Below are 57671 nucleotides of genomic sequence, written 5' to 3' on the forward strand. Positions count from 1 at the left end.
CCGCAGGACCGTGCTCGGTGCGCTCGCCGCCGGACTGCCCACGGCGGCTGCGACCGGCTGGCCCACCACGGCGGCCGCCGCTGACACACTGGGCGGCATGCGTCCGCACCCGGCTCCACGACCGGTCGCTCCGGTGAACGCCGAGGTCGCCGCCGCTCACAGCGCCGCGTACAAGACGCTGCCGGACGTGGTCGTCGGTGTCGACGTCGAGGACCTGATGAAGATCCACACCGCGGCCGACGCCGAGGCACTTCGCCCGCAACTGGTCGCCCAGGTGTGGAAGGACACCGGCGTGCTGCCGACCGGTCTGCCGACGCTACGACGCGACGTCGGTGTGCCGGCCGAGTTGCCGCCCCTGACCGGCGTACGGCGCTACGACCGGCTCGAGATCGCAATGCCGTTCGGGTACGTCGCCACGGTGTTCGTCGTGGAGCCGGAGCGGCGTACGCACCGGCGGGTCGCCTTCTACCACAACGGGCACGGTGAACCGCTGGACACGTTGCAGCGGGTGACCCAGGGGCTGCTGGACCACGGCTACGTCGTCCTGCTGTTCGCCATGCCGTTCTACCACTGGAACCCGAAGACCCTGCAGGACCCGGTCGACCCGGCCGTGCAGCAGCAGCCGTCGCACAACGACCTCAACCTGTGGGAGTCGGCGACGTACTCACCGCTGGCGCTGTTCCTGGAGCCGCTCGCGGTGGCGATGAACCACGTCCAGGCGGCGTACCGGCCGTCGTCGGTGCAGATGATCGGGCTGTCCGGCGGTGGCTGGGCGACGACGATCTACCCGGCCCTCGATCCGCGGATCACCCGGTCGTACCCGACCGCGGGCTCACTGCCGTTCTTCGTCCGGCCGGGATCGCCGAAGCCGAGCCCGACCCGCGGGGACTGGGAGCAGCGCGCGGACAAGCAGCCCGGGTTCTACGGCCTGGCCGACTTCCCGGACATCTACGCGCTCGGGGCCGTCGGGCGGCACCGCCGGCAGATGCAGATTCTCAACCGGTTCGACGACTGCTGCTTCAACGGCGTCGGCCATCGCGCGTACGAGGCCGCCGTACGGCACCGGATCTCGCTGATCGGCACCGATGCCGAGAGCAACGAGACAGACGGGCACTGGGAGCTCCTGGAGGACGCCACCCACGGCGACCACACGATCAGCCCCTACGCCCTGTCGGTCATCCTCTGGGACCTCGACACCCACTGCGCCCATCTTCCCTGAGCCTTCCCTCCGACCGGATCTCCCCCCGGGACCGGGGACACCATCTGGGGACCTCGGACATGTCGTGCTATGTCCTAGGTCCCCATTTGGTGTTCCAGGTCCCGACCGGCGGGAGGGCGGGGGTGAGGAGTCAGCGGAGTTGGTGGACGTCGGTGATAGGGTGGGTATTGACGGTGACGTTGTCGAAGGTGAGGGCGGCGTGCTGGACGGTGCTGGGGAGGTCGACGGTGAAGCTGCAGTCGACCAGGCGGAAGTTCTTGATGGTAGAGCGGCGGTAGCCGCGGAGCATCAGCGCGTTGCGGGCGTGGCCGACGGTGACATCGCGGAGCTCGACGTTGCGGACGACCGGCGTCAGCGGGCCGGTGTCGCCCTCGCCGCGGTGGAAGTTGCACTGGACAACTTCCTTCAGCAGGTTGGAGATGGTGATGTCGCGCAGGTAGACGTTCTCCGCGAACCCGCCGCGGACCGAGTTGGTCTTGATGTAGAGACCGAAGTACAGCGCAGGCCCGCCGATCGAGCAATCCCGGACGAAGACGTTGCGAACCCCGCCGGTCATGTCCGAGCCGAGGGTGATCGCGCCGTACTTCACCCGCATCACGCAGTTCTCGATCAGGATGTCTTCCGACGGCACGTTGATCAGCAACCCGTCCGCCTCCCGGCCCGATTTGATCGCGATGCAGTCGTCGCCGGCGTCGAACGTGCAGCCGCGGATCACCACCGACCGGCAGGACTCGACGTCCACGCCGTCGTTGTTCGGTCCCTGGCTGTCGATGACGACGTCCTGCACAGTCACGTTCCGGCACAGGACCGGGTGGACCTGCCAGAACGGCGACCGCACGATCGTCACCGCCTCGATCAGCACGTTCGTGCACTCGTAGGGCTGGATGAAACTCGACCGCAGGTGATGCCCCGGTCCGTACACCCGCTCGGCCAGCGGTACGCCGAACGCGCTCTGGTCCCGCAGGTCGGTGAAGTCCTCGTCGCACTGGTGGAACCATCCCCACCAGCTGTCCCAGCCTGCCTGTCCGTCGAGCGTGCCCGATCCGGTGACCGCGATGTCGGTGCAGCCGTAGGCGTAGACGAACGGCGAGTAGTTCAGCACCTCCAGGCCTTCGTACCGCGTCTTGACGATCGGAAGGTAGTCGGCCGGGTCCGTGCTGAAGAGCAAGGTGCCGACCACGTGCAGGTTGACGTACGACTTCAGGTGAACGGCGCCGGTGAGGAACGTCCCCTCCGGCACCACCACCCGCCCGCCGCCGGCCGCATGACAGGCCTCGATCGCCGCGCGCACAGCCTTCGAAGCATCCGTCCGCCCATCACCGACGGCGCCGTACGCCGTGATCGGGAAGTCGGCGTCCGGGAAGCTCGGTGCCTGCACGTCCGCGAGGATCCTGTCGGCATCCGGCCAGCCGACGGTCACAGGAGCTGGGCCGGGTCGGTGATCAACTGCCCGTTGACCGTGAAGTTCTGGAACGACAGGTCGACGTCGCGGATCGTGCTGGCCCGGTCGACGGTGAAGTCGCAGTCGATCAGGCGGAAGTCCTGGATCGGCGACCGTGGATAGCCCTGGGCGAAGAAGGCGCCGCGGGCATGGTCGACGGTGACATTGCGCAGCTCGACGTTGCGCACCCGCGGAGTCAACGGACCGATGTCGCCCTCGCTGCGGTAGAAATCGCAGGAGGCGACCTCCTTGGTGAGGTTCGAGATCCGCAGGTTGTTCAGGTAGATGTTCTCGGCGTAGCCGCCGCGCACCGAGTTCGTCTTGATGTACAGGCCGAAGTACAGGTTCGGGCTGCCGATCGTGCAGTTGCGGACGAAGACGTTGCGCACCCCACCGGTCATCTCGCTGCCGATGGTGATCGCGCCGTACCGGACGTTCATCGTGCAGTCCTCGATCAGGATGTTCTCCGACGGGACGTTCACCCGCAGCCCGTCGGTGCCGCGACCGGACTTGATCGCGATGCAGTCGTCGCCGCAGTCGAACGTGCAGCCGCGGATCACGACGTACTGCGAACACTCGGGGTCGATACCGTCGTTGTTCGGGCCGCGGCTGTCGATGTGCACTCCGCGGACGGTGATGTTGCGCGACCGCACCGGGTGGATCTCCCAGAACGGCGACCGGACGATCTTCACGCCGTCGATCAACACGTTGCGGCAGGAGTAGGTCTCGATGAACGCGGCCCGCAGGAAGTGGCCGGTGCCGAAGACCCGGTCCTCGACCGGTACGCCGTCCTCGGCCATGGCATGCAGGGCCTTCGCGTCGTTGCTGGACGGGCCGACCCACGACCACCAGGTCTCCCAGGTCGCCTGACCGTCCAGCGTGCCGGTGCCGGTGACGGCGATGTTCTCGCAGTCGCGGGCGTAGATGAGTGGCGAGTAGTTCATGCACTCGACGCCCTCGAAGCGGGTCAGGACGACCGGCAGGTACTGCGCCGGGTCGGCGCTGAACAGCAGCGTCGCGCCCTCGGACACGTGCAGGTTGACGTTGGACCTCAGGTGGATCGCGCCGGTGAGGAACGTGCCGGCCGGTACGACGACCCGGCCGCCACCTGCTCGGTGGCAGGCTTCGATCGCCGTGCGGATGGCGGCGGTCGCATCGGTGCCCCCGTCGGCGATCGCGCCGTACCGGGTGATCGGGAAATCGCGGGCCGGGAAGTGCGGCGGCTGGGTCCTGCGCAGGATGTCGCCGACCTGGCCCCAGCCAGGCCCGGAAGGACCGTCGGCCGCGGCTGCCGGGACGGCGCCGAGAGCGGCACCAGCCGCCGGCGCGAGGGCAGCGCCGGCGGTGAGCCGGAGGAAGTTCTTGCGGGTGAAGGGTTCGTGCACCACGTCTCCTTGAGCTAGTTGTCGACCCGGGCGCCGTTGATCCAGACCTGCTCGAGACGGAGGTCCTCGACGTACTGGATCGAGTTCGCCTCCTCCATGCCGTCGAACCGGCAGGCGTGCAGCCGGATGCCGCGGAGCGCGTCGTCGGCCAGGCCGAGCAGGTTCAGGGCCCGCGGCGCGGAGGCCGCGGTCAGGTGGGTGATGGTGATGCCGTGCACGTCCGGCGGGTAGTCGCCGGTGATCACGTTCGCGTAGTTCAGCACGATCTCGATCACCGCGTCCGCGGCCCGCCCGACGGTCACCCGCCGTACGTCGATGTTCGCGATCGTGCCGCCGCGGTTCGGGTTGCTCTTGATCCGGATCGCGCGTTCCAGCCGCGGGCTGCTCATCCGGCAGTCCCGGACGAAGATGTCCATCACGCCACCGGTGGTCTCGCTGCCGGCGGTGACCCCGCCGTTGCCGTCGGCCATCTCGCAGTCGCGGACGACGGCGTACCGGGTGGGCACGTTCACCCGGCGGCCGTCGGCGTCCTTGCCGGCCTTGAACGCGATGCAGTCGTCGCCGGTGGAGATCGTGCAGCGCTCGATCAGCACGTCGGTGCAGGACTCCGGGTCGATGCCGTCGTTGTTCGGCCCGTGCGGGCTGTCGACGGTCACGCCGCGGACGGTGACGTTGCGGCACAGCACCGGGTGGAGGTTCCACATCGGCGAGTCCTTGACGGTGATGTCCTCGAGGAGGATGTTCTGGCAGCGGTTGAACTGCAGCAGGTTCGGCCGGAGGTGGTGGCCCTCGCCGAACACCCGCTCCTCGACCGGCACGCCGTCCTCGGCCATCGCGAGCAGCAGCGTCTTGTCGGGGCCTTCGTTCGGCGGCGGGCCGCCGGTCCAGTCCCACCAGTGCGTCTCGTCCGCACGGCCGTCGAGCACGCCGGATCCGGTGACCGCGATGTTGCGCTGGCGGTAGGCGTAGACGAAGGGGGAGTAGTTGTAGCACTCCGTGCCTTCGTACCGCGTCGGCACGACCGGCAGGTACGCCGCCGGGTCCTGGCTGAACGCCAGCCGCGACCCGGCCTCCAGGTGCAGGTCGACGTCGCTGAGCAGATGGACGGCACCGGTGCGGAAGTCACCGGCGGGTACGACGACGTGGCCGCCGCCGGACCGGTGACACGCCTCGATCGCGGCCCGGATCGCCGCCGTGCAGTCGGTCGCGTCGTCGCCGACCGCGCCGAAAGTGGTGATATCGAACCAGCGGTCGGGGAACTGCGGCGGCTTGATCCGGTCGAGGATCCGGGCGATCTGCGCGTCCGCGGCGGCCTCGTCAGGCAACGGTGCCGGCGCCGCGGTGGAGGCCGGTCCGGTCGAGGCGGCGGCCGGGGCGGTGCCGCCGCCTAGGACAGCGCCGGTGGCGAACGCTCCTGCGGTGAGGAGCACGGTGCGTCGACGGAGCTGCTCGGACATACGGCCTCCACGGGGCGGATCCTGACAACCGGATGCAAACGATTGCAATCGATCGTGCCCGGCGGTGGGCGAGGTGTCAACGGCTCGGCGCGACCAAGTCTTGACTGGGCCGGGATCTCTTGGATACTTGCGTGCAAAGGTTTACCCCGATCACCCGAACGGAAGGTGCCCGCCCATGCATCCCACCCGCCGTCACATTCTCGGACTGGGCCTCGGCGGGGTCGTTGCCGCAGGCATCGGTTCGCCCCTGTCCGCGGCCGCCGCCGACGACCGGGAGTGGTCGGTGCGATCCAGGATCCGCCCGCCGGGGTTCCGCGACGCCTGGTTCCCCATCACCGCCTACGGCGCCACGCCGGAGCGCGCGACCGCCGGTGTCAACCGTGCCGTCCTTGCCTGTCACCAGTCCGGCGGCGGCCATGTCGTCGTACCGCCCGGCGTCTGGCACACCGGCGCGATCACCCTGCTCAGCAACGTCGACCTGCATCTGCAGGAGGGGGCGACGCTGCGCTTCAGCACGGACCCGGCCGACTACCTGCCGGTCGTCCGGACCCGCTGGCAGGCCGTCGAGGTCTACAACTACTCGCCGCTGATCCGTGCCGAGGGGCAGACCGACATCGCGATCACCGGCGCCGGTACGCTCGACGGCGCCGGCGACAACCAGCACTGGTGGTACTGGATCGGCAGTGGACAGTACGGCTGGCATCCCGGCCTGCCGAACCAGCGCGCCGACTGGGGCGAGCTCGAGCGGATGAACAACGAGCAGGTCCCGCTCGACCAGCGGGTCTTCGGCGAGGGGCACTACCTGCGGCCGAGCTTCATCCAGCCGTTCCGCTGCACGAACGTGCTGATCGAGGGCGTCACCGTGCGCAACTCGCCGATGTGGACGATCCATCCCCTGGAGTGCCGCAACGTCACCGTCCGCGGTGTCACCGTCGACAACCTCGGCCCGAACGGCGACGGCTGCAACCCGGAGTCCTGCACCGACGTCCTGATCCGCGACTGCACCTTCACGACGCACGACGACTGCATCGCGATCAAGTCCGGCCGGGACGCCGACGGCCGCCGGCTCGGCCTGCCGTCGCGCGGCATCATCGTCGAGGACTGCACCTTCGTCAGCGGCGGCGCCGCGGTCGCGATCGGCAGCGAGATGAGCGGCGGGGTCCAGGACGTCTGGGTCCGGCGCCTGCACATGCCGCCGGACCCGGCCGCCGAGGAGGCCTGGATGCAGTGGGTGCTGTGCGTGAAGTCGACCTCGACCCGCGGCGGGTACGTCCGCCACATCAGCGTGCACGACGTCGACTCCCGGGCCTGGATGTATCGTCCTTTGGAGATCACCTTCAGCTACCAGGGTGGTGGCAACCAGACGCTGTTCCCCGACGTGCGGGACATCCGGTTCGACCGGGTCCGGGTCGCGCGGGCCGAGCGGGCGTACCGGATGGTGGGAGCGGAGACTCGGCGGATTCGTTCCGTCGCGGTCACCAACAGCCGGTTCGACCAGGTCGCGGCGGAAGCTGTCGTACAGTACGCCGACGATGTGACGATCCGGAACGTGTGGATCGGAGACAGTCGGGTGGGGTGACGGCGCCCCGGCCCGTGGAGAAGGCGAGAGGTGAGCGTGGCGGAGCGGGTTCGGCTGATCGACGTGGCGCGCGAGGCGGGCACGTCGGTGTCGACCGTGTCCCGGGCGCTGAACGGTTCCGACCTGATCTCACCCGAGGTGGTCGCGCATGTACGCGCGGTCGCCGGGGAGCTGGGCTACCGCGCGGACAGACGGGCGCAGGAGTTCAAGCTGGGCCGGCCGCTGACGGTCGGGGTGACCGTCCCGGATCTGACGAACCCGTTTTTCTCCGAGGTGCTGAAGGGTCTCGCGGCCGCTGCCCGGGCCGGCGGCTACCGGCTGCTGATCGGGGAGAGCGGCGAGGACCCGGCGGAGGAGCTGCGACTCGTCGAGGAGCTTGTGGACCACTCCGGCGCGCTGGTGCTGTGCAGCTCCCGGCTGACCCGGGCCGGCCTGGAGAAGGCACTCGCGCTGCCGGTTCCGGTCGTGTGCATCAACCGCACGGTGAAGAACGCGGGCGTCGTCGCGATCGACTACCGCGCGGCGAGCCGGCTCCTGCTCGAGCACCTCACCGGTCTGGGCCATCGGCGGGTCCTGTACGTCGGCGGTCCGGCGACCTCCTGGTCGGACGGCGAGCGCCGGCGGACGTTGCGTCGTACGGCGCGCTCCCTCGACGTCACCCTGGACGAGATCGAGGGCGGCTGGGCCGGGCACCACGGCTACGACGCAGGGCCGACCGTACTGCGCAGTCGCGCGACCGCCGTGATCACCTTCAACGACCTCGTCGGGGTCGGCCTGCTCAGCTGGCTGCTCGACAACGACGTCGACGTCCCGGCCGAGCTGTCCGTCGCCTCGTACGACGACATCCCCATCGCCGCCTACGCGCGCCCTCCGCTGACCTCGCTCCGCAACGAACGCGCGAAGTTGGGCGAGCTCGCCTGGCGGCAGCTGACCGCGCGTCTGGCCGGTGACGATTGGCCCGGCCCTGACCTTCTCGCACCGGAGCTGGTCGTCCGCGCGAGTACCGGCCCGGCCCGCCGTCGCGCCCGCATCCGCACCACCTGACCTTGCCCCCAAACCTTCGTCCGCTTGTCGAATTGTCGTGTGCAAACGATTGCACTGTAGGCGTCTGATCGGTTAACTTCTACGCATGCTGCCGCCGCGGGTTGTGTTGGGGACGGCCTACTATCCCGAGTATCTGCCGCGTGACGTGCCTGATCGGGTCGCGATCGACCTGGACCTGATGGTCGCGGCGGGGATCACGGCCATCCGGGCCGGCGAGTCGGTGTGGTCGACGTGGGAGCCGCGCGACGGGGTCTTCGACCTCGATTGGATCCGGCCGGTGCTCGACGGCGCGGCGGCTCGCGGGATCGGTGTCGTCCTGGGGACACCGACGTACGCCGTCCCGCCGTGGCTGCAGCGAGCACATCCGGAGATCGCCGCCGAGCGCCGTACCGGGGAGCCGGTGCCGTGGGGTGTGCGGCAGGAGGTGGACTACCACCAGGCGGCGTTCCAGTTCCATGCGGAGCGGGTGGTCCGGCGGATCGTCGAGCGCCATCGCGACCACCCGGCCGTGATCGGCTATCAGGTCGACAACGAACCCGGTCTGCTGCTGCCGCACAACGAAAGCACGTTCCAGGCGTTTGTTGCGCGACTGCGCAAGGAGTACGGCGACGTCGGCACCCTCAACGAGGCGTGGGGACTTACGTACTGGTCGCACCGGCTCAGCGACTGGTCCGAGCTGTGGAGGCCGGACGGCAACAGCACCCCGTCGTACCACCTGGCCTGGCGTCGGTTCCAGGCCGAGCGGACGACCGACTTCATCGGTTGGCAGGCGGACCTGGTCCGCGAGCTTCGGCGGCCCGAGCAGTTCGTGACGACGTGTCTGGCCTACGATCGCGCCGCGGTTGCCGACGTACCACTGTCGGCGACCCTCGACGTTGCGGCAGGCAACCTTTACGTCCACGTCCAGGAAGGGCTGCAGCGACCGCCCCGGCCGTCGCGGTTCGAACCCGGCTGGATCGGGCGCGGCGTCGCCGACCTGTACCTCGCGGCGGACCGCGTCTACGGCTCGCGCGGTGAGCCGTTCCTGATCACCGAGACGAACGCGACCTCGATCGGGGGCTCGCACCTGAACCAGCCGCCGTACGACGGTCAGCTGCGGCAACTCGCCTGGGCGATGGTGTCCCGCGGCGCGCGGATGGTGCAGTACTGGCACTGGCACTCGATCCACCACGGCGCGGAGACGTTCTGGGGCGGCATCCTCGGCCACGGCCTCGAGCCCGGTCGCGTGTACGACGAGATCGCGGCGATCGGCGCGGAGTTCGCCGAGGCCGGAGCGTCGGTGACCGACCTGCGGCCGGACGTCGACGTGGCGATCGTGTGGTCGACGGAGAGCGACTGGGCCCTGCAGTTCCAGCCGCCGCTGGCGCATCCGGGCGGTGTGCCGGACAAGTCGTCGTACCGGACGATCGTGACCGCGTTCCACACCGGCGTGCTCGATGCGGGCCTGCGACCGGGAGTGGTGCCGGTCGAGCATCTCGGGAACGATCCCGCCGCGCTGCTGTCGCGGTATCCGGCGCTGGTGGTGCCCGCGTTGTACATCGCGTCCGACGCCGTGCTCGAACTGCTGGTGGGCTATGCGCAGGCCGGTGGTCACCTCGTGATCGGGCCGCGGACCGGGTACGCCGATCCGGAGGCGAGAGCGCGGGCCGAGGTCGCGCCGGGTCGGTTGCGTTCAGCGGCCGGCGTTCATTACCTCGAGTACGAGAACCTGCTCGACCCGCAGCCCGTGACCGGGCTGGACGGGCACGCGACCCGGTGGGCCGAGCGCCTCATCGTCGACGATGCCGAGGTGCTGGCGTCGTTCGAGCATCCCGGTGGCGGGAGTCGTCCGGTGGTCACGACCAAGGCCTTCGGCGACGGGCGAGTGACTGTGGTCGCCACCGTTCCTGATGCCTCGCTGGCTCGCGCTGTCTACAGCCGGGTCGGCAGTCCAATCTGGAACGGGCTGCCGGAGTCGGTGACGGCATTGTCGGCGGTGAATCCGGCGGGCGAGCGGTTGTGGTTCGTGCACAACTGGTCCGGTTCGCCGGTGTCAGCGTGTGTCGCGGACCGCAGGCTCGAGCTCGGTCCGCGTGACGTGCGCGTGGTGAGGGAGGAGCGGGCATGACGTCGTACGTCGAGGACCTGCTGCCGGGGACCGGGATGCGCGCGTCGCGGGCGTGGCTGCGGTCGTCGAACCCGAAGCTCGATCTCAACGGGCGGTGGCAGTTCCGGTTCTGGCCCGAGCCGCCGACCGGTCCGATCGCGGACGACGAGGACGGCTGGGACGAGCTCGAGGTGCCGGGGCACTGGGTGCTGCAAGGGTACGACCGGCCGCGGTACACGAACACCGCCTTCCCGTTCCCGATCGACCCGCCGCGGACGCCGGCCGCCAACCCGACCGGGGATCACCGGCGGTGGTTCGACCTGCCGGACGACTGGCCGCGCGACGGCGCGGTCCTGCGGTTCGAAGGGGTCGAGTCGTGCTTCAAGGTGTGGGTGAACGGGGTCGAGATCGGGACGGCGAAGGGCAGCCGGCTGCCGAGTGAGTTCGACGTCGGCGCGGTGCTGCGGCCCGGACGGAACGTACTCGCGGTCAGAGTGCACCAGTGGTCGTCGGGAAGTTACCTCGAGGACCAGGACATGTGGTGGTTGCCGGGGATCTTCCGGGACGTGACGTTGCTGGCCCGGCCGGTGGTCGAGGACGTGTTCGTGCACGCGGACTATGACCATCTGACCGGCGGCGGGACGTTGCGGGTCGCGGTCGAGCCGTCGTCCGCGCGCATCGTCGTACCTGAGCTCGGGCTGGAGTTCGCGCCGGGGGAGACCGTTGACATTCCGCGGGTCGAGCCGTGGTCGGCCGAAGTACCGCGGTTGTACGACGCCCAGGTGGTGGCCGGCGGGGAGACGGTCGACGTACGGATCGGATTCCGTACGGTCGCGATGGCCGACGGGCTGCTGACCGTCAACGGGCGGCCGCTGTTCTTCCGGGGCGTGAACCGGCACGAGCACGATCCGCTTCGCGGCCGAGCCGTCAGTGTCGAGGCCATGCGGCAGGACCTGGCGCTGATGAAGCAGCACAACGTCAACGCGGTCCGGACCGCGCACTACCCGCCGCATCCTGCGTTCCTCGACCTGTGTGACGAGCTCGGGTTGTGGGTGATCGACGAGTGCGACATCGAGACGCACGGGTTCATCTACACCGACTGGCGCGGGAACCCGGCCGACGACCCGGACTGGGCGCCGATGATGCTGGACCGGATGCGCCGGATGGTCGAGCGCGACAAGAACCATCCGAGCGTGATCATCTGGTCGCTGGCGAACGAGAGCGACCGCGGGCGCAACTTCGGCACGCTGGCCGCGTGGACGCGGGAACGTGATCCGGGCCGGGCGCTGTTCTACGAGCGGGACCGGAGCTACGAGTTCTCCGACTTCTACAGCCTGATGTACACGCCGCTGGACGAGCTGGAACGGATCGGGACACGCACGGAGGAGGTGACCGTCGACGATCCCGCCCTGGAGGCGCGTCGGCGGGCGTTGCCGTTCGTGCTCGCGGAGTACGCGCACGCGATGGGAAACGGTCCTGGCGGGCTCGCGGACTACCAGCGCGTGCTGGAACGGTATCCGCGGCTGCAAGGCGGGTTCGTCTGGGAGTGGATCGACCACGGCCTGCTGTTGCCCGGTGTAACGGACTACGTGTACGGCGGGCACTTCGGCGAGCGGGTGCACGGGGCGAACTTCTGCATCGACGGGTTGTTGTTCCCGGACCGGACGCCGTCGCCGGGGCTGCTCGAGTTGAAGAAGGTGATCGAGCCCGTCCGGATCACCTGGTCCGATTGTCTCGTTGTCCACAATCTGCAGACCTTCGGGACGCTGGACCACCTGGAGTTCCTGTGGGTGGAGGAGCTCGACGGGGTGGAGGTGCGATCCGGGCGGCTGGAGGTGCCCACGGTCGAGGCCGGCGTCGGGGTGGAAGTGGTCGCACCGGTCGAGGCAAAAGCCGCGAGCGTCCCGGCGGGCTCCGCCGATCGCCTGGCGGGTTCGGTCGGTGAGCGGTGGTTGACGGTTCGCGCGGTGTTGGCGAAGGACCAGCCGTGGGCGGCTGCCGGGCACGAGGTCGCCTGGGCGCAGTTCCAACTGGTTGCTGCGGCATCGCCGGAACAGTCCGCTGTGCCTGGTGCGGTGGTGTCTCGCGGCGACCTGCTGGAGGTGGGTGGCGGCGAGTTCGACGTGCGGACCGGACGGCTGCGTCGGTTGTTCGGCATGCCTGTGGACTGGCCCCGGCTGGATCTGTGGCGGGCGCCTACGGACAACGACAACGGGCAGGGCGGGAAGAACTCCGCGACGGTCGAGTGGCGAGCCGCCGGGCTGGATCGGCTGAAGCACCGCGTGGACGCGGTCGAAGCCGGCCAGGAGCTGGTGGTACGAAGCCGAGTCGCACCCGACGGGCTCGGCTCGGCGGTCGCGGTCACCTACACGTGGCGCGCGGTGGCGGACGGGTTGCGGTTGACCGTACACGTGGTGCCCGAGGGGGAGTGGCAGGGAACGGCGATCACCCCCCGGTGTGGGAGTTGGCCGCGTCTCGGAGTGCGGATGGCGGTGCCCGCCGCCGTCCAGAACGTGCGGTGGTTCGGTGGCGGTCCCGGGGAGGCGTACGCCGACAGCCGCGAGGCCGCCCGGGTCGGACGGTACGCGTGCACGGTCGACGAGCTGCAGACGCCGTACGTCGTACCGCAGGAGAACGGCTCGCGGATCGACGTCCGCTGGGCCGAGCTGACAGATGCTGAGGGCAACGGGTTGCGGGTCGAGGGAGCACCGTACTTCCAGCTGACGGCCCGGCGGTGGACGACCGAAGAGCTGGAGCGCGCACGGCACCGGAGCGATCTCGTCCCCGGTGACCGGGTGCACCTCAACCTGGATCTGGCGCAGCACGGTCTGGGCAGCGCGTCCTGCGGGCCGGCCGCGACCGCAGACCACACGCTGGAAGTTGCCGAGCGCACCTTCACGCTGACCTTCCGGGAATTCGGTGGGCAGGGTCCGGGCACTGTGCCATGATCGGCGCCATGTACACGTTCTTCCGACTGGGCTAGCTTCCCGCTGGCCAGTTCGAGGCTCTGCCCGCGGCCGGCGATGCGGGAGCGGACCGGATGGCTGCTCCCGACCGCTGACCGGGAGAAACTGTCATGCCCTCTGCGCGCCACGGCGCGGCGCAGTCGATCGACCGGGCGATGCGGCTCGGCGAGCAGCCGCTGGTGCTGGTGCGAACCGTCACCGGCCTGGAACGCCTGACCGCCGCCGAGCTCACCGCGGCCCGTCATCGCGTGATCGGCCTGTCCAAACGTCAACTCGTCGTCGAACCGGCCGCCGCCACGCTCATCACCGAACCACCTCGCCTGGCCGACGACCTCTTCGTCGTCCAGGCAGTCGTTCCCGATCCGGGGCGGACGCGGGCCGGGCTCGTCGCGGCGGTCGTGGGTGTCCGTGGGCTGGTGTGCCCGGTCGCTGGTGACTTCGCTGTCAGCGCGTCGTTCCAGGGACCGCGGAACTACAACCGGTTCGACATCGAGGATCTCGTCGGTGGTGTCCTGGGTGAGCTGTCCAGGTCGGACTATCACTCCCGGCGTGATGGCACGCGTCCGCCGGCCGACCGGGTCGATTGGCGGGTGGTGCTCGACGGTACGGCGATGTGGGTCGGCGTGCGGCCCTTCGACGTACCGCTGCATCGCCGGGAGTGGCGCCGCCGGACGGTGGCCGGGAGTCTGCACCCACCGGTCGCCGCTGCGATGGCACGGCTTGCCGAGATCGCACCCGGCGATCGGGTGCTGGATCCGTTCTGCGGGGCCGGCACCCTGTTGCTCGAGGCCGACGCGATCTCGCCGGACGCGACGTACGTCGGCATCGACCGCTCCCCGGAGGCGGTTGCCGCCGCCCGCGCCAACACCGGGACGCGCGGTCACATCCACTGGCGAACCGGCGACGCCCGCCACCTGCCCGTGCGCGTCGACCGCATCGTCACCAATCCGCCCTGGGGTGTCCGCGTGGCCATCGGTGACCTCACACCGTACCTGAACCAATGGCACCGGACCCACGCCGGCCGTGTGGTCACGATCCTCAACCAGCACCAGGCCGAAACGATGATCACCAACCCCACCTGGCGAATCCTCGACACCCACAACCTCACAGTCGCCGGCCAACACCCTCAAATCATCATCGCCGAGCCAACGTGAAGTACTCCCGCAGCTGGCGGGTGGAGATTCCGGCACAGCCGTAGGTGTGCCGGATCGCCACCGCGACGTCGCGTACTACGTCGTGCACCGCGTGCCCGTAGGACGGCGGCAGGTCGTACAGGTTCTCGTGGTGTGCAGTCGGGACGACGAGCACGTGCCCGCGGTTGTTCGGCCACCAGCGTGAGGCTACGAATGCCAGTGCACGGTCGGTGCGGAGGACGATGTCCTGTTGTTTGGTCAGGTCGTCCTCACCGCCGCCGATCAATCGGCAGAACGGGCAGTCGTAGTCGTCAGGCTCGTGGTTGAACATGTCCTACCGCGGGGTGATGAAGGTGATGTAGCTGGAGTTGCCTTTGCCTTCCACGGCTGAGTTGGCGCCGAGGGCGAGTTGGCCGGCGGGGACGTCTCGTGCGAAGAGGAGCAGACGTTGGTCTGTGGTGCCTACGGTCTCGCCTGTGCGGGTGTAGTCGTTCAGCCAGGTCGGCCACCAGTCGTTCTCGCCTCGCGGGTCGAAGGCGACGTACACGGTGGCCGGGGCGGTCAGGTCGAGGGTGATGTAGTCGGCCGGCCCGGTGCGTTTGGAGTCGTCGTTGGAGCCGGGGACCATCGCCTCGCCCGTCAGCGACGCGGGCAGGTCGGTGATCGTGTAGCTGCGGTCGACGTAGATCTCCGCACCCGGCTGTGCTTTCACCAGGTTCGACAGCTTGTCAGGCGTCCGCACCGTGACCAGGTCGCTCAGCACCGGCGGCTCACTCGCCGGTACGCCGAGCATCCGCGAGCCGACCGTCTTCACCTCCGTCGCCGCCTGCCCGGTCAGCGGCACATGCTCGAACGACGAAAGCGGAACGGCGACCCGTTCGACCACATAGGAGTGGTTGGCGAGCACGGGCACGGTGATCACCTCATCAGTGCTCGGTCCGACGAGCGTCCGGCCGCGGGAGTCGACCACACGCACCTCCTGTCCCGCCCACGGGTTCCGGACCTGCAGAGACTCACGCGACCCTGCCTCGATCCCGACCAGGCTGACCACACCGTCCCGCACCTCGGTGCTGATCCGGTGCCCACCCTCGATCTCGACGGACCCGGCGACGTCCCACTCGCGCGGCCACGCCGGCGCGACGTCCACGACATCGTCGTACGACTGGACCAGTGCTTCCTGCAGACCGGTGGTCAGCACACCGCCCCACTCGTTGTAGAAGCTCTGCTGCCGAACGGGTTCGCGCCCGGTCCGGTGCACGGTGAAGCCGTTCGGGAAGATCTGGAAGTCCTCGATGCCCTTCAGCAGCAGCCGCTTCACCTCGTCGGCCAGCCCGAGCCGGGCCGCCCACGTGGTGTCCATGCCCCAGTCCTTGTCCTGCGGGTAGACCCGCTGGCGGTACGTCGCCTGCATCAACTCGGACGACTCGTCGAACAGCCCCCACGGCCAGAGCACCTCCATCTCCGGGTTCTGCGTGTTGTGCGCCTCCTCGTCGGTACCGGACCATGCGATCACCTCCTCGCCGCCACGCTGCACGGTCCGGAACGGCGGTAGCTTGCCGACGGCTGTCCGCAGCCGAGCAGCGAGCTCAGAGTCTCCACGGGCAGCCGCGAGATCCGCGACGATCGGGAAGATCACCCGCATCGCCGCCAGGTCCGGCGCCGGGTCGTCGGTGTCCCACTGGACCTCGAGCGCGTTCACGTGCTCGAGGTGCAGGTAGCCGTCCTCACCAGGCGTCAGCGCGGTCAGGTGGAACTCCGCGATGTCGCGGATCAGCGGATAGGCGCGGTCCAGCAGTGCGCGGTCGCCGGTGTAGCGGTACTGCCACCAGATGTTGTTCACCAACTCCGGGCCGCTGCTCAGGATGCGCTTGACCCAGCCCGGTTCGGACATGTTGTCGCAGCCGTCGCCAGTACCGTCGTACCGCAGGAACTCCGGCAAGCACGTCCCCTGTGCGCCGATCCAGTGATCGTGCGTCCACTTCTTCATCAGCTCGGCACGGTCGAGGTAGAACCGGAAGTACGGCGCGTTGAACTCGCCGATCCCGGCCCCCAGGTTGGACGAGATCAGCATCCGCAAGTTGAAGTGCCAGTACGAGTCCTGCGCCCAGTCGGCCTGGTCCTTCGCCGACGAGAACATCCGGACGACGCCGCCGTGCGTACTGGGCACCGGTGACCGCATCGACGCGGCCATCGTGTAGAGCTGCAACGTCCGCAGGGTCTCGACGTACTCACCGGTGCCGTCGGCCGACGTGATCCGCAGCGGGGCGGCCTTCGCCCAGAACGCGTGCCACCAGTCGAGGTGCTCGCTGCGCGACTCGGCCACGGCCCGGCGCGCGGCCTTCGCGACGTCACCACCCTGGTACGACGGTACGCCGACAACCAGCCGGAACGACCCGTCGGCGTTGGGCCGGAACGTGATCCGGACGGTCAGGGGGTCGATCACCGAGGCCGACACGTCCCGCGCGCGAGCCGTCATCGCGGCGACGGCTCCGGTGAGACTGCCCGAGGCGGCGTCCCGGAAGGTCTCCGCCAGCGCGGCGACCGCGCCGGTCGCCGCGGCGGTCGGCGTCCGGCCCTCCCACAGCTTGAGGTCCGCGGTCTGCGTCGTGCCGGGATCGGCGCCGGTCACCTCGAGGACGAACTGGTCGGCGTCCGCGCGGACGTAGGACCGGGCCGACATACCGCCGCCGTGCTGGACAACCTGGCCGTCGTACATCGCGAGCCGGCCGGTGTAGTCGGCGGCCCGCATCAGCGGTTGCAGGCCGGGGACGACCAGACGTCCGGCGGACTTGAGCTCGGGAAACGTGTCGACGCGGTTGAGCTGAGCGGTGTAGCCCTTCTCGGCCCACACCGCCGCGCCGAGCACGCCGTTGCCGAGCGGCATCGCCTGGTAGGCACGCCAGGCCGGTCCCTTCTGGACGAGATCGGACCGGGAGACGAGCCCGGCGGGATCGGTGCGCAGCGCACCGTCGTGCCAGGCGGTGGCCGGGAGCTCCTCGGCCTGGCTCGAGACGAACGGCACCGAGCTGGTGCCGACGGCAAGTAATGTCGCGAGGAGGGGTAAGGACAGTCGAAGCATGGATCAGCCTTCCGGGGCGGGAACTACAGGCAAGCGTGCAGAGCGGTCCACAGGTCGGGCGGCAGCGGTTGCCCCCAGAGCTCGACGTTCTCGCGGGCCTCGGTCGCGGTGGCACAGCCGATCAGGACTGTCGTCACGGCGGGATGGGTGGCCGGGAAACGCATCGCGGCCGCCTTGAGCGGGACGCCGTACGACGCGCACACCCTGGCCAACCGGTCGACCCGGTCGACGATCCCGGGCGGTGCCGGGCGGTAGTCGTACGTCGAGCCGCCGGCCAGGATGCCGGAGTTGAAGACGCCGCCGGCGACCACGGCGACGTCGCGGCCGGCGGCGAGCGGGAGCAGGTCGTCCGCGGCCGAGCGGTCGAGCAGGGTGTAGCGGCCGGCGATCAGCACGACGTCGAGGTCGGTGTCGCGGACGAAACGGGCCGGGATCTCCGGGCTGTTCATGCCGATCCCGATCGCGCCGATCACGCCTTGGCGGCGGAGGTCGTCGAGCACCGGGTACGCCTCGTCGAGCGCCTGCCGCACGTGGTCGTCCGGGTCGTGCAGGTGGACGATGTCGACCCGGTCGAGCCCGAGCCGGGTGAGGCTCTCCTCGACCGACCGCGAGATCCCGTCCGCGCTGAAGTCGTACTCCACCTGATCTCCCACGACCCGCCGCCCGGCCTTCGTGCTGACCTTGTACGACGTTCGCTCCACTCCTGCCAGCGCAAGACCGAGCCGCCGCTCGGCCGAACCCGCTCCGTACAGGGGAGCCGTGTCGAAGTAGTCGACGCCGGCTCCGAGCGCTTCCTCGACCGCAGCCTGAGCGGCAGCCGACTCACCTTCGGCCAGTGGTGCCGTGCCCAGCCCCAGCGGACCGAGCACCGTCATGGCCGGGGCTCGATGAAGTAGTCGACTCCTGGGCGGGTGCGGAACTCGACGACACCGTCCTCCGGGCGGGCGAAGGCGACTGGGCCGGCGGAAGACTTGACGTCGACCTCGATGCCGGTGCGCAGCTTCAGGCGGTTGCCCAGGAAAGAGTTGATGCGGGCTCGGGTCAGTTGGCCGTCGGACCAGGTGAGCTCCAGATCGAAACCGCCGCGGGCGCGGAGGCCCCGGACCTTGCCGGTGGGGAAGGCGGCAGGCAGGCACGGCAGCAGGGCGACCTCGCCGGAGTGGCTCTGCATGATCATCTCGGTGATGCCGGAGACACCGCCGAAGTTGCCGTCGATCTGGAACGGCGGGTGCAGGTCGAAGAGGTTCGGTGCCGTTCGGCCGGGAGCCAGCAACTGGGTCAGGTGCTTGTACGCGTTGTCCGGCTCGAGCAGGCGCGCCCGCATGTTCAGCTTCCACGCGAGCGACCAGCCCGCCGTCACCGCCGGTCCCCGGAGCTCCAGTGACTTCCGGGCCGCGTCGGCGAGTTCCGGCGTACGGCGCGGGGTGATCTGGTCGCTCGGGAAGAGCGCCCACAGGTGGGAGATATGGCGGCTGGTCTCCAGCGCGGCCTCCTCCCAATCGATCAGCCACTCCTGGATCTGGCCGAGGTACCCGACCTGGATCGGCGGCAGCTTGGACCGCGCCTCGGCGACCTGCGCGGCCATGCCGGCGTCCTTGCCCAGCAGGGCGGCGGCCTGGCCGAAGATCTTGAACAGGTCGTGCAGGATCTCGCTGTCCATCGCCGGACCGGCGCAGATACTGACGCCCTCGTTGTCGTAGTCGTGGTGCTTCACTTCGGGCGAGTGCGACGGGCTGGTCACCAGATAGCCCGTCGGTCCGTCCGTCTGCAACTGGTCGAGGAAGAACTCCACACACCCGCGCAGCACCGGGTAGTACTGCCGCAGCATGTCCAGGTCGCCGGTGTACTCGTACCGTTCCCAGAACAGCAACGACAGCCACGCACCGCCGGTCGGCCAGACACCGTAGTACGCGAAGTCCACCGGAGCGGTCCCGCGCCAGCCGTCGGTGTTGTGGTGCGCGACCCAGCCGGGCGCGTCGTACATCACCTCGGCAGTCCGCGCGCCGGACTCGGCCAGCTCGGCGATCATCTGGAACAGCGGGTCCCAGCACTCCGCGAGGTTCGCCGGGCCGGCAGGCCAGTAGTTCATCTCGCAGTTGATGTTCAGGGTGAACTTCGACTGCCACTCGGGCAGCATCTTGTAGCTCCAGATGCCCTGCAGGTTCGCCGGCTGGCCCGGGCTGCGTGAGCTGGAGATCAGCAGGTACCGGCCGAACTGGTAGTACAGCGCGGCCAGTTGCGGATCCCCGCCGTTGCGGAAGGCGACCACCCGCTGATCGGTCGGGAGCGCGATCGCGTCCGACGTCCCGAGGTCGAGGTCCAGCCGGCCGAACAGCCGCCGGTAGTCCTCGACGTGCGCCTTCCGGAGCAGCCCGTACGCCGGGCGCGACGAGGGCAGCGGGGCCGACGCCCGAGTCACCTGGTCGGCACTGACGTCGAGGTAGTTGCGGTAGCTCGACCCGATCGACAGCACCAGCGTGACCGCATCCGCACCCGCGACAGTGAGCTTGCCGTCAGCAACCTTCGTGGCCCCGCCCTCGGCGAAGGCCCGGGCGAGCGCGCAGAACCCGACGGACCCCGTCAGCCCCTCCGCGTCGCCGCTGATCCCGTTCAGCGCCAGCGTCCGGTCGTCGTACCGATCGACCGTCGCGGTCTGTGGGGTGGTGAAGGTCGCGTCGAAGGACAGCGCGCCGGCGCGGTCGGCAGTCAGCCGCATCACCAGCAGTTGCGCGGGATGGCTGACGAACACCTCACGCCGGTAGTGCACGCCGTCGGCGACGTAGCTGACCGAGGTGATCGCGCTGGTCAGGTCCAGTTCCCGCCGGTACGACGTGACGCCGGCCTCGGTGATGCCCGGGAACGTCAGCATCAGGTCGCCGACCGGTTGGTACTGCATCTGCTCGGTCGGGCGGCCCATGAACTTCTCGTCGGCCAGCATCTGCGCGGCCAGGTAGTCCTCCTCGGCGATCAGCCGGCGGATCTCCGGCAGCGCCTCCCGGCCGGCCGGGTCGTCGTACTGGTGCGGTCCGCCGGCCCAGATCGAGTCCTCGTTCAGCTGGAGCTGCTCGGTCGCGATCCCGCCGTACACCATCGCGCCGAGCCGGCCGTTGCCGACGGCAAGCGCCTGGAGCCATTCGGTGGCGGGCCGGGTGTACCAGAGTTGCAGCGGGTTGGTGTCGCTGCCCACCGGTCCGGGGGCGGCAGTGGCGGTCAGGGGATCGGTCAGCGAATCGGTCAGGGCGCCGGCGACGACTGCGGTGCCGGCCGCGGCGCCGGCGGTCCGCAGGACCTGGCGTCGGGTGTACTCGTTCATGAGGGCGGTCTCCCTAGGGGCGGTAGGTGCGCTGGGCGGTGCCGCGGAACACGTCGTTGTGTGCGGCCGCCGGCAGCAGTTCAGCGGTACGGCGAAGGACCTCGGCGCGTGTGCTCGACAGCGTGCACACGGGCCAGTCGGAGCCGAACATCAACCGGTCACTGCCGAAGAGGCCGAGCGTGACGTCGATGAGTTCGGCCAGGGTGTCGGAGGCGAGGTGGGCGGTGCCGGAGAGCTTGACGGTGACGTTCGGGCGGTCGGCGAGTGCCTTCATCCCGGTCAGCCAGTCGTCTGTCGGGGCGGCGGGGTTGCCGAGGTGGTCGAGGACCAGGCGGGCGCCGGGTACGGCGCCGGCGAGCCGGGCGGCCCCGAGCAGGGCGGGTGGGCGGAGCAGCAGGTCGATCGCGAGTCCGGCGTCGGCGGCGGCGCAAACTCCGCGGACGAACCCGGCGTCGTCGAGTGCCCCGGGGTCGGTCTGGTCGGCGGGTGGGCAGCGGACGCCGACGAGCTTGGTGTGCTCGGGGAACGAGGCGCTGCGGTGGAGGTCGAACCAGCCGACGACGCCGAGGACCGCGGGTGTGGCCGCGGCGAGGCCGAGCAGGTCGGTGACTTCGAGGGGGTCGGCGTCGGCCTGGACGAGGATGGTGTCCGGCAGCCGGCCGCCGCCGGACCGGGCGAGGTCGGGGAGGGTGAAGTCGCGGCGGAGCGGGTGCCCGGCAGGCAACCACGGGAGAGCCCGCCGGGAGGTGTCCCACAGGTGCACGTGGGCGTCGAGGTGATGGACGGCGGCGGCGTGATCAGCGAGGGGCGCGGGGGTGGCGGAGGGCACCCAGGCCGGGAGGCGAGCCGCGGTTGCGGGCCGGAGTGGAGGCTCGGTCGGGTGGTCGCGCGGAGAGGGGCGGGTTTCCGGCGGATCAGTCATGGCGGCTCGCGGGTCTGGTGATCGAGGACTCGCCGCGGGCGTGCGCCGAGAACAGCCGGGCCGCGTCCTCGGGGTCCGTCCCGGCCAGCACCTCGACCAGGTCGATGTGCCGGCGGGCCATCAGCCCCCAGTCACCGGCGTACATGGCGTTCGAGACGACCTGCAGGTTCCACAGCGCGGGCTCGAGCGTGCGCCAGACCTTCAGCAGCATCGAGTTCCCGCTGGTCGCGAGCACCTGCCGGTGGAAGCGCAGGTCGGCCTCGCGGAACGCGCCGATGTCGTGGTGCTCGGCCGCCTCCGTCATCCGCCGGACCTCGATCCGGAGCAGGTCGAGCTCCTCCGGCGGCACGTGCCCGGTCGCGCGGCGGGCGGCCGCGCTCTCGAGCAGCACGCGGACCTCGCGCGCCTCCCGGGCCTCGACCTGGGAGATCTCGGTGACGAAGTTGCCCAGTCGCGGCCGGTACGTGACCAGCCCCTCGTGCGCCAGCCGCCGGACCGCTTCCCGGGCCGGTGTCTGGCTGGTGCCGAGGACGCGGGCGATCTCGGACTCGACCACCCGCACCCCCGGCGCGAGCTCGCCGGACAGGATCCAGCCGCGGATGGCCTCGTAGACGCGGTCCGACAGTAGTTCGGTGTCGGTCGACGGAGGCGGTGCGGGTTGCGCCGCGCGCAACGCGAGGCCGCCGCCGGTCCGGTGCCGGTGGATCTCCTCGCGCCGGCGCCGGGCGACGGTCGACTGCGACGCTCCGTGAGCGGCGGCGACCTCGCGGGTCGACAGCGGGTGTCCGGATTCGGCCATCGATCCTGCGCCGGCCGCACCCAGCCGGACCCGGTCGACCATCCGCGGCCGGCCGCTGCGCATCCCGTCGTCGAGGCCGGCCATCCCCATCCGCAGGAACCGGCGCCGCCACTTGCCGACCGTGCCGGGGGTGACCGTGAGCAGGTCCGCGACGTCCTTGTTCGACTGCCCCTCGGCGCAGGCGAGCACGATCCGGGCGCGCAACCGCATCGCCGGGTGGGTTCCGTTCCCGGCGGCGAGATGGCTGAGCGCGGCGTGCTCGGCCGGCGACAGGGTCAGCGGCGACTTGGGGCGTCCGGCGTCGGGCATGGCTGCATGGTGACCCGGCGCACACCGGTCTGCCAACCCTTTATGGTGCGGACTTCTGACTCACGGCATCCAGTTTGCCGTTTAAACGTTGACATTTCAGCGTCACGCTCTGCATCGTCGATCGCTAACGACGCCCGGCCGCCCCCGACGCCGGGACGATCCGAGGAGGACCCGGAGATGGCTCGTTCGATACGGCGACAGTCGCCACGGCGACGGTACTCACCGCGACTGGCTGCCCTGCCGGCGGCGGTCGCGATCCTGGTGGGCGTGGCGGGCTGCGGCGGCGGTTTCAGCGAGGAAGGCTCCGCCGGTGGCAGCACCGGCGAGGTGCGGATGCTGGTGAACATCACTCCCAATCTGACGAAGGGTTACTGGGAGGACCTGGTCAAGCCGTTCGAGGACGCGAACCCGGGCGTCGACGTGAAGATCGAGGCACCCACCGGTCAGGGCGTGAAGGACACCTTGCCCCAGTTGCTCGCGGCCGGCAACGCGCCGGACGTGGTCGAGACGCTGATGGCCGACAAGACGCTCGCGCCACAGATGCTGGAGCTCACCGACCAGGCCTGGACCAAGGACACGCCGCTGGTCGAGCAGGCCGCGCTGGACGGGAAGGTCTACACCGTCGGCGTCGGTCAGCAGGCGCAGTCGCTGGTGTTCTACAACAAGGACGCGTTCGCCAAGGCCGGGATCGGCGCCCCGCCGAAGAACCTGGACGAGCTGACCGCCGCGATGGGCAAGCTGAAGGCCGCCGGTTACCTGCCGCTGCAGACCGCGGGCGACTACGTGACCGGCCTGCAGTTGCTGCAGCTCAGTGACCCGTCGATCGCGAGCAAGTACCCGGACTGGTACCAGCAGGTCAACGCCAAGCAGGTCACCGTCGGCCAGACCATGCTGCCGCTGCTGCAGCGCTACGAGTCCTGGATCAAGAACGGGTACGTCGACAAGAACGCGCTCGGCCTGGACGACGTGAACGCGCAGACCAACTTCCTCACCGGCAAGTCCGCGATGTACATCATGGGCAGCTGGTTCGTCCGGACGGCCGAGAGCCAGAAGCCCGCCTTCGACCTCGGCGTGTTCGCGGCGCCGACCGAGGCCGGCCAGCCCTCCCCTGGTCCGCAGGGCGTCACGATGGCGGCGCCGTACATGGTGCTGAAGTCGACCGAGCAGCGTGACCTCGCGGTCAAGCTGGTGCAGTACCTCGTCACCGACGAGGCCGCCGTCCAGAGCCAGCTGAAGCAGGACGGGAACTTCCGCAAGGGCTTCACCGACGAGCTGACGCCGCTCGGTCAGCAGGTGCAGGAAATCCTCGACCGGGCGCCGAAGCACGTCGCCCAGGGCGAGGGATACGGCGCCACCACGCTGCCGCAGGGATTCAACGGGGAGTGGAACAAGGCGGTCCAGAGCCTCTACACCGGCAAGTCCGCGGCCGACGTCGCCAAGCGCATCGACAGCTGGATGGGGTCGAAGTCGTGAGCACCCCGGCAGCGGCCGTCCGCCTGCGGGACCGGCTGACCACCGCGAGCATGGTCGGTCCCGCGCTGCTGCTCTTCGTGGTGATGCTCGTGGTCCCGGTCGGGCTGTCGATCTACCTGAGCCTGACCGACTGGAACGGCTACAGCGCGAACCCGGCGATCGTCGGACTCCAGAACTACGTCGACCTGGCCCGCAGCGAGGAGGCACTCCGGGCCGGGTGGGTGACCCTGTTGATCGCCGCCGTCGGCACCGTGCTGCTCAGCGTGCTGGGCCTCGGGTTCGCGCTGCTGGTGAACGGAGCGTCCCGGCTGAACGCGTTCTTCCGGGTCGTGCTGTTCTACCCGCACGTCCTGAGCGCGCTGGTCGTGGGCTTCCTCTGGAGCGCTGTCCTCGGTACGTCGGGTGTCGTCAACGGCTGGCTGACGTCCAAGGGCGCCGAGGTGCTGCCGTTCCTGTCGAACCCGACCTGGGCGCTCGCCAGCCTGATCGGCGTACTGGTCTGGGCCGGGTTCGGCGTGAACGTCGTGCTCTACCTGGCGGGGTTGCAGACGGTGTCGCGGGACCTGCTCGAGGCGGCGCGGATCGACGGGGCGTCCCCGCGCCAGGCCTTCCTGAACGTCACGTTGCCCGCGCTCGCGCCGGTGGTCACGGTCAACCTGGTGCTCTCGCTGGTCACGCTGCTGAAGACGTACGACCTGGTCGTCTCACTGACCGGCGGTGGTCCGGCCGGCTCCACCCAGACAGCGGCGTACCTGATCCTGTGGGACTCGTTCCACAACAACGCGCTCGGCTTCGGTTCGGCGCAGTCCGTCGTCCTGATGATCGTCACCGCGGGGCTCGCGCTCACGGTCGCCCGGTTGCGCTCGCGAGCGGACCAAGGGGCGCAGGCATGAGTGCGATCCGGATGCCACGGATCAGGACCGGGGTGGTGCAGCCCAGGCCGATCGAGCTGACGGGTGCCGGCCGGATCGCGTTCCTGATCCTGACGAGCGTGCTGATGCTGGTGCCGATGTACCTGCTCGTGGTGAGCGCGTTCAAGTCGCAGGAGGACATCCTCACCCACCCGTTCTCGCTGTCACCGGACCTGCTGACGACGGAGCACCTGCAGAGCGCCTGGACCAACCCCGACTTCAACATCCTCAAGGGGTACGCCGTCACCGCGCTGTTCGTGGTCCTGGTGAACGTGCTGTCGGTCGTCCTCGCCGGACCGGTGTCGTACGTGATCGCCCGCCGGACCGAGCGCCGGTACCGCGCCCTGCTGCTGCTGTTCGTGGCCGGCACGTTCATCCCCAGCCAGGTGCTGGTGATCCCGGTCGTCTACACGCTGAAGTTCCTCGGCCTGATGGGGACGATCCCAGGGTTCGTGCTGTTCGAGACCACGCTGACGCTGCCGTTCTCGATCTTCCTGTACGCCGGCTACATCATGACGATCCCGGCCAGCCTGGACGAGGCGGCCGCGGTCGACGGCGCCGGCAAGCACCGGATCTTGTGGTCGATCGTGTTCCCGTTGATGAAGCCCGCCGTGGTGACGATGGTCATCCTGAACACCTTCTCGGTGTGGAACGACTTCGTGAACCCGCAGATCATCCTCGGTCCGGGCAGCGGTCTCTACACGGTCACCACCGGCGTGTACGCCGCGGTGAGCCAGTACTCGACCGACTACACGGTCGTCTTCCCGACGCTGCTGCTCGCGGTGGCGCCACTGCTGGTGGTCTTCGTGCTGCTGCAGCGGCACGTGATCAGCGGCCTCACCGCAGGAGCGACGAAGGGATGACGATGACCAGCAACGCATCCGCCGCCGCGGTCGCGGCCCCACCGCACGTCGTCGCCCAGACGCCCGTCGGCAGCCCGCCCGCGTGGGCGATCATGCAGCGCCGCCTGTTCGACGTGATGGACGAGGGGTGGTGGCTGTTCCGCGAACGCTACTGCCTGCCCGACGGCAGCCTGCGGTACGCCGGACCCGTCCCGAGCCGCGACGGCGCGGACGACTTCTACGAGGCGTTCGTGAACTGGCCGGTGCTCTATCAGCTCGGCGGTGCGGACGACCTGATCGACGTCGCCAAGTGGCACTGGGAAGGCGTCACCCGGCAGCTCACCGACCTCGGGTTCCTGGTGGACGAGTTCGAGCGCGGCTACGACTGGTTCCACCTCGGCGAGTCGATGATCTTCTTCTACTCGCTGTGCGCGGCCGACCCGGGCGACGAGGAGTTCCGCGAGCGCGCGTACCGGTTCGCCGAGCTGTACCTGCCGGGCTCGCCGGCGGGCAACTACGACGCCGCCACCCGGACGATCCGCGCGCCGCACAACGGCGGCGGAGGTCCGCGCTGGGGGATCAACGACGAGTGGCGTTCGTACGGCGCCGACCTGACGACCATGCGGGTCTTCGGCCTGCCGCTGCCCGGCGTCCCGGGCATCCGGACCTGGAACGACCTGAAGGATCCGGCCAAGGCCGACCTGATGGGCGCGGAGATGATCCGCCGGCTCGGCGCCGGCGACGTCGCGGTGAACCTCGCCGCGACCACGCTGACCGCGAACGCCTGGCTCTACGACCACAACGACCGCTTCGCGGCCTGGACGCTGGAGTACCTCGACGCCTGGCAGGAGCGGGCCGCGGCGAACGGCGGACTGCTGCCGGACAACGCTGGACCGAGCGGTGAGGTCGGCGAGCTGCACGGCGGCCGCTGGTACGGCGGCAACTACGGCTGGAACTGGCCGCACGGTGTGTACTCCGTCGGCTCGGCCGCCTGTATCGCGGCCGTGAACGGCGCCCTGCTGACCGGCGACCCGAGCAGGCTCGACGTCGCGCGCACGCTGCTCGACCACCTGTACGAACGGGGCATCACGGCCGCCGTCGACGACACCGACCTGAGCATCCGCGACCGGTGGCAGGCCGAGCTGGGCGAGGACTGCGCGAAGCCGACCCTGCTGATCCCGAACCGCTACGGCGACGACGGCTGGTTCGACTACCAGCCGCCGCAACTGGGGCTGCCGGTCTGGCTGTGGCAGGCGGCCTTCGAGCCGTCCGACCGGGAACGCCTGCGGCGGCTCCGGGAGCGCAGCGGCTACGACTGGCGGACCGTGCGCGACTTCCGGAACAAGGAGGACGCCGGTCACGAGGCGCCCTGGCTCGCCTACCTCGCCGGTGACAACCCCGGCTACCCCGAGGCGATGCTGGGGGTCGCGTTGTCCCAGGTGCAACGCCGGATGGATTTGATGGCCGTCGACACCGTCGACCCGGCCGACCTGAACATCCACCACTGGCAGCGGCACAACCCGGTCGCGACCGAGGCTCTGCTGCAGTTGACCACCGGCACTCCGCAGCTGCTCTACAACGGCGGCCTGCTGCCGTTGCGCGTGCTGTACCTCGACCCCGAACGCGGCCGTCCCGGTCTGCCCGCCGACGTCGCCGCGCTGGTCGACACGGTCGAGCCGGACCGCACCGGTCTGCAACTGGTGAACCTGTCCGCGACCCAGGCCCGCCGGGTGATCGTCCAGGCCGGCAGCTTCGGCACCGACCGGATCGACGAGGCCGTCGTCACCACCGCCACCGGTGACTACCCCGGCCCGGCCGCCGCCTACACCTCGCCGCCACCCGCTCCGGGCACCGAGACGATCGTTGTCGGCGGCAACAGACTTGACGTCACGATGCCGCCGGGCCGGACCGTCCGGCTCGACCTGCGGCTCACCCGCAACGCCTATCGCGCCGCCCACGTGGCGCTTGACTGAGGAGACATATGAGCAGCGGTACCGAACAAGCCCCCGTGGCCCCGGTCTGGGACCTCCCGGTGCGCGGCGAGAACCCGCCGGCCCCGGACCCCGGTCTGGTGTCCCGGCTGTCCAGGATCGGGTCGGCCACCGCCTGCGCCCGGTTACACGGGCAGGGCATCCGGCGGACGTTCGTCGACGGGCCGACCAGCATGCTGCCCGGCAAGAAGGTCGTCGGCCGCGCGCTGACGCTGCAGTTCATGCCGCAGCGCGAGGACATCGCCGACGGCCAGACGCAGGAGTACATCGAGCGCAGTACGGCGCTGTGGGCTGTCCTCGACGAGGTCCAGCCCGGTGACGTACTCGTGGTGCAGGCGTACGGCAGCCACACCACCGGCTGCTTCGGCGACATGCTGGTCCGCTACTTCAAGCTCCGTGGCGGTGCCGGCATCGTGGTGGACGGCCGGATCCGCGACGTTCCCCGGGTGTCGCAGCTCGACGTCCCGATCTGGTCCACCGGCGCCACCCCGCACTACGCGTCCCAGTCCGAGCTCTTTCCCTGGGCCTACAACGTCCCGGTCGCGGTCGGCGGCGTCCTCGCGCTGCCCGGTGACCTGGTCGTGGCCGACGACGACGGCGCCGTCGTCGTACCGCGGCAACGGGCGGAGGCCGTCGTCCAGGCGGCCGCCGAGCACGACGCGTGGGAGAAGTTCAGCCGTCGCCGGATCGACGAGGGCGCACCGCTGCGCGACTACTACCCCCTGACCGAGAAGACCCGCCTCGAGTACGAAGCCTGGCGCACCACGCAGAACGGCAACGGTGCAGCCGGGGACTGACCCCTGAGAGGACCCCGCCCAACATGTCCACAAAGAGAACCAGGCGTACGGCGTTCAGCGTCGGCGCCGGGGCGGTAGCCGCCGCCCTGGTGGCCGTGGCTGCCGTCCAGCTGAACACCCAGCCCGCGGGCGCCGCCAAGTGCGAGAACTTCTACGTCGCACCGAACGGCGACGACCAGGCCAAAGGCACCGAGAAGAGCCCGTGGAAGACGATCACCCGGGCCCGCGACGAGATCCGGAACAAGCGGCTCAACGACCGGATTGGCTGCGACATCACCGTCAACCTGAAGGCCGGCGAGTACCCGGTCTCGTCCACCGTCCGGTTCGACCAGCGCGACTCCGGCAGGAACGGCCACCGGGTCGTCTACCGCAGCATCGACGGGCCGGGGAAGGCGACCCTGTCCGGGGCCGAGGAGATCACCGGCTGGACGCCGTACCGAGACGGCATCTACAAGGCGAGGATCGACGCCTCGAAGCCGTTCTACACGCTGTTCGAGGACGGCACCCGGGCCACCAACGCCCGCTACCCGAACCGCGGCACCGAGGACACCTGGTCGCCGTACCTGACGTCCATCCTCTACGAGGAGGACAAGATGGACGTCCGCAACTGGATGTGGGGCAAGCCCGGTGACTGGGACCCGAGCTGGGACCTGAGCCAGGCGTCGGTGACCATCTGGTCCGGCGGCTCGTGGTCGTGGTTCACCGACACGATCCCATTGCTGGACACGAACTTCAGGAAGACCCAGACGACGCTCAAGCACTGGACCCGCTACGCGATGGTCAACAGCCGCGGCGGCTCCCGGTACTTCTTCCACAACTCGCTCAGCTTCCTCGACCAGCCGGGGGAGTACTACCTGGACTACAAGGCCGGCGAGGTCTACTACAAGCCGCGCGGCGGCACGATGGACGGCGTCAAGGTGCTCCGGCCGACTGTGAAGACCGTGCTCGACCTGGCCGGGAAGTCGGCCGACGACCGGCTGCACGACGTCACCTTCGACGGGCTCGGGGTGCAGTACTCCGACTTCGTCACCTGGTACCGCAGCGGCTGGGTGTCCAGCGGCGATGCCGGCGTGGAGCACAAGTACCCGGAGTACGACCGGCAGATCGAGCTGCCGCGGAACCGGTTCGGCGCGATCCGGCTGACCAACACCAGCAACATCGACCTGACCAGGCTGCGGGTGTCGGACACCGGGTTCAGCGGGATCTACCTGCTGTTCGCCAACGACCACACCCGAATCACCGACAGCCTGCTGGAGAACATCGGTGCCGACGGCATCAAGGTGGAGGGCGGCTGGCCCGGTGAGGGCGACCTGAACAACCACCACACGATCTCGAACGTCTTCATCGACCATGTCGGCGAGTTGGTACCGGGTGACGCGGCCGGGATCGAGCTGATGGACACCGGCGACAACACGGTCTCGAACGTCCACGTCCAGCACAGCGCCCGCTACGGCATCAGCCTGGAGTCGCGGCCCGAGGTCAAGGACGGCGAGCAGTACACGTCCGGCAACAGCTTCAAATACATCCGGCTGGAAAAGACCGGTCTCGACAGCGGCGACATGGGCGCGTTCTACACCTACGGCGTCGACAACCAGGAGCCGCACCCGGTGCAGAACACGGTCGAGCAGATGGTGGTCGGGGACGTGATCCCGGACCCGTCGATGCCGGACGCCGGCGGCACCCGCGGCGTGCACATGGACGCCGGTGGTTGCGGATTCTCGTTCGCGAACATCGAGGTCGGGAAGGTCTCCGACGACAAGTACCAGTCGTACAGGTGCAACCAGGTCACCAACGCCAACTGGGCCGAGGGTTTCGACGCCGCGAAGATGGAGTACGACAAGATCGGCGTACTGCCCACCTTCCCGTACGACGTGACGGGGCGGTGACCGGGATGCGAGTAGTGGGTGGACTGGTCATCGGTCTGGCTCTCGGAGTGATCGGCGCAGGCACCGCGCTCGGCGCGAAACCCGCCGAGCAGACGGGCTGCCGGTCGTTCTGGGTCGCACCGGACGGCAAGGACTCGGCCCAGGGCACGGAGTCGAAGCCCTGGCGCACGATCGAACACGCACGTGACACCATCCGCACGCGCGGGTGGAACCGGCACCTGTCCTGTGACCTGGTGGTCAACGTGAAGGCGGGGACCTACCAGGTCGACCAGACGATCGCCTTCGACGACCGCGACTCCGGGTCGAACGGACACAAGGTCGTCTACCGGAGCGCCGACGGGCCCGGGAAGGCCGTGCTCCAGGCAGCGCGGGAGGTCACCGGCTGGACGCCGTACAAGGACGGCATCTTCAAAGCCACGGTGGACGCCGACGAGCCGTTCTACACGCTGTACGTCGACGGCGAACGCGCCACCACCGCGCGGTACCCGAACCGGCGGTCCGACGAGGAGTGGGCGCCGTACCTGGAGTCGGTGCTGATCGAGCCGGAGAAGGAGGCGGTCCGCGACCAGGTCGGCTACACCGCGGGCGACTGGGACGAGACCTGGAACCTGAACAGCTACACCGACTGGCCGGCGCAGCTGATGATCTGGTCCGGCGGCTCCTGGAGCTGGTTCACCGACACGGTGCCGATCAAGAACGCGGACTGGAAGGACAACAAGGTCATCCTGGACTACTGGACCCGGTACGCGATGATCAACTCCCGGGCCGGTTCGCGGTACTTCGTCCAGAACTCGCTCGACCTGCTCGACGCCGAGGACGAGTACTACCTCGACTGGGCGGCTAAGGAGCTGTACTACAAGCCGCGCGGCGGCACGATGGACGGCAAGCGCGTGCTGCGGCCGACGCAGACCGAGGTGCTGTCGCTGGCCGGAGTCTCCCCGGCCCGCCGGCTGCAGGACGTCGCGTTCAAGGGGCTCGGCATCGCCGGCACCGACTTCATGCAGTGGTACCGGTCGGGCTGGATCAGTGCGGGTGACTCCGGTCAGAAGCACAAGTACCCGGAGTACGACCGGCAGATCGAGATGACCCGGAACCGGTTCGGCTCGGTCACGCTGACCAACACCCGCAACGTCGACCTCACCGGACTGCACCTGCGCGACACCGGCTACCACGGTGTCTACCTGCTGGCGGCCAACGACCACGTCTCGGTGACCGACAGCCTGCTGGAGAACATCGGCGGCGACGGGATCAAGGTCGAGGGTGGTTACCCGGGCGAGGGTGACGTCTCGAACCACAACACGTTCAGCAACCTCTTCATCGACCATGTCGGCGAGTTGGTGCCGGGTGACGCGGCCGGGATCGAGCTGATGGACACCGGCGACAACACGGTCTCGAACGTCCACGTCCAGCACAGTGCGCGCTATGGCATCAGTCTGGAGTCGCGGCCGGAGGTGAAGGACGGTGAGCAATACGCGTCCGGCAACAGCTTCAAGTACATCCGGTTGGAGGAGACGGGGCTGGACAGTGGCGACATGGGTGCGTTCTACACCTATGGCGTGGACAACCAGGAGCCGCATCCGGTGCAGAACACGGTGGAGCAGATGGTGATCACCGATGTGATCCCGGATGCCTCGATGCCGGACAGCGGTACCCGCGGTGTGCACATGGACGCCGGTGGTTGCGGATTCTCGTTCGCGAACATCGAGGTCGGCCAGGTGACCGATGACAAGTACCAGTCGTACAGGTGCAACCAGGTGACGAACGCCAACTGGGCCGAGGGTTTCGACGCCGCGAAGATGGAGTACGACAAGATCGGCGTGCTGGCGTCCTTCCCGTACGACGTGGCGGGGCGGTGAGTCAGATGCGTGTACTGGGTGGAGTGGTCATCGGTCTGGCTCTCGGAGTGATCGGCGCAGGCACCGCGCTGGGCGCGAAACCCGCCGCGCACACCGGCGGATGCCCCTCGTTCTGGGTGTCACCGGCCGGCGACGACGCCGGGCCGGGGACGGAACGCAAGCCGTGGAAGACGGTGGAGCACGCCCGCGACACCCTGCGGGTCCGCAAGCTCGACTGCGCGCCGGTGGTCAACCTGCGGGCCGGAACGTATCGGGTCGACCAGACGATCACCTTCGACGACCGCGATTCGGGAACGACCTACCGGAGCGTGGACGGTCCGGGGAAGGCGGTGTTCGAGGGCGCCACGGAGGTCACCGGCTGGACGCCGTACAAGGACGGCATCTTCAAGGCGCCGGTGGACATCGACAAGCCGTTCCACACGCTGTACGCCGACGGGAAGCGTGCCACCACGGCCCGCTATCCCAACCGGCGGTCGGACGACGAGTGGGCGCCGTACCTGCGCTCGATCCTGTTCGACCCGACCAAGGAGGCGGTCCGCGACCAGCTCGGCTTCAACGCCGGCGACTGGGACCCGTCCTGGGACCTGCGGCTCGGGACGTCGTGGCCGGCGCAGGTCACGGTCTGGTCGGGTGGCTCGTGGTCATGGTTCACCGACACCGTGCCGCTGCTCGACATCAACCACACCAAGCGGCGGACGACGCTGATCTACCCGGCCCGGTACGGGTTCGTCAACTCCGGCGGCGGATCGCGGTACTTCGTGCAGAACTCGCTCAGTCTGCTCGACCAAGACGGCGAGTACTACCTGGACTACCCGGCGAAGCAGCTGTACTACAAGCCGCGCGGCGGGACCATGGACGGCGTCAAGGTGCGGCGGCCGACGGTCGCCGAGGTGTTCTCGATCAAGGGTGTGTCGGCGAACCGGCGAGTGGAGAACCTGACCCTCGACGGTCTGGCGATCCAGCACACCGACTTCACGGAGTGGTACCGCTACGGCTGGAACGGCACCGGCGGGTCCGGGTTCCGGCACAAGTACCCGAAGTACGACACCCAGATCGAGCTCCCGCGGAACCGGTGGGGCGCGATCACGCTGACCAACACCCGCGGTGTCACGCTGACCCGGATGCACCTGCGGCAGACCGGCTTCACCGCGGTCGAGCTGCTGTTCGCGAACGAGCGGACGACGGTCTCGGACAGTCTGTTCGAGCACCTCGGCAACGACGGCATCAAGGTCGAGGGCGGCTGGCCCGGTGAGGGCGACCTTGCCCACAGCAACGTCTTCACCAACAACTACATCCACCACGTCGGCGAGCTGGTCCCGGGCGACTCGGCCGGCGTCGAGATCATGAACAGCGGCCGCAACGAGATCAGTCACACGGTTGTCGAGCACGGCGCCCGGTACGGCATCAGCATCGAGTCGCGGCCGGAGATCCCGAACGCCGACAACTACGCCGGCGGCAACACCGTCCACCACGTGCGGCTGTCGCACCTGGCCAAGGACAGCGGCGACACCGGTCCGTTCTACGCGTACGGCGTACGCAACCAACCGCCGTACACGCCGGACGCGGCGGTGTCGCAGCTGGTGATCGACGACGCCAACGCCGATCCGTCGATGCCGGACAGCAAGCCGTACGGCGTGCACATGGACTTCGGCGGCTGCGGGTTCGCGTTCTCCGACGTGAAGGTGACGAACACCCAGAACGACCCGTACCACGGGCCGTCGGCGGGACCGTGCGACACCTTCGAGAACGTCAGCTGGGAGGACGGGTTCGACGACTCCCGGATGGAGTACGACCGGATCGGCGTCCTGCCGTCGTTCCCGTACGACAAGCCCTGACGGACACCGAGCACACCTGCGGGCACGGACCGCGCTGATCGCCGGAGACGCTTCCGGCGACAGCGCGGTTCGTCCGATTTCCGGTCGAGTCTTCGCTCTGACTGGCCGATTCCGGCCACGACGCACCACGCGGGCTGCGCTCGTCGCCAAGACGCGCCAAGATCGTTCCCCGGGGGGACGGAAAGCGTTCTCCGCCCCGAGGGAGCGCTGCGTTCACCGACGACGCAGGGAGTGTTGCGTGGCTCGAACAGACGGAATCCTCAGCCCGCAAGCCGACAAATCCACCCACATCGATCAGGCCGGCGCGACCGGTTCCGGACCCCCGGGCCCCAGCGCGACCGGCAGATCCTCACCGCCGACCGGCAAGCCGTCGCTGTCGTGGTGGGCGCGCGCCAGGCGGGACAAGGTCCTGCTGCTGATGGCCGTCCCCGGTCTCGGCCTGCTGCTCGCCTTCCACTACCTGCCGTTGCTCGGCAACCTGATCGCGTTCCAGGAGTACCTGCCGTTCGTGCCGATGGGCCGCAGCGCGTGGGTCGGTCTGGACAACTTCGCGGTCATCTTCAACGGCGACGCCGAGTTCCTGAACGCGCTGAAGAACACGGTGCTGATCACGCTCGTCCAGGTGGTCTTCGTCCTCCCGGCACCGATCGCGCTCGCGCTGCTGCTGAACAGCCTGCTGTCGGAGCGGATCAAGCGGGTCGTCCAGTCGGTGCTGTACCTGCCGCACTTCCTCTCCTGGGTGATCGTGATCGCGATCTTCCAGCAGATCCTCGGCGGCAGCGGCCTGATCAACAACGTGCTGCGGTCCCAGGGCATCGAGACGATCGACTTCCTCGGCAACCCCGACAGCTTCATCGCGCTGCTCACCAGCCAGGTGATCTGGAAGGACACCGGGTGGGGGACGATCCTGTTCCTGGCCGCGCTGACCCAGATCGACCCCGGCCTGTACGAGGCCGCGCGGGTCGACGGTGCCTCGCGGCTGCGGCAGCTGTGGCACGTCACCGTGCCGGGGATCCGCGGACTGATCATCCTGCTGCTGATCCTGCGGCTCGGCGACTCGCTGACCGTCGGCTTCGAGCAGATCATCCTGCAACAGAACCTGGTCGGCAGACCGGCCAGTGAGGTCCTGGACACCTACGTCTACAACAACGGCGTCCTCGCAGGTCAATGGGGTGTGTCGGCCGCGGTCGGCCTGGTGAAGGGTCTGGTTGCCGTCGTCCTGGTGATCGGCGCCAACAAGATCGCGCACGTCTTCGGCGAGGCGGGGGTGTATCGCAAATCATGACTGCCTTTCTGCCCGGGCCGTCGGCGCCGGCGGGATCCTGGGGCCTCGGCTCCCGGCCTTCCGTCGCTCCAGTCGCTGCTTTCCCTCCACCCCTCAGTCCAGGCCGGGAGGCCCCATGACCACGACGAATCTGCAACGACCGGTTCGGGCGCCCGGCCGGTCCCAGGGGATCGAGGACAATCCCGCGATCCCGGTGCGGGTGATCAAGGGCGTCGTGCTGGTGCTGTGCTGCGTGGTGGTGATCGTGCCGTTCATCGGGGTGATCTCGACCAGCATCGCCAGCCAGGCCCACGTGACCAACTCCGGCGGCTTCGTCCTCTGGCCGGACGGCATCAACCTGGACTCCTACCGGACGATCTTCAACGGCGGCGTGGTCCTGCGGGCGCTCGGCGTCAGCTTCGTGATCACGATCGGCGGCACGTTGATCAGCCTTGTCGGGTCCACCATGCTGGCGTACGCGCTCAGCCGGCCGGGCTCCTTCGGGCAGCGGCCGATGCTGATGATCGTGCTGTTCAGCCTGTTGTTCAGCCCCGGCCTGATCCCGAACTACCTGGTGGTCAAGCAGTTCGGCCTGCTCGACTCGCTGCTGGCACTGATCCTGCCGACCGCGATCAGCGGCTTCAACGTGATCATCCTGCGGGCGTTCTTCATGGGCATCCCGGACTCGGTGGTCGACTCGGCCCGGATCGACGGTGCCGGTGACTTCCGGATCTTCTGGTCGATCGTGCTGCCGCTGTCGCGCGCCGTCCTCGCGGTCATCGGGCTGTTCTACGCGGTCGGCTACTGGAACGCGTTCTTCAGCGCGATGCTTTACATCAGCGACACCGCGAAGTGGCCGCTGCAACTGGTGCTGCGCACGTACGTGGTCAACAACACCGAGCTCAGCAGCGGTGACCTCGGTGGGGCGGGTGCCGACCAGCTCCCGCCGCAGGAGTCGATCCAGATGGCGATCCTGGTGGTGTCCCTGGTACCGATCCTGATCGTCTACCCGTTCCTCCAGCGGCACTTCGCCAAGGGCATGCTGACCGGGGCGGTGAAGGGATGAGCATGATCAGCCGACGAACCCTCCTCGGTGGATCGCTGGCGGCGGTCGCCACGGCCGGTGGCCTGAGCGGCTGCGCGACCGTGACCAGGTCGACCGACATCGCGGCGCTGAACAGGCCGGTGGCGTTGCCGACGTACAAGCGGTTCGACGGGCCGAAGCCGGACTTGCCGCGAAGCCACCCACTGATGCCGGACTGCTTCTACCGGTTCCCGGACCGGCCGGTCCGGACGACCGACGGCTCACCCGGTGACGGCAGCGACATCTCCGGCACCGCGCCGACGTCCAACCCGATCCCGCCGACCGCGGACCGCAACCCGTACTGGCAGGAACTGAACCGCCGACTCGGCTCACCGCTGGCGCTGACGATCTCGTCCGCGGCCGACTATCCCAACAAGTTCGCGACGTCGGTGGCCGGCGACACCCTCGGCGACCTGTTCAACGTCGACTCGGCGTTCGCCTACCTGCCGCAGTTCCTCGAGGCGCGGGCGCAGGACCTGACGGAGTACCTGTCCGGCGACGCGATCCTGGACTACCCGTTCCTGGCCAACCTGTCCACCGAGTCCTGGCGCGGGTGCGTGTACTCCGGCGGCATCCGGGCGGTCCCGATCCAGCGCGGGGTGATGTCGACCGACCTGCTGCTGGCCCGGCAGGACATCCTCGACAAGCTCGGGGTCGAGCTCGGGTCGCCCGACCTGGACGAGCTGGTCAAGGTGGCCAGGACGGTCACCGACGAGAAGAAGAAACGGTGGGCGTTCGCCGTGCCGCCCCGGTGGGCGCTGAGCGCGATGCTGGGGCTGCCGAGGGACTGGGAGGTTCGCGACGGCCGGCTGGTGCACAGCTGGGAACTCCCGGAACACAAGGAGATGCTGGTGATCACCCAGCAGATGGCCTCCGACGGGCTGATCCATCCCGACGGGGTGGCGAAGCACAACCAGAAGGTCTGGTTCAGCCAGGGGTCGGCGGTGATGACGCAGGACACCTACTCGTCGATCCAGAGCTTCTACCGGCGCAGTGTGGTGAAGGAGTTCGCGATCACGATCCCGGTCGTCCGCAACGCCGCGGGCAAGACCGGACGGGTCCTGCTGGGCAAGCCGAACAACTCGATCGCGGCGATCAAACCCAGCTCGCCCGAGCGGACGAAGATGCTGCTCGGGGTGCTGAACTGGATGGCCGCGCCGTTCGGGACCGAGGAGTACCTGTTCCGCAAGTTCGGGCAGGCCGGTCGGCACTACACGCTGAACGGCACCGACCCGGTGCTGACCGAGGCCGGCCAGAGCGAGGTCTGCCTGGGCGAGTTCCCGATCCAGTACCTGGCCGACGGCGGCTACCCGGTCTACTTCCCCGGGCATCCGGAGGCGGTCGACATGGCCTACGCACATCTCGAGGCGGTCCTGCCCACCGCGGTGCTGCCGTCGACGTACGGGCTCTACTCGCCGACCGAGTCCACCAAGGGCAAGGTTTTCACCAGCCGCATGGACGCCCTCACCAAGGACATCCAGCTCGGCCGGGCGAAGCCCGCCGCCTGGGACGAGGCCGTCGCCGACTGGCGGAAGTCCGGTGGGGACGCGATCCGCCACGAGTACGAAGAAGCGATGTCCGCTCAGGGCCGCAAGTAGCCCTGGATGCCGAGCGCACCGTCCGAGGGGACGGTGCGCTCGGCTCTTCTCAGTCGCAGCGCAAGGTGTCCAGGTCCGCGGCATGCCCCATCGCGTAGCTGCCGGCGTCATTCGGGTGGAGGCCGTCACCCCCGTCGTACGCCGTCCGGAGCCGGCTGGGATCGGCGGGATCCCGGGTGGCGGCGTCGAAGTCGACCACGCCGTCGAACTCACCGCTGGTACGGATGAAGGTGTTGACGGCCTGCCGGACGCCCTCCTTCTCCGGCGTGTACACGAACGAGCCGCCGACCGGCGTGATCGTCCCGCCGACGACGCACCGTCCGGAGGCGTGCACGCGGGTGATCAACTGCCGGTAGCCGTCGATCAGTTCGGCCGTGGTCGCGCCGGCATAGATGTCGTTGATCCCTTCGAGCACCAGAACGGTCCGTACGCCGGGCTTCGTCAGCACGTCCCGGTCGAGCCGGGCCAGCGCGCTCGGCCCCGCACTGCCGGCCTTCGCGACGCCGTTGAGCACCCGGTTGCCGGAGATCCCCTCGTTCGAGACGGCGAGCCGCCGGTGCTCGGGCAGTTCGGCGTACCGGTCGGCCAGCACGTCCGGCCAGCGGCGGTTCGTGTCGATCGTCGAACCGACCGACGAGGTGATCGAGTCGCCGAGCGTCGCCACCGTCGCCACCTGCTGCGGCGCACTCACGATCGCGGCGTTGAGGAAGAACCACGCCGAGGACTCGGTCTGGTACGCCGTGGCCGACTCGTCGGCCGCGTGGTCACCGGAGACCGACTTGTAGCTGTGCTGCATGGCCCGGTTGTGGGCCGTGATCACGCCCGTCGTGCCGACCACGTGCAGACTCACCGTGAGGCTGGTCTGCGCCGGCACCGGGCCGGGCAACGGGTCACTGATCGCGAGGCCACCCGGCGGGATCCGCACCGACGTCTTCCCGCCGAACGTCAGCCGCCGACTGGTCCCCGCGACGACGGTCGCACCGGCCTGGTGCCGGCCGACGTACACCGAGTCGGTGACCAGCGGCTGGTCGCCGTGGGCGTTCGACAACCTGATCCGCAGGTCCGATCCACCGACGCTCGTCCGCAGGATGTTCCGCACGGTCATGTCGGTCAGGGGCCCGCCGGCGATGTCGTCGCTCGCACCCCACGTCGTCACCAGCCGCGTCCCGTGCCCGCCCGCCGGGCTCGCCGCCGCCGGTCCGTCCGCCGCTCCGTCCGGGGCGGCGGAGTCCACCAGGCCCGCCGCGCCCACCGCCATCACCAGCACACTCGCGCCTGCTCGGCGCCACCAGGAAGTATTCATTCTGCCAAGTCACCGCTGAATAGATATAACCTCAACGAGTTGCAGCTGTTGCAGCGCCGAACGGCCCGTTCGCCGAGCCGAACGGTCGTCGGGGACAATGGGTCGCGATGACGCTGACCGAGAGAGTTCCGGCGAGCACCGACGCCGATGCCCTGTACGACGCCTTCGCGAGCTGGGTGGGGGAGCAGGGGATCTCGCTGTACCCGGCGCAGGAGGAGGCGCTGATCGAGGTGATGACCGGGTCGAACGTGATCCTGTCGACGCCGACCGGTTCGGGCAAGAGCCTGGTCGCCACCGGGTCGCACTTCTCGGCGCTCGCCAACGGCAGGCGCACCTTCTACACCGCGCCGATCAAGGCGCTGGTATCGGAGAAGTTCTTCGCGTTGTGCGACGTCTTCGGGGCCGACAAGGTCGGCATGCTGACCGGCGACGCGGCGGTGAACGCCGGTGCCCCGATCATCTGCTGCACCGCCGAGGTGCTCGCCAACGTCGCGCTCCGCGAGGGCGCCGCGGCCGACGTCGGCCAGGTGGTGATGGACGAGTTCCACTTCTACTCCGAGCCCGACCGCGGCTGGGCCTGGCAGGTGCCGCTGCTCGAGTTGCCGAACGCGCAGTTCGTCCTGATGTCCGCGACCCTCGGCGACGTCGAGCGGTTCGAGATCGACCTGTCGCGGCGGACCGGCCGGCCGACCGCGATCGTGTCGAGCGCCGAGCGCCCGGTGCCGCTGATCTACAAGTACGTCACCACCGCGCTGCACGAGACGCTCGAGGAACTGCTCACCACCCACCAGGCGCCGGTGTACGTCGTCCACTTCACCCAGGCCGCCGCGCTCGAACGTGCCCAGGCGCTGACCAGCATCAACGTCTCCTCGAAGGAGGAGAAGGAGAAGATCAACGAGCTGATCGGCGGCTTCCGGTTCAGCAAGGGGTTCGGCCGGACGCTGCAGCGGCTGGTGAAGCACGGGATCGGCGTCCACCACGCCGGCATGCTGCCGAAGTACCGCCGGCTGGTCGAGCAGCTCGCGCAGGCCGGGCTGCTCAAGGTCATCTGCGGCACCGACACCCTCGGCGTCGGCATCAACGTCCCGATCCGCACCGTCGTACTCACCGCCCTGAGCAAGTACGACGGACGGCGCCAGCGGATCCTGAAGGCGCGGGAGTTCCACCAGATCGCGGGCCGGGCGGGACGGGCCGGCTACGACACCTCCGGCACGGTCGTGGTGCAGGCACCGGATCACGTGGTGGAGAACGTGAAGGCACTGGCCAAGGCGGGTGACGACCCGAAGAAGCAGCGCAAGGTGCAGCGGAAGAAGCCGCCGGAGGGGTTCGTCACCTGGGGCGAGGACACGTTCGACCGGCTGGTCGCGGCCGAGCCGGAGGCGCTGCAGTCGCGGATGCGCGTCAGCCACGCGATGCTCCTCAACGTGATCGCCCGCGACGGCGACGCGTTCGCGAGCATGCGGCGGCTGCTCCGCGACAACCACGAGGACGCCCGGGCCCAGGTCCGGCTGATCCGCCGCGCGATCCAGATCTATCGCACCCTGCTCACCGCCGGCGTGGTCGAGCGGCTGGACGAGCCGGACGAGAACGGCCGGATGCTGCGGCTGACCGTCGACCTGCAGAAGGACTTCAGCCTCAACCAGCCGTTGTCGACGTTCGCGCTGGCCGCGCTCGACCTGCTCGACCCGGAGAGCCCGGAGTACGCGCTGGACGTGGTCTCCGTCATCGAGGCGACCCTGGAGGACCCGCGGGCAGTGCTGTGGGCGCAGGAGCACCACGCCAGGGGCGAGGCCGTGAACGCGATGAAGGCCGAGGGGATCGAGTACGAGGAGCGGATGGAGCTGCTCGAGGACGTGAGCTGGCCGAAGCCGCTCAACGAGTTGCTCGAGGCAACATTCGAGATGTACCGGCAGACCCATCCGTGGATCGCGGACACCGGGTTGTCACCGAAGTCGGTGGTCCGGGACATGTTCGAGCGGGCGATGACGTTCGGCGAGTTCATCGGCTTCTACGGGCTGGCCCGGTCCGAGGGCATCGTGCTGCGTTACCTGAGCGACGCCTACAAGGCGCTGCGGCAGACCGTGCCACCCGACAAGGTGAACGAGGACCTGACCGACCTGGTCGAGTGGCTCGGTGAGGTCGTCCGGCAGACCGACTCCAGCCTGCTGGACGAGTGGGAGGAGCTGACGAACCCGGCGGCCGAGGTGGTCGCCGAGCCGACGCCGGCCGGCCCACGCCGGATCACCCTGAACAGCAGGGCTTTCCGGGTCCTGGTCCGCAACGCGATGTTCCGCCGGGTCGAGCTCGTCTCGCTGCACCGGTGGGCCGAGCTCGGCCGGCTCGACGCCGACGCGGGCTGGGACGCCGGCCGCTGGGCCGAGGCCGGTACGGCGTACTACGCGGAGCACTCCACCCTCGACACCGGCCCGGCTGCCCGCGGCCCCGCGCTCTTCCTCGTCGAGGAACACCCGGGTTACTGGGAGGTCCAGCAGATCATCGACGACCCGGAGGGCAACCACGACTGGCGGATCACTGCGACCGTGGACCTGGCCGCCTCCGACGAGGCCGGCGACCTGGTCCTCGAGATGGTCTCGTTCAAGCCCCTCTAGCGCCCGGCCACTCCACGTCGACCTCCGTCGGCGCCTCGTAGTCGACCCCCGGTACGTCGAAGCCGTACAACCGCCGTACCTCGGAAAGGAACCAGCCGGCGTCGGCGACATCCGCGATGTTGTCCCGGGTCGCTGCCTCCCACTGGGCGCGGACGGCGGCCTGGACGTCGTCGGCCAGCTCCCACCGGTCCAGCCGGATGCGGCCCTCGCCGTCGAGATCGAACGGCGCCTCGCCGGTGAGCTGGTCCCACAGCGCCACCGACTGCTGGATGGGGGTCTGCAGGCTGTCGCCGAGGACCTTGTGCAGCAGGCTGACGTACAGCCCGATGCCGGGAATCGCGGACGACGCCTGGGTGACGGCGGCGCCGTTCACCGACGTCATCGCCCGGACGCCGTCCTTGCCGAGCGTCCGCGCGGTCTGCTCGAGGTCGGCCTTCGCCGCGCCGATCGAGCCCTGGCGGTAGATCGGGCCGGTGAGCTCGGAGCCGATGTAGGTGAGGGCGACGGTGTTGAAGCCCGGCAGGAGCAGTCGGCGCTCCTCGAGCGCCGTGACCCAGCGGGCCCAGTCCTCACCGCCCATCACCTTCACGGTCTGGGCGATCTCGTCCTCGGTCGCGACGTCGATGCCGACCTCCTGGAGGACCGGCCGCCCGTCCTCGAAGGCGAGGCTCTTGGTGGTGTGTGGGGCACCGATCGCCTTGAGCGCGGACTGGTAGGTCTCGCCGGTACGCGGGTCGACGCGACGAGGCGCGGCCACGCTGTAGATCAGGTGGTCGATCCCGCCCCACCGCTCGGCGATCAGGTCGAGCACCTCGGTCTTCGTGGTGTCCGCGAAGGCGTCCGCGTTGACGAAGTGGAACTCCCGGCCGAACTCGGCGGCCAGCACCGCGGTCTCGGCGGTCCGGTACCACCCGGCGGTCGCGGTACGACGAGCCGTCGGTGCCTTCTCGAAGGACACGCCGATCCCGTCGATCCCGTAGCGCGCCAGCCCGGCGATCGTCGCGGCCAGGCCGTAGCCGGAGCTCGACCCGATGACGAGCGCGGTCCGGCGTTCCGGTGCTCGGCGGTCGACCTTGGCGGCCGCATCCCGGACCAGCCGGGCGCACCCGGCTGGATGCGAGTCCAGGAAGAGGAAACCACGGCCGAGGGGCTTGATCACGCGCTCAGTCATGCGCCGACCCTACTTAATTCCAGTACATCTCCGCGTCGTCGGGCTCGACCGTGACGTCCGCACCCAGGCGGCGCAGGTTGCCGGCGAAGTCGGTGTAGCCGCGGTGCACGTGGTGCGCGGCGGACACCAGCGTCTCGCCCTCGGCCGCGAGGCCCGCGAGCACGAGGGCCGCGCCGGCCCGGATGTCCGAGGCCACGACCGGGGCACCGGACAGTCGCGGTACGCCTCGGACGACCGCGTGGTGCCCGTCGGTCTGGATCTGGGCGCCGAGCCGGGTCAGCTCCTGCGCGAACGTGAACCGGCCCTCGAACAGGTTCTCGGTCACCATCGCCGCACCGTCGCTGATCGAGTTCAGTGCGATCACGAACGCTTGCAGGTCGGTCGCGAATCCCGGGTACGGCAGCGTGACCACGTCCACCGGCTTCGGCCGGTCGTTCATCCGCACGCGGAAGCCGGACTCCAGCACGCTGATCTCCGCGCCGGCCTTGGACAGCTTGTCCAGCGGCAGTTCGAGGTGCTCGGCATGGCCGTTCGTAACCGTCACGTCACCCTTGGTGATCGCGGCCGCGAACGCCCAGCTTCCGGACACGATCCGGTCCGGGACGACGACGTGCTCGACCGGCCTGAGCAGGCCGGTCACCCCGGTGATCTCGATCCGCGGCGACCCGGCGCCGTCGACCTGGGCGCCCATCGCGACCAGCATCGCGGCGATGTCCTGGATCTCCGGCTCCCGGGCGGCGTTCTCGATCACCGTCGTACCGCGGGCCAGCACCGCGGCCATCATGATCGTCTCGGTCGCGCCGACGCTCGGGAAGTCCAGCCAGATCTCGGCGCCGTGCAGGCCCTGCGGCGCCTCGGCGATGACGAAACCGTGCTCGATGTGCACCTTCGCGCCCATCGCCTCCAGCCCGGCGACGTGCATGTTCAGTCCGCGGGAGCCGATGTTGTCGCCACCCGGCAGGGCCACCTCCGCCCGGCCGCAGCGGGCCAGCAGCGGACCGAGCACCGAGATCGACGCCCGGAGCTTGCGGACGAGCTCGTAGTCACACTGGTACCCGACCTCGCCCGGTACGGCGATCGTCGCGGTCCGCTCGCCCGGGTCCACCGTGACGGAGCAGCCGAGCGTGTCCAGCAACTGGGCCATGAAGGTCACGTCGAGGATGCTCGGCACCTGCCGCAGCAGCGTCGTACCCTCCGCCAGCAGGGCCGCTGCCATCAACTTGAGCACACTGTTCTTCGCCCCGGCGACTTCCACCGCTCCCTCGAGCCGTGCCTCACCCGCGATCCGAAACCGTTCCACCGGTCGACTGTAGCGTTTGAGTGTCACGGGCTTTGCGTAGAGTCCTTCCATGGCTGTGAACTTGACGCGGATCTACACCCGGACCGGTGACGCCGGCGAGACCCGCCTGGGCGACAACTCGACGACCTCGAAGACGGACCCCCGGCTGGCCGCGTACGGCGAGGTGGACGAGGCGAACTCGGCGATCGGAGTGGCCGTCGCCGCCGGGCACCTGAACAGCGCGCTGGTAATGCTGCTGACCCGGATCCAGAACGACCTGTTCGACGTCGGCGCCGACCTGTGCAACCCGATCACGCCGAACCCGGAGTACCCGCCGCTGCGGATCACCCAGGAGTACGTCGACCGGCTCGAGGGCTGGTGCGACGACTACAACAGCCGGTTGACCAAGCTCCGCTCGTTCGTCCTGCCCGGCGGCACCGAGGGCGCCGCCTACCTGAACGTCGCCCGCACCGTCGTCCGGCGCGCCGAGCGGGCCGGCTGGGCCGCTGTCGAGGCCCACGGCCCGTCGGTCAACCTGCTCGCGCTCACGTACCTGAACCGCCTGTCCGACCTGCTCTTCATCCTCGGCCGGGTGGCGAACCTGTCCTCCGGCGGCGACGTCCTCTGGGTCCCGGGTGGCGAACGCCGCCAGTGACCGTCGGCCGGACTACACCAGCTGCCAGTTCAGCGGCATCCGCAGCAGGCCTTCGGGCGGCAGCCCGAGCGCGCTGTAGATGCCGGTGGTCAGGCCGTCCAGGGTCAGCGGCTGGGCCTTGACCGCCAGGTCGTCGGTGGTCGTGGGCGCACGCAGCTGGTCCAGAAGGTTCCGGTGCGGGACCGTCGCCAGCCCGATGTTGTCGCGGTCGAGCCCCGCCCGGTTGCAAGCGATCGTCAGCGCGTGCTGGAAGCCGCCCAGCTCGTCGACCAGCTTGCGGGCGTGCGCGTCGGCGCCCGTCCAGACCCGGCCGCGGGCGAAAGCTTCCAACTGCTCCTCGGGCAGACCGCGGTCCTGGGCGGCCTTGGCGACGAAGTCCTGGTAGATGCGGTCGAGGGTCTCCTCCAGCCGGGTCCACTGCTCGTCGGTGAACTCCTCCTGGGCGGAGAACATCCGCGCGTTCTCGCCCTCGGACACGGCCTGCTGCGAGATGCCGATCCGGCCGAGCGCGTCCCGGACGACGCCCTTGCCGGTCAGGACGCCGATCGACCCGGTGATCGTGCTCGGCTGTGCGACGATCACGTCGGCCGGCATGGAGACGAAGTACCCGCCGGACGCGGCCACACTGCCCATCGACGCGATCACCGGTCGCCCGGTCGAGCGCAGCCGCAGCACCTCGTTCCGGATCGCGTCCGAGGCGACGTACGAGCCACCCGGACTGTCGACCCGCAGAATGACGGCCTTCACCTTGTCGTTGTCCGCGACGGCGCGCAGCGCGGCCCCGATCGTGTCGGACCCGGAGCTGGACCCACCGAGCGGGCTGCTGGAGTTCCGGCCCACGCTGATCCCACCGGACACCCGGACGACGGCCACCAACGGCTTCTGGGGCCACGGCAGCTGCTTGCGCAGGTCGTGCACCGTCCGCGGTCCGCGGCGGATGTACCGCTCGGCCAGCAGACGGGTGATCTCACCGAGTCCCTTCCGCAGTTCGTCGTACACGTCGGAGCGGTAGCCGATCCGGTCCACCAGCCCGGCTTCGAGCCCGGCCCGCGCGGGCAGGGGCGCGCTGTTCACGAGCTCGCGCACGCGGGCGGTGTCGAGCCGCCGCCGGACCGCGATGCCCTCGACGATCTGCTCGAACGCCGATTCCGCCAGCCGCGACGCCATCTCGCGGGCCGGCTCGGTCATCTCCTTCTCGGTGAAGGTGTCGGCGGCGGTCTTGTACTCGCGGCGCTTGCCGAACTGCGGGATCACGCCGGCCTTGTCCAGGGCGGCGCGGACGAATACCGCCTGCACGGAGATACCGGTGATCGCGAGGTCGCCGGACGGCTGCACCCAGATCTCGTCGAACGCGGTCGCCAGGTAGTACGGCACGGTGCCGTGACCGGTCTCGCCGAACGACTCGGTCCACGCGACCGCGGCCTTGCCCGACGTCCGGAAGTCCGCGACCGCCTCGCGCAGGTCCTGCACCTGGGCGAGCGACAGCCGTTGCCCGCCGAGATGGGCGACCAGGCCGACGACCGAGTCGTCGCGGGCGCCCTTGCGGAGAGCCGCCACCAGCTCCCGCAGGGTCGGCAGGTGCCGCGAACGGAACGCGGCGACCGGCGAGGCGGGCGGCGTCTCGAGGACGCCCCGGGTCAGATCGAGCTCGAGCAGAATCCCCATGGTCCGACCCTAGACCCGTGCACAAAGCACGCTCGGCGGACGGTGGGCGAGGGGCTCTGCGGCCAGGTGGACCGGCCTGCGGAGGCCGAGCTCAGGGAGCGTCGAGGAGCCCGCGGGCGGCGGTCTCGTCCCGCGGCCAGACGTACACCGTCCAGCCGTCCTTGGTCCGGGCCGCGGTCGCCGTAATGCCGAAGTCCTTCAGCATCGAAACCTTCACCCGGGCCTCGTTGTACGTGCGCACCGTCCGGACGTCGATCAGCAGCCCGAACGAGTCCCGCTCCGCCGGGCGCTGGTCGACACGCCGGACCAGCGAGCCGCCCTTCGCCTTCGAGAAGGCCCAGCGGCACAGCAGTACCATCAGCCCGGCCAGGGCGATGGCGACGAGAGGGAACACGAAGTACTGCTCGGCGAACACGGACACCATTGTCGCGCGAAAGAAAAGGTCGTGAGGTCTTGGCAACCTTTCGTGGTCCCGGGGAGTCTTTACGATCACAAGCAGCACGCTGCAGTGCGGCCGATGACTCGGGGGCCGCCGGGAGAGCGGAGGGCACGGACATGCTCGCACCGACCCACGACCAAACAGCAACGAACATCACGACGCCGAACAACGTCGTTCATCTGACCGGAATCCTGGACGTCCGCTCCGTCGGCGACGTCCGGCAGACCCTGAACACCGTGATCGACTCCTCGGTCGGCGACGTGATCGTGGACCTCGAGCAGGTCGACGCGGTCGACGCCACCGGCCTCGGCCTGCTGGTCGCGACCCACCGCCGGACCCAGCTCCTGGGCCGGCAACTCGTCCTCCGGCACCCGGTGCCGTCGGTGGTCCGCATCCTCGCCGTCACCCGCCTGCACCGGATCCTCCGGGTCGAGCGGGCCCCGCTGGCGATCATCGCCTGATGTGATCCAGACCCCTGGTGACACCGGTCACGAGGTGAGGACTCGTGCTGAAAGACGGCCTAGGGTCGCGTCCATGGCGACCACGAAGGATCGACCGTGGGTGATGCGGACGTACGCGGGCCACTCGTCCGCGGCCGAGTCCAACGCGCTGTTCCGGCGGAACCTGGCCAAGGGCCAGACCGGTCTGTCGGTCGCGTTCGACCTGCCGACGCAGACCGGGTACGACGCCGACCACCCACTGGCCAAGGGTGAGGTCGGGAAGGTCGGCGTACCGGTCGCGCACCTCGGCGACGTGCGAGCCCTGTTCGACCGGATCCCGCTCGCGCAGATGAACACCTCGATGACGATCAACGCCACCGCGATGTGGCTCCTGGCGCTCTACCAGGTGGCCGCGCAGGAACAGGGCGCGCTGCCGTCCGAGCTCACCGGGACGACGCAGAACGACATCGTCAAGGAGTACCTGTCGCGGGGCACGTACGCGTTCCCGCCGGACGCGTCGCTGCGGCTGACCACGGACGTCATCGCCTACACCGTCGCGCAGATGCCGAAGTGGAACCCGATCAACATCTGCAGCTACCACCTGCAGGAGGCCGGGGCGACTCCCGTCCAGGAACTCGCGTTCGCGCTGTCCACGGCGACCGCCGTACTCGACCGGGTCCGCGACGGCGGGCAGGTGCCGGTGGAGCGCTTCGGCGACGTCGTGCAGCGGATCTCGTTCTTCGTGAACGCCGGGGTGCGGTTCATCGAGGAGACCTGCAAGATGCGCGCGTTCGTGCGCCTGTGGGACGACCTCACCCTCAACCGGTACGGCGTGACCGACGCGAAGGCTCGCCGGCTGCGGTACGGCGTCCAGGTCAACTCCCTGGGACTCACCGAGGCGCAGCCGGAGAACAACGTGCAGCGGATCGTCCTCGAGATGCTCGGCGTCACGCTGTCGAAGAACGCCCGCGCGCGGGCCGTGCAGCTGCCGGCCTGGAACGAAGCCCTCGGCCTGCCGCGCCCCTGGGACCAGCAGTGGTCGCTGCGCATGCAGCAGGTGCTCGCCTACGAGTCCGACCTGCTCGAGTACGACGACATCTTCGACGGCTCGCACGTCATCGAGGCGAAGGTCGACGAGCTGGTGGCGGGTGCGCGCGAGGAGATCGACCGCGTGCAGGCGATGGGCGGTGCGGTGGCGGCCGTCGAGAGCGGCTACCTGAAGCAGGCGCTGGTCGCGTCGCACGCCGGACGCCGGCAGCGGATCGAATCCGGCGAGCAGGTCGTCGTCGGGGTGAACAGGTTCGAGAACACCGAGCCGTCGCCGCTGACCGCGGACCTCGGCACCGCGATCCAGACGGTCGACCCGGCCGCCGAGAGCGCCGCGCTCGAATCGCTGCGGACGTGGCGTGCCGAGCGGGACGGCAGGGCGGTCGAGACCGCGCTCGCCAAGCTGCGCGAGGTCGCGAAAGGCAGCGGCAACCTGATGCCGGTCACCCTCGAGTGCGCCCGTGCGGGCGTGACGACAGGGGAGTGGGCCGGCGTCCTGCGGGAGATGTTCGGCGAGTACCGCGCGCCGACCGGGGTGTCCGGATCCGTCGGCGTCTCCGGCGGCGGTGAAGCGATCGCCGCCGTACGGTCCAAGGTCGCCGCCACGTCCGAGGAGCTGGGCGGGCGGCTGCGCTTCCTCGTCGGCAAGCCCGGCCTCGACGGACACTCGAACGGCGCCGAGCAGGTCGCCGTCCGCGCCCGCGACGTCGGCTTCGAGGTGATCTACCAGGGCATCCGGCTCACCCCCGACCAGATCGTCGCCGCCGCCGTCGCCGAGGACGTCCACTGCGTCGGCCTCTCGATCCTGTCCGGCTCCCACATGGAACTCGTCCCCCAGGTCGTGGCCGGCCTCCGCGAAGCCGGCCTGGAAGACGTCCCCGTCGTCGTCGGCGGCATCGTCCCCGACGCCGACGCCCGAACCCTCCGCACCGCCGGCGTAGCCGCCGTCTACACCCCCAAGGACTACGACCTCACCGGCATGATGTCCGACGTAGTGAACGTCATCCGCCGAGCCAACAAACTGTAGGTCTGCACGACAACGGGATCCTGTGCTCGGGTTCGACTGTGCGTGTGGGTGGTAGAAGGGACGCATGGCTGCTGACAACGCTCAGGTGACTCGAGAGCTCTTCAACGGTGCGCAGATCCCGGTGATGGGGCTGGGGGTCTGGCAGGTGCCGGAGGGGCGGCAGTGTGAGCAGGCGGTGACCTGGGCACTCGAAGCCGGGTATCGGTTGATCGACACGGCCCAGGCGTACGGGAACGAGGCGAGTGTCGGGCGGGCGATCCGGAGCAGCGGCATCCCGCGGGAGGACATCTTCCTCACCACGAAGTTCTACCCGGGACGCCGGGACCCGCTCGCCGAGGCGGAGAAGAGCCTGCGGCGACTCGACACCGAGTATGTCGACCTGTACCTGATCCACTGGCCGCAGGGTGGGCCGACCTGGGCCTGGTCCGGCATGGAGAAGGCGTGCGAGGCCGGCCTGGCGAAGGCGATCGGCATCTCGAACTTCGGCGCGGACGAGCTCCAGGAACTGCTGGAGGTGAGCCAGATCCCGCCCGCGGTCAACCAGGTCCTGTTCAGTCCGTTCGAGTACCGCCGCGCTCTGGTCGAAGCCGGAGACCAGGCGGGCGTGGTCACCCAGGCCTACAGCCCGCTGGGAACCGGGCGGCACCTCGACGACCCGGTCGTCGGCCGCATTGCCGAGGCCGTCGGCCGCACGCCTGCGCAGGTCCTCATCCGCTGGGCGGTCCAGAAGGGCCTGTCGGTCATCCCCAAGTCCACCCACCGCGAACGCATCGAGGCCAACTTCGCCGTCTTCGACTTCGAGCTCGACGACGACGCTGTCGCCGCGCTCGACTCCCTCGACACCACCCACCGGACCGCCGACGCCTTGGGCCGCGGCGAGAAGTGGTGGTCCTGACGGGCGCCGGCGATCAGCTGCCGGACGAGGGCGTGGGCTCGAACCCGGTACCCGTCAGCCCGCGGACTTCTCCCGGAGGAGGTCTTCGACGGCCTTCGGGATGGTGGTTTCGAAGTCGAGGAGTTTGACCCAGGTGGGGGTGACGGTGATGACGACCATCTCGGCGTAGAGGGACTTCACGCCGGCTTCCCAGCCGGGGTACTGCTCGTCGGTCATCACCTTGTGGCCGGCGTGCAGGTAGCCCTCAGGAACGCCCTGGACGAGCTCCACCTCGGCGGCGCCGCGGATGAGCAGCACCTTGGGCGGGAAGGCGCCGGTGTCGATGGTGAGGGCGACGCGCGGGTTCTTGCGGAGGGCGGCGACCTTGGCGGACTTCGACGTCGTCGCCATCACGATCTGCGAGCCTTCGGTCCAGAAACCGATCGGGATGGCGCGCGGGTCGCCGTCGACCGCGGTGTACGCCAAGCGTGCGGGCTCGTTGCCGTTGAGCAGCGCCTGGGCGTACGGCTTGGCCAGGATCGCGGCGATCTCGTCCGGCGTCATGGTTGCGGTCATGGTGCGGATCCTTTCCATCGGGAGGTCGTTCTCACCCGGGGGACGAAGCCGACGCACGGTCCTCGACATCGATAGGTTGACCGATCGTGGAGATTTTCGGATTCGGTGCCGGGACGGTTCAGGTCGGTGACGACGGGGCGGTCGAGCGGGTGGTGCACCCGGACGGCCGGCAGGTGCTGCTCGAGGACGACGGCGGGGTGCACGACACGCTGCACGCCTGGGGCAAGGGTTTCATGGTCACCGACAGGGGCAGTCACCGGTTCGACCACCCCCCGTCGGTGCGGTGGCGGCAGACCGGGATCGACCTTCTGTACCAACCGGGCGAGCTCGAGCTGCGCGTCGGCCGCCGGTTCGGTGCGCAGTGGACGGAGACGTACGAGGTCCGCAACCCGACCGCCGAGCCGGTCGAGATCGGGTCGCTTGCAATCAGCACGCCGTACCGCGACATCTACCGTTCGAGCCGGGAGAGTCTGACCGGGGCGGTCCACGCGCACGTGTGGACGGGCGGTGCGGACGCGTGGGTCTGGGCGGTCCCGATGGACGGCAGTGGACCCGGGCTCGGCCTGCAGCTCAAGGAGGGCGAGCTGTGGGCGTACTCGGTCGAGTCGCGCGAGGCCGGCACCGGCAGCAACATCCGCGGCCACCTCTACCTGCACGTCACCGATCACGCCCGCGCTCCGCACGCGATGGGCGGCCAAGCCCCGATCACACTCGCCCCGGGAGCGTCGTACCGCTGGACCTGGCAGCTCTCCTGGTACGCCGACCTGCCCGCCTTCCACGCGGACCGGCGACCCCTGATCGACGCGGACCGGCTGGCGGCCCGAACCGGGCAGACGATCCAGCTGACCGGCGCAGGACCGACCGAGGTCACCAGTGACGAGCCGGGCGTGGTGCATGTCGACGCGACGGACGGCCACCGGACCGCGCGGATCGCTGTCCTGTTCCACGAACCACTCGAGGAGATCGTCGGACGACGGGTCCGGTTCATCCTCGACAAGCAGCGCCGGCCGGAGCTGGCGGACAGCCGCAGGTTCGCGTTCGTGCCGTACGACAACGACAGCGGGCTCACCGTGCTGTCCGGCGCGTGGGGCGACTGGTCGGACGCGCGCGAACGGATCGGGATGGCGATCCTGCTGCAAGAGGTGCGCGATCGCGGGTGGGGCGATCGCGCGGAGCTGGACGAGGCGCTCGCCGGGTACGAACGGTTCGTCCGCGAGCACCTGGTCGACGCGGACGGCACGGTGCAGGACGACAGCATCCACCAGGGCCGGGTGCGGCTCTACAACTTCCCGTGGTTCGCCCGGTTCCTGCTCGGCCAGGGCGATCGGGCTGCCGCGACCCGCATCCTCGAGCGGTACTACGAGCTCGGCGGCGCGCACTTCCTCGCCTTCGACCTCGGCCCGCTGCTGAGTGAACTCGGGCTGCGCGACCGGCTCGTCGAGCACGCGCGCACGTTCCTCGAGTACGGCGACGAACTGCCGCCGCACGAGGTGAACTACGAGCAGTCGATGGTCGCGCCGCTGCTCGAGCTCCTGGTCGCGGCGTACCGGATCGCGCCCGACCAGATCGACGGCGGCGAGCTGAACCGCCGGCTGGGCTGGCTGACCGCGTTCGCCGCCGACCAGCCCGACGTCCGGCTGCGGCACGTGCCGATCCGGCACTGGGACGGGTACTGGTTCGGCCGGCTGCGGCTGTGGGGCGACGTCTTCCCGCACTACTGGTCCGCGCTGAGCGCGGTCGTGTACGCCGCCTGGCCGCGCGAGCTGGTCGATCCGGCGGCCGCGTCCTGGCTGGATGCGGCCACCGACGCGATCCTGCGTGCGAACCTGGTCAACTTCGCGACCGACGGTACGGCGACCTGCGCGTTCGTCTACCCGAGCTGCGTCAACGGCCAGCCGGCGTACGTCGCCGACCCGCTGGCCAACGACCAGGACTGGGCCCTCGTCTACGCGCTCAGGCTGGGTCTCGACTGAGCCGGGGCAGGAGGTCGCGGAGCACGCCCATCAGGTACTTGTGCACGCTCGTCCCGTACGAGATCCGGATCGCCCCGGCCGCGACCAGCTCCGCCGCCGTCGGGCCGTCCGGTGCGGCGTGCGCGTTGATCGGCCCGCCGATCCCGGCGACGAGCTCCGGGAGGACGTCGGTCGGCGCGAAGATCGGGTAGACGCAGTCCGCGCCGGCCCGGCGGTAGAGGCGCCCCCGCTCGATGGCGTCGGCAGTGCGCTTGCGGGACAGGAAGGTGTCCACGCGCGCGTTGACGACCAGGTCCGCCCCCGCGGTGGCGCGGACCTCGGCCAGGTAGTCCGCCTGGCGCGCCGGGTCGACAAGCACGTCGCCGACCGAGTCCTCCAGGTTGCAGCCGACCGCCCCGGTCTCGAGCAGCCGCTGGGCGAACTCCTTCGGCGGCAGACCGTAGCCGGCCTCCAGGTCGGCGGTCACCGGTACGTCGACCGCCCGGGCGATCCGCGCGACGGCGGTGAACATCTCCGCCGCCGGGGTCGCCTGACCGTCGTCGTACCCGAGCACGCGGGCGACCGCGCCGCTGCTGGTCGCCACCGCGGGGAATCCGGCCTCGGCCACGATCCGCGCGCTGACCGGATCCCAGGCGTTCGGCAGGATGAGCGGCGTGCCGCCGTGGTGCAGCGCGCGGAACAGTTCGGCGTTCGATGCCATCGGGTCAGCTCGGCTTGTAGTGGCCGGGCTCCATCCGCCCGGTGACACCGATCCGGGTCCAGGCGTTGATCGTGACGATGAGCGCGATCAGCTGGGCCAGGTCCTTGTCGTCGAACGCCTTGGCGGCGAGGTCGTACACGTCGTCCGGCACGTGGTCGACGCTGATCAGCGTGATCGCGTCGGTCAGCTCGAGCGCGGCCTGCTCCTGCTGGGAGTAGAACGTGCGCGACTCGCGCCAGACCGGGAGCAGGGCGATCCGCTGCTGGTTGTCACCGAGGTGCAGCAGGTCGAGGGAGTGCATGTCGGTGCAGTAGGAGCAGCCGTTCAGCTGGGAGGCGCGGATCCGGACCAGGTGGGCCAGCGCCGGGTCGAGGCCGGTGGCCGAGACCGCGTCCAGCTCGATCATCGCCTGGTAGAAGCCGGGTACGAGGTTGGCGAGTTTGACCCGCCGCGTCGAAGTGCTCATGGCACCACCGTAGGTCCCGAACGGCCCGGGCCCCTGGTCCATTTCCGCAGTGAATCCAGGGGCCATTCCCGTCGGCTCAGGTTTGCGGCATCGGCGCGTCCAGGAACGGCAGGACGACGTCGCGGACGAGGTCGGTGCGGGCGAGACCGGAGAAGTGCGTGGTACCCGGGAAGACCGCGAGCTGGGAGGCGGGGACGCCGGCGAAGTCGCCGTTCACGTCGCTGCCGCGCAGCTGCGCGAACTTCACCGCGTGCTCGAGCTTGACCGCGTCGTTGTCGCCGACGGTGATCAGCGTGGGCGCGGCGTACCCGCGGACGTCGTCGTCGGTCCAGCCGCCGGCGCCGGTGTCGTAGCCGCCGAGCTTGGTCAGCAGAACCTGCAGGTGCTCGTGGTCCGGGTGCGGCGACTTGGCCAGGTAGTCCGCCTCCATCGGCGTACCGGCGATCATCTCGACCTTCATCTCGCCGACCGCGTCGGCGTTCTCCTCGCGGTCGCCGGACGGGTGAAACGAGACCGACGAGATGATTGCTTTGCGCACCAGTTCGGGGTTGCGGATGGCCAGGTGCAGCGCGACCGCCCCGCCCACGCTGAAGCCGAACACGTCGACCTTCGGCACGCCGAGGTGCGCCAGCAGCCCGACCACGTCGCCGGCCAGCGACTCGGTGCCGAGCGGGCGGTCGGCGTCGTTCGTCCGGCCGTGCCCCTGGAAGTCGGTGGCGATCACCCGGCGGTTCGCGGCGAGGCTCGGCAGCAGCTCGCCGAACTGCAGGTCGATGTTGAACAACCCGCCGTGCAGGAGGAGCAGCGGCGTCCCGCCGGAACCGTGGAGCTCGTAGTACATCTGCAGGCCGTTCACCGGCGCGTAGCCGGACTCCGGTGCGGACGGAACGGGAGTGGTCTGGTCGGTCACGGCGGCTCTCCCCTTGGAGTGGTGCGGAACAGATCGAACGCCGAGGACTGTTGCTTCCCCGCGCGTTGCCGCGATGCTAACCGCAGACCCGTCCACCTGCGGCCGGGCTTCGAAGAGGAGATGTCGTTGACTTCACAGATTTCTGACTGACTGATCAGTCAGTCACTGGCTATGCTGGCAGTGATCGACCGGGCGTTCCCTTCGACGAAGTGAGGTGCCGCGAAATGGCGCTGGTGAATGCGTCGGTCTCTCGTCGCCGGGGGGACCGCCGGAGGAGAAATCGGCCGAAACTGGCCGACCACGTCGACCGGCTGGGGGAGGAGCACCCGCCGATCCCGCTGGACAGCGTCGACTACACGATCCACCGCCCGGCCGAGCTCGCCGGCCGCTTCGGGTCGGTGCTGTCGTACATGTCGCGGGTCGAGCTCGAGGTGGAGCGGAACGTGCTCGAGCTCAACATCCTGCTGCCCGACCCGCCGGAGGTCGACCGGCACTTCTACGCCGACGTGTGGCTGCCGCAGGAGACCCACCACGGGATCATCCTCGACCGCGTCCAGGTGCTGGCCGGTCTCGAGCCCGCCGAGCCCAACCTGGACGACGTGTCGTTCAAGCTGAAGCTGCTCGGCGCGCTCGGCCGGGCACGCGGCATCCAGGACGTCAGCCGGATGCTGTACTACCTGACCGGACTGGCCACCGAGCGGTCGGCAGTGCTTGCCTACAACAAGCTTCACGCCGGCCTGCTCGAGCTTGGCGAACGGGCGATCGCGGCCACGGTGGTTGCCCCGATCAAGCGTCAGGAGCCCGGTCACTTCGCCTACTACCAGATGGCCGCCCGGGAGCTGTGGGCCCAGCTGGGCGGCTGGCAACGCTGGGTGGTCAGGACGTTGCGGAAGCGGACGTTCGGCCCGGTGGGGGTCGACACCGACCGGCAGCGGGTCGAGTTCGGCAAGGTGATGAGCGCGCTGGAGATGAGCACCGGCGACGCGGCGGACCTGCGGCACTACGCCCGCCAGGTCGGCCGGGTCGAGCACGAGCTGCTGTGGGCGCATCGGCAGGGTGTGCGGGTGCCGGACTACATCTTCAAGGCCCTCCGGCGCGCCGCCGAGGCAGCCGCGGAGTTGAAGGGGGATCACCGGCCCGCCGCTGGACGGAGCGATCTATGACCGCGCACGCCCCCGCCCGCAACACCAAGCGCCAGGTGATCATCGAGACCGCCGAGCGCCTGTTCGCCGACTGCGGGTACGACGCGACGTCGACGGCGCGGATCGCCCATGAGGCCGGGGTGCCGTCGGGCCTGGTGTTCTACCACTTCGCCACCAAGCTGGATCTGCTGCTGGCCGTCGTCCAGGAGCGGCCGACGCCCGGCGACGTCCTCCCGAGCGCGGCGCGTGGCCGCTCGGTCCGGCAGCGGCTGCGGGCCGTCGTCAGCGTGATGGCCGAGGAGCTCGAGCTCAACCGGTCGGTGCGGATCATCGTCTTCCGGGAGGCCCAGGCACGCCCGGAGATCGCCGCCCGGGCGGCCGAGTTGTTCGCCGAGGCGGCCGCCACGGTCGCCGAGGTGCTCGGCGGCGCCGAGGACGTCGTCGCCGACCCGGACCGGATCCGGACCGCGGCGGAGCTGATCGTCAGCCGGGTGTTCCTCGACGTCATCGCGCTCGGCCGCTCGGACACCGCGCAGAAGCGGCACGCGGCGATGATCGACATGCTCGAGGAGTCGCTGACGACACCCGCCCCGGACTGAGGCCGGGGGATAAGGTCCACTGTCATGGACGGCACCACGGCGGGGGCGGATCTGCACCTGGATCTGGCGGCGACGCGCGGGCGGACCGACCTCGTCCGGGCGTTGCACGCCTCGATCCGCAGCGGCCGGCTGCCGGCCGGCACCCGGCTGCCGTCGTCGCGGTCGCTGGCCAAGGATCTCGGCATCGCCCGCAACACGGTCGCCGACGCCTACGGCCAGCTGGTCGCCGAGGGCTGGCTGACCGCGCGCCAGGGGTCCGGCACGGTCGTCGCCAACCGCGCCGGCACCCCGCCGGACGCCGTACCGCCGCTGCCGGCCGGGCTGTCCGCGGCGAGGCCCTTCCGGTACGACCTGATGCCCGGGGCACCCGACGTGTCGACGTTCCCGCGCAGCGAGTGGCTGGCGGCGGCCCGCAAGGCGTTGCCGTCGGCACCCAACGAGGCGTTCGGGTACGGCGACCCGCGCGGGCGGATCGAGTTGCGCCGGATGCTGGCCGACTACCTGGCCCGGGCGCGTGGCGTCCGGGC

44 protein-coding genes (1 of these 44 running past the window's edge) are annotated in these 57671 nt (G+C 69.6%); 26 read left to right on the forward strand and 18 right to left on the reverse strand.

The features are described 5' to 3' along the window. Nucleotides 1-1219, forward strand: a 1219-nt coding sequence (locus E1218_RS35840) for a hypothetical protein (RefSeq protein WP_165949066.1), incomplete at its 5' end; no start/stop codon positions are given. 130 nt (nt 1220-1349) lie between these two features. On the opposite strand, the gene E1218_RS00595 is transcribed toward E1218_RS35840, so the two are convergent. Genes E1218_RS00595 through E1218_RS00605 form a run of 3 tightly spaced genes read right to left on the reverse strand, consistent with a single transcriptional unit; the run spans nt 1350 to nt 5502 of the window. Continuing rightward, nucleotides 1350-2597, reverse strand: a complete 1248-nt coding sequence (locus E1218_RS00595; RefSeq protein ID WP_202865692.1) for a glycoside hydrolase family 28 protein — start codon at nt 2595-2597, stop codon at nt 1350-1352. A 38-nt stretch (nt 2598-2635) separates the two neighbouring features. Beyond that, the gene (locus E1218_RS00600) at nt 2636-4045 is read right to left on the reverse strand and encodes a glycoside hydrolase family 28 protein (RefSeq protein WP_132315049.1); all 1410 of its coding nucleotides are present in this window, start codon (nt 4043-4045) and stop codon (nt 2636-2638) included. 14 nt (nt 4046-4059) lie between these two features. Further along, nucleotides 4060-5502, reverse strand: a complete 1443-nt coding sequence (locus E1218_RS00605) for a glycoside hydrolase family 28 protein (RefSeq protein ID WP_132315051.1) — start codon at nt 5500-5502, stop codon at nt 4060-4062. 175 nt (nt 5503-5677) lie between these two features. Here E1218_RS00605 and E1218_RS00610 point away from each other — a divergent pair, with 175 nt between their 5' ends. The 5 genes from E1218_RS00610 to E1218_RS00630 all read left to right on the forward strand — a co-directional run bounded on the left by E1218_RS00610 (nt 5678) and on the right by E1218_RS00630 (nt 14331). After that, nucleotides 5678-7081: a glycoside hydrolase family 28 protein gene (locus tag E1218_RS00610; RefSeq protein ID WP_132315053.1), complete on the forward strand. Its 1404-nt coding sequence runs from the start codon at nt 5678-5680 to the stop codon at nt 7079-7081. A 36-nt stretch (nt 7082-7117) separates the two neighbouring features. Then, nucleotides 7118-8125 carry a LacI family DNA-binding transcriptional regulator gene (locus E1218_RS00615; protein WP_165949067.1) on the forward strand — a complete coding sequence of 336 codons (1008 nt, stop codon included), beginning with the start codon at nt 7118-7120 and terminating at the stop codon, nt 8123-8125. A gap of 85 nt (nt 8126-8210) precedes the next feature. Then, the gene (locus E1218_RS00620) at nt 8211-10232 is read left to right on the forward strand and encodes a beta-galactosidase (RefSeq protein ID WP_132315057.1); all 2022 of its coding nucleotides are present in this window, start codon (nt 8211-8213) and stop codon (nt 10230-10232) included. After that, a complete protein-coding gene (locus E1218_RS00625; protein WP_132315059.1) occupies nt 10229-13159 on the forward strand; it encodes a glycoside hydrolase family 2 TIM barrel-domain containing protein in 2931 nt (976 codons plus the stop codon). Before E1218_RS00620 ends, E1218_RS00625 begins: the two co-directional genes overlap by 4 nt. A 128-nt stretch (nt 13160-13287) precedes the next feature. After that, nucleotides 13288-14331, forward strand: a complete 1044-nt coding sequence (locus E1218_RS00630; protein ID WP_132315061.1) for a TRM11 family SAM-dependent methyltransferase — start codon at nt 13288-13290, stop codon at nt 14329-14331. Here the strand turns inward: E1218_RS00630 and E1218_RS00635 are convergent. The 6 genes from E1218_RS00635 to E1218_RS00660 all read right to left on the reverse strand — a co-directional run bounded on the left by E1218_RS00635 (nt 14312) and on the right by E1218_RS00660 (nt 22732). Then, nucleotides 14312-14641: an HIT family protein gene (locus tag E1218_RS00635; RefSeq protein WP_132315063.1), complete on the reverse strand. Its 330-nt coding sequence runs from the start codon at nt 14639-14641 to the stop codon at nt 14312-14314. The genes E1218_RS00630 and E1218_RS00635 overlap by 20 nt on opposite strands. 3 nt (nt 14642-14644) lie before the next feature. Further along, nucleotides 14645-17389 carry a glycosyl hydrolase family 95 catalytic domain-containing protein gene (locus E1218_RS00640; protein ID WP_132315065.1) on the reverse strand — a complete coding sequence of 915 codons (2745 nt, stop codon included), beginning with the start codon at nt 17387-17389 and terminating at the stop codon, nt 14645-14647. 23 nt (nt 17390-17412) lie between these two features. Continuing rightward, the gene (locus E1218_RS00645; RefSeq protein WP_132315067.1) at nt 17413-18264 is read right to left on the reverse strand and encodes an aldo/keto reductase; all 852 of its coding nucleotides are present in this window, start codon (nt 18262-18264) and stop codon (nt 17413-17415) included. Further along, complete coding sequence (locus E1218_RS00650; protein WP_132315069.1) at nt 18261-20702, reverse strand: glycoside hydrolase family 95 protein; 2442 nt, start codon at nt 20700-20702, stop codon at nt 18261-18263. Before E1218_RS00650 ends, E1218_RS00645 begins: the two co-directional genes overlap by 4 nt. 13 nt (nt 20703-20715) lie before the next feature. Beyond that, on the reverse strand, nt 20716-21531 hold the full coding sequence (locus E1218_RS00655) for an amidohydrolase family protein (protein ID WP_165949068.1): 816 nt from the start codon (nt 21529-21531) through the stop codon (nt 20716-20718). 85 nt (nt 21532-21616) lie between these two features. Next, the gene (locus tag E1218_RS00660; RefSeq protein ID WP_132315073.1) at nt 21617-22732 is read right to left on the reverse strand and encodes a GntR family transcriptional regulator; all 1116 of its coding nucleotides are present in this window, start codon (nt 22730-22732) and stop codon (nt 21617-21619) included. Between the two features lie 177 nt (nt 22733-22909). Here E1218_RS00660 and E1218_RS00665 point away from each other — a divergent pair, with 177 nt between their 5' ends. The 11 genes from E1218_RS00665 (at nt 22910) to E1218_RS00715 (ending at nt 38269) form a co-directional block, all read left to right on the forward strand. After that, on the forward strand, nt 22910-24205 hold the full coding sequence (locus tag E1218_RS00665) for an ABC transporter substrate-binding protein (protein ID WP_132315075.1): 1296 nt from the start codon (nt 22910-22912) through the stop codon (nt 24203-24205). Beyond that, on the forward strand, nt 24202-25098 hold the full coding sequence (locus E1218_RS00670) for a carbohydrate ABC transporter permease (protein ID WP_202865693.1): 897 nt from the start codon (nt 24202-24204) through the stop codon (nt 25096-25098). The genes E1218_RS00665 and E1218_RS00670 overlap by 4 nt, the downstream gene beginning before the upstream one ends. Then, nucleotides 25095-25979 carry a carbohydrate ABC transporter permease gene (locus E1218_RS00675; protein ID WP_132315077.1) on the forward strand — a complete coding sequence of 295 codons (885 nt, stop codon included), beginning with the start codon at nt 25095-25097 and terminating at the stop codon, nt 25977-25979. Before E1218_RS00670 ends, E1218_RS00675 begins: the two co-directional genes overlap by 4 nt. A 2-nt stretch (nt 25980-25981) precedes the next feature. Then, complete coding sequence (locus tag E1218_RS00680) at nt 25982-27931, forward strand: hypothetical protein (RefSeq protein WP_202865694.1); 1950 nt, start codon at nt 25982-25984, stop codon at nt 27929-27931. Between the two features lie 8 nt (nt 27932-27939). Further along, nucleotides 27940-28746, forward strand: a complete 807-nt coding sequence (locus E1218_RS00685; protein ID WP_132315079.1) for an RraA family protein — start codon at nt 27940-27942, stop codon at nt 28744-28746. 23 nt (nt 28747-28769) lie between these two features. Next, complete coding sequence (locus tag E1218_RS00690; protein ID WP_132315081.1) at nt 28770-30632, forward strand: right-handed parallel beta-helix repeat-containing protein; 1863 nt, start codon at nt 28770-28772, stop codon at nt 30630-30632. Between the two features lie 5 nt (nt 30633-30637). Continuing rightward, nucleotides 30638-32488 (forward strand): right-handed parallel beta-helix repeat-containing protein, encoded by a 1851-nt coding sequence (locus E1218_RS00695; RefSeq protein WP_132315083.1) that lies wholly within the window; start codon nt 30638-30640, stop codon nt 32486-32488. A gap of 5 nt (nt 32489-32493) precedes the next feature. Beyond that, on the forward strand, nt 32494-34323 hold the full coding sequence (locus tag E1218_RS00700; RefSeq protein WP_132315085.1) for a right-handed parallel beta-helix repeat-containing protein: 1830 nt from the start codon (nt 32494-32496) through the stop codon (nt 34321-34323). A gap of 238 nt (nt 34324-34561) precedes the next feature. Then, a complete protein-coding gene (locus tag E1218_RS00705) occupies nt 34562-35608 on the forward strand; it encodes an ABC transporter permease (RefSeq protein ID WP_233711909.1) in 1047 nt (348 codons plus the stop codon). 115 nt (nt 35609-35723) lie between these two features. Continuing rightward, nucleotides 35724-36653 carry a carbohydrate ABC transporter permease gene (locus tag E1218_RS00710; RefSeq protein WP_132315087.1) on the forward strand — a complete coding sequence of 310 codons (930 nt, stop codon included), beginning with the start codon at nt 35724-35726 and terminating at the stop codon, nt 36651-36653. Beyond that, a complete protein-coding gene (locus E1218_RS00715; protein WP_132315089.1) occupies nt 36650-38269 on the forward strand; it encodes a type 2 periplasmic-binding domain-containing protein in 1620 nt (539 codons plus the stop codon). Before E1218_RS00710 ends, E1218_RS00715 begins: the two co-directional genes overlap by 4 nt. Before the next feature lie 49 nt (nt 38270-38318). Here the strand turns inward: E1218_RS00715 and E1218_RS00720 are convergent, their stop codons facing one another. Continuing rightward, the gene (locus tag E1218_RS00720; RefSeq protein ID WP_132315091.1) at nt 38319-39572 is read right to left on the reverse strand and encodes an SGNH/GDSL hydrolase family protein; all 1254 of its coding nucleotides are present in this window, start codon (nt 39570-39572) and stop codon (nt 38319-38321) included. Nucleotides 39573-39679: 107 nt separating this feature from the next. On the opposite strand from E1218_RS00720, the gene E1218_RS00725 reads away from it, so the two are divergent. After that, entirely contained in the window at nt 39680-42181 is a 2502-nt protein-coding gene (locus E1218_RS00725) for a DEAD/DEAH box helicase (RefSeq protein ID WP_132315093.1), read from the forward strand. Here E1218_RS00725 and fabV read toward each other — a convergent pair. Both fabV and murA read right to left on the reverse strand, forming a co-directional pair. Then, the gene (gene fabV, locus E1218_RS00730; protein WP_132315095.1) at nt 42168-43352 is read right to left on the reverse strand and encodes an enoyl-[acyl-carrier-protein] reductase FabV; all 1185 of its coding nucleotides are present in this window, start codon (nt 43350-43352) and stop codon (nt 42168-42170) included. The two genes, E1218_RS00725 and fabV, sit on opposite strands and share 14 nt — an antisense overlap. Nucleotides 43353-43365: 13 nt before the next feature. Next, a complete protein-coding gene (gene murA / locus E1218_RS00735) occupies nt 43366-44652 on the reverse strand; it encodes a UDP-N-acetylglucosamine 1-carboxyvinyltransferase (RefSeq protein WP_132315097.1) in 1287 nt (428 codons plus the stop codon). 49 nt (nt 44653-44701) lie between these two features. Between murA and E1218_RS00740 the strand changes: the two genes are divergently transcribed. Further along, the gene (locus E1218_RS00740; protein ID WP_132315099.1) at nt 44702-45286 is read left to right on the forward strand and encodes a cob(I)yrinic acid a,c-diamide adenosyltransferase; all 585 of its coding nucleotides are present in this window, start codon (nt 44702-44704) and stop codon (nt 45284-45286) included. Nucleotides 45287-45298: 12 nt separating this feature from the next. Here the strand turns inward: E1218_RS00740 and sppA are convergent, their stop codons facing one another. Together sppA and E1218_RS00750 are read right to left on the reverse strand one after the other, a co-directional pair. Then, entirely contained in the window at nt 45299-46951 is a 1653-nt protein-coding gene (gene sppA / locus E1218_RS00745; protein ID WP_132315101.1) for a signal peptide peptidase SppA, read from the reverse strand. A gap of 91 nt (nt 46952-47042) precedes the next feature. Continuing rightward, nucleotides 47043-47375 (reverse strand): hypothetical protein, encoded by a 333-nt coding sequence (locus E1218_RS00750; protein ID WP_132315103.1) that lies wholly within the window; start codon nt 47373-47375, stop codon nt 47043-47045. Nucleotides 47376-47506: 131 nt separating this feature from the next. Between E1218_RS00750 and E1218_RS00755 the strand changes: the two genes are divergently transcribed. The 3 genes from E1218_RS00755 to E1218_RS00765 all read left to right on the forward strand — a co-directional run bounded on the left by E1218_RS00755 (nt 47507) and on the right by E1218_RS00765 (nt 50799). After that, nucleotides 47507-47851, forward strand: coding sequence for an STAS domain-containing protein (locus E1218_RS00755; protein WP_132315105.1), 345 nt, complete (start codon nt 47507-47509; stop codon nt 47849-47851). Between the two features lie 73 nt (nt 47852-47924). Continuing rightward, entirely contained in the window at nt 47925-49904 is a 1980-nt protein-coding gene (locus E1218_RS00760) for a protein meaA (protein ID WP_132315107.1), read from the forward strand. A 64-nt stretch (nt 49905-49968) separates the two neighbouring features. Next, entirely contained in the window at nt 49969-50799 is an 831-nt protein-coding gene (locus tag E1218_RS00765; RefSeq protein WP_132315109.1) for an aldo/keto reductase, read from the forward strand. A 54-nt stretch (nt 50800-50853) separates the two neighbouring features. On the opposite strand, the gene E1218_RS00770 is transcribed toward E1218_RS00765, so the two are convergent. Beyond that, a complete protein-coding gene (locus E1218_RS00770) occupies nt 50854-51354 on the reverse strand; it encodes a pyridoxamine 5'-phosphate oxidase family protein (RefSeq protein ID WP_233711910.1) in 501 nt (166 codons plus the stop codon). 86 nt (nt 51355-51440) lie between these two features. Here E1218_RS00770 and E1218_RS00775 point away from each other — a divergent pair, with 86 nt between their 5' ends. Beyond that, the gene (locus E1218_RS00775; RefSeq protein WP_233711911.1) at nt 51441-53327 is read left to right on the forward strand and encodes a hypothetical protein; all 1887 of its coding nucleotides are present in this window, start codon (nt 51441-51443) and stop codon (nt 53325-53327) included. Here the strand turns inward: E1218_RS00775 and E1218_RS00780 are convergent. From E1218_RS00780 to E1218_RS00790, 3 genes are all read right to left on the reverse strand, one after another. Beyond that, on the reverse strand, nt 53308-54027 hold the full coding sequence (locus E1218_RS00780; protein WP_132315113.1) for an isocitrate lyase/PEP mutase family protein: 720 nt from the start codon (nt 54025-54027) through the stop codon (nt 53308-53310). The two genes, E1218_RS00775 and E1218_RS00780, sit on opposite strands and share 20 nt — an antisense overlap. Nucleotides 54028-54031: 4 nt before the next feature. Beyond that, nucleotides 54032-54493 carry a carboxymuconolactone decarboxylase family protein gene (locus E1218_RS00785; RefSeq protein ID WP_132315115.1) on the reverse strand — a complete coding sequence of 154 codons (462 nt, stop codon included), beginning with the start codon at nt 54491-54493 and terminating at the stop codon, nt 54032-54034. Between the two features lie 76 nt (nt 54494-54569). Continuing rightward, the gene (locus E1218_RS00790) at nt 54570-55403 is read right to left on the reverse strand and encodes an alpha/beta fold hydrolase (RefSeq protein WP_233711912.1); all 834 of its coding nucleotides are present in this window, start codon (nt 55401-55403) and stop codon (nt 54570-54572) included. A 224-nt stretch (nt 55404-55627) separates the two neighbouring features. On the opposite strand from E1218_RS00790, the gene E1218_RS00795 reads away from it, so the two are divergent. The 3 genes in view from E1218_RS00795 to pdxR are tightly spaced (at most 24 nt apart) and all read left to right on the forward strand, a layout consistent with a single transcriptional unit that may run on beyond the window. Further along, a complete protein-coding gene (locus E1218_RS00795) occupies nt 55628-56566 on the forward strand; it encodes a GTP-binding protein LepA (RefSeq protein ID WP_233711913.1) in 939 nt (312 codons plus the stop codon). Then, nucleotides 56563-57144 carry a TetR/AcrR family transcriptional regulator gene (locus E1218_RS36485; RefSeq protein WP_202865695.1) on the forward strand — a complete coding sequence of 194 codons (582 nt, stop codon included), beginning with the start codon at nt 56563-56565 and terminating at the stop codon, nt 57142-57144. Before E1218_RS00795 ends, E1218_RS36485 begins: the two co-directional genes overlap by 4 nt. Nucleotides 57145-57168: 24 nt before the next feature. Beyond that, nucleotides 57169-57671 carry the beginning of a MocR-like pyridoxine biosynthesis transcription factor PdxR gene (pdxR, locus tag E1218_RS00805; protein WP_132315117.1) on the forward strand. It continues 883 nt past the right edge of the window, so 503 of the gene's 1386 nt are visible here — the first part of the coding sequence; it begins with the start codon at nt 57169-57171; the stop codon falls past the right edge of the window.

Source organism: Kribbella turkmenica (assembly GCF_004348725.1).
Lineage (GTDB): Bacteria > Actinomycetota > Actinomycetes > Propionibacteriales > Kribbellaceae > Kribbella > Kribbella turkmenica.

Excerpts from the sequence above, each read along its gene's own strand:
- E1218_RS00720 (WP_132315091.1), bottom strand. The coding sequence starts at position 39,572 with ATGAATACTTCCTGGTGGCGCCGAGCAGGCGCGAGTGTGCTGGTGATG.
- E1218_RS00660 (WP_132315073.1), bottom strand. The coding sequence starts at position 22,732 with ATGCCCGACGCCGGACGCCCCAAGTCGCCGCTGACCCTGTCGCCGGCC.
- E1218_RS00610 (WP_132315053.1), top strand. The coding sequence starts at position 5,678 with ATGCATCCCACCCGCCGTCACATTCTCGGACTGGGCCTCGGCGGGGTC.
- E1218_RS00675 (WP_132315077.1), top strand. The coding sequence starts at position 25,095 with ATGAGTGCGATCCGGATGCCACGGATCAGGACCGGGGTGGTGCAGCCC.
- E1218_RS36485 (WP_202865695.1), top strand. The coding sequence starts at position 56,563 with ATGACCGCGCACGCCCCCGCCCGCAACACCAAGCGCCAGGTGATCATC.
- E1218_RS00635 (WP_132315063.1), bottom strand. The coding sequence starts at position 14,641 with ATGTTCAACCACGAGCCTGACGACTACGACTGCCCGTTCTGCCGATTG.
- E1218_RS00740 (WP_132315099.1), top strand. The coding sequence starts at position 44,702 with ATGGCTGTGAACTTGACGCGGATCTACACCCGGACCGGTGACGCCGGC.
- E1218_RS00695 (WP_132315083.1), top strand. The coding sequence starts at position 30,638 with ATGCGAGTAGTGGGTGGACTGGTCATCGGTCTGGCTCTCGGAGTGATC.
- E1218_RS00665 (WP_132315075.1), top strand. The coding sequence starts at position 22,910 with ATGGCTCGTTCGATACGGCGACAGTCGCCACGGCGACGGTACTCACCG.
- E1218_RS00770 (WP_233711910.1), bottom strand. The coding sequence starts at position 51,354 with ATGACCGCAACCATGACGCCGGACGAGATCGCCGCGATCCTGGCCAAG.
- E1218_RS00630 (WP_132315061.1), top strand. The coding sequence starts at position 13,288 with ATGCCCTCTGCGCGCCACGGCGCGGCGCAGTCGATCGACCGGGCGATG.
- E1218_RS00690 (WP_132315081.1), top strand. The coding sequence starts at position 28,770 with ATGTCCACAAAGAGAACCAGGCGTACGGCGTTCAGCGTCGGCGCCGGG.
- E1218_RS00645 (WP_132315067.1), bottom strand. The coding sequence starts at position 18,264 with ATGACGGTGCTCGGTCCGCTGGGGCTGGGCACGGCACCACTGGCCGAA.
- E1218_RS00765 (WP_132315109.1), top strand. The coding sequence starts at position 49,969 with ATGGCTGCTGACAACGCTCAGGTGACTCGAGAGCTCTTCAACGGTGCG.
- E1218_RS00605 (WP_132315051.1), bottom strand. The coding sequence starts at position 5,502 with ATGTCCGAGCAGCTCCGTCGACGCACCGTGCTCCTCACCGCAGGAGCG.
- E1218_RS00785 (WP_132315115.1), bottom strand. The coding sequence starts at position 54,493 with ATGAGCACTTCGACGCGGCGGGTCAAACTCGCCAACCTCGTACCCGGC.
- E1218_RS00685 (WP_132315079.1), top strand. The coding sequence starts at position 27,940 with ATGAGCAGCGGTACCGAACAAGCCCCCGTGGCCCCGGTCTGGGACCTC.
- E1218_RS00620 (WP_132315057.1), top strand. The coding sequence starts at position 8,211 with ATGCTGCCGCCGCGGGTTGTGTTGGGGACGGCCTACTATCCCGAGTAT.
- E1218_RS00650 (WP_132315069.1), bottom strand. The coding sequence starts at position 20,702 with ATGAACGAGTACACCCGACGCCAGGTCCTGCGGACCGCCGGCGCCGCG.
- E1218_RS00625 (WP_132315059.1), top strand. The coding sequence starts at position 10,229 with ATGACGTCGTACGTCGAGGACCTGCTGCCGGGGACCGGGATGCGCGCG.
- E1218_RS00755 (WP_132315105.1), top strand. The coding sequence starts at position 47,507 with ATGCTCGCACCGACCCACGACCAAACAGCAACGAACATCACGACGCCG.
- E1218_RS00710 (WP_132315087.1), top strand. The coding sequence starts at position 35,724 with ATGACCACGACGAATCTGCAACGACCGGTTCGGGCGCCCGGCCGGTCC.
- sppA (WP_132315101.1), bottom strand. The coding sequence starts at position 46,951 with ATGGGGATTCTGCTCGAGCTCGATCTGACCCGGGGCGTCCTCGAGACG.
- E1218_RS00640 (WP_132315065.1), bottom strand. The coding sequence starts at position 17,389 with ATGCTTCGACTGTCCTTACCCCTCCTCGCGACATTACTTGCCGTCGGC.
- E1218_RS00760 (WP_132315107.1), top strand. The coding sequence starts at position 47,925 with ATGGCGACCACGAAGGATCGACCGTGGGTGATGCGGACGTACGCGGGC.
- E1218_RS00715 (WP_132315089.1), top strand. The coding sequence starts at position 36,650 with ATGAGCATGATCAGCCGACGAACCCTCCTCGGTGGATCGCTGGCGGCG.
- fabV (WP_132315095.1), bottom strand. The coding sequence starts at position 43,352 with ATGACTGAGCGCGTGATCAAGCCCCTCGGCCGTGGTTTCCTCTTCCTG.
- E1218_RS00795 (WP_233711913.1), top strand. The coding sequence starts at position 55,628 with ATGGCGCTGGTGAATGCGTCGGTCTCTCGTCGCCGGGGGGACCGCCGG.
- E1218_RS00680 (WP_202865694.1), top strand. The coding sequence starts at position 25,982 with ATGACCAGCAACGCATCCGCCGCCGCGGTCGCGGCCCCACCGCACGTC.
- E1218_RS00780 (WP_132315113.1), bottom strand. The coding sequence starts at position 54,027 with ATGGCATCGAACGCCGAACTGTTCCGCGCGCTGCACCACGGCGGCACG.
- E1218_RS00750 (WP_132315103.1), bottom strand. The coding sequence starts at position 47,375 with ATGGTGTCCGTGTTCGCCGAGCAGTACTTCGTGTTCCCTCTCGTCGCC.
- E1218_RS00725 (WP_132315093.1), top strand. The coding sequence starts at position 39,680 with ATGACGCTGACCGAGAGAGTTCCGGCGAGCACCGACGCCGATGCCCTG.
- E1218_RS00700 (WP_132315085.1), top strand. The coding sequence starts at position 32,494 with ATGCGTGTACTGGGTGGAGTGGTCATCGGTCTGGCTCTCGGAGTGATC.